This is a genomic window from Pseudomonas sp. 13159349, from assembly GCF_013305685.1.
In the GTDB taxonomy this organism is placed as follows: domain Bacteria; phylum Pseudomonadota; class Gammaproteobacteria; order Pseudomonadales; family Pseudomonadaceae; genus Aquipseudomonas; species Aquipseudomonas asiatica.
Genome location: NZ_CP045553.1, coordinates 202501 through 260171 on the forward strand (window position 1 = coordinate 202501; position 57671 = coordinate 260171).

The following is a 57671-nucleotide window of genomic DNA, read 5'->3' on the forward strand; positions in this document are numbered from 1 at the left end:
CCTTTAAAGAAAGCGTAATAGCTCACTAGTCGAGTCGGCCTGCGCGGAAGATGTAACGGGGCTCAAACCATGCACCGAAGCTACGGGTGTCATCTTTGATGACGCGGTAGAGGAGCGTTCTGTAAGCCTGTGAAGGTGAGTTGAGAAGCTTGCTGGAGGTATCAGAAGTGCGAATGCTGACATGAGTAACGACAATGCGAGTGAAAAACTCGCACGCCGAAAGACCAAGGTTTCCTGCGCAACGTTAATCGACGCAGGGTTAGTCGGTCCCTAAGGCGAGGCTGAAAAGCGTAGTCGATGGAAAACAGGTTAATATTCCTGTACTTCCAGTTATTGCGATGGAGGGACGGAGAAGGTTAGGCCAGCCTGGCGTTGGTTGTCCAGGTTTAAGGTGGTAGGCTGAAATCTTAGGCAAATCCGGGATTTCAAGGCCGAGAGCTGATGACGAGTTGCCTTTAGGCGACGAAGTGGTTGATACCATGCTTCCAAGAAAAGCTCCTAAGCTTCAGATAACTGGGAACCGTACCCCAAACCGACACAGGTGGTTAGGTAGAGAATACCAAGGCGCTTGAGAGAACTCGGGTGAAGGAACTAGGCAAAATGGCACCGTAACTTCGGGAGAAGGTGCGCCGGCGAGGGTGAAGGACTTGCTCCGTAAGCCCATGCCGGTCGAAGATACCAGGCCGCTGCGACTGTTTATTAAAAACACAGCACTCTGCAAACACGAAAGTGGACGTATAGGGTGTGACGCCTGCCCGGTGCCGGAAGGTTAATTGATGGGGTTAGCGCAAGCGAAGCTCTTGATCGAAGCCCCGGTAAACGGCGGCCGTAACTATAACGGTCCTAAGGTAGCGAAATTCCTTGTCGGGTAAGTTCCGACCTGCACGAATGGCGTAACGATGGCGGCGCTGTCTCCACCCGAGACTCAGTGAAATTGAAATCGCTGTGAAGATGCAGTGTATCCGCGGCTAGACGGAAAGACCCCGTGAACCTTTACTATAGCTTTGCACTGGACTTTGAATTTGCTTGTGTAGGATAGGTGGGAGGCTTTGAAGTGGGGACGCCAGTTCTCATGGAGCCATCCTTGAAATACCACCCTGGCAACTTTGAGGTTCTAACTCAGGTCCGTTATCCGGATCGAGGACAGTGTATGGTGGGTAGTTTGACTGGGGCGGTCTCCTCCCAAAGAGTAACGGAGGAGTACGAAGGTGCGCTCAGACCGGTCGGAAATCGGTCGTAGAGTAAAAGGCAAAAGCGCGCTTGACTGCGAGACAAACACGTCGAGCAGGTACGAAAGTAGGTCTTAGTGATCCGGTGGTTCTGTATGGAAGGGCCATCGCTCAACGGATAAAAGGTACTCCGGGGATAACAGGCTGATACCGCCCAAGAGTTCATATCGACGGCGGTGTTTGGCACCTCGATGTCGGCTCATCACATCCTGGGGCTGAAGCCGGTCCCAAGGGTATGGCTGTTCGCCATTTAAAGTGGTACGCGAGCTGGGTTTAGAACGTCGTGAGACAGTTCGGTCCCTATCTGCCGTGGACGTTTGAGATTTGAGAGGGGCTGCTCCTAGTACGAGAGGACCGGAGTGGACGAACCTCTGGTGTTCCGGTTGTCACGCCAGTGGCATTGCCGGGTAGCTATGTTCGGAAGAGATAACCGCTGAAAGCATCTAAGCGGGAAACTTGCCTCAAGATGAGATCTCACTGGGATCTTGAATCCCCTGAAGGGCCGTCGAAGACTACGACGTTGATAGGTTGGGTGTGTAAGCGCTGTGAGGCGTTGAGCTAACCAATACTAATTGCCCGTGAGGCTTGACCATATAACACCCAAGCAATTTGCTAGCGCAGATTGCGGTGGTGAAGACGAAGCAACCGAAAGTTCGCAACATCACAAATATCGCATATCCGAATTCGCTGGGCTGTCCATCTGGACATTCTGGCAACAGAATTTCTTGACGACCATAGAGCATTGGAACCACCTGATCCCATCCCGAACTCAGCAGTGAAACGATGCATCGCCGATGGTAGTGTGGGGTTTCCCCATGTGAGAGTAGGTCATCGTCAAGATTCATTTCGCAAAACCCCTATCTGCACATGCAGGTAGGGGTTTTGTCTTTAAGTAGGAACTACAGAGATTCGCAGGTACGTCCGAGGGACGGGCCAGCACACAGAATTTCTTGACGACCATAGAGCATTGGAACCACCTGATCCCATCCCGAACTCAGCAGTGAAACGATGCATCGCCGATGGTAGTGTGGGGCTTCCCCATGTGAGAGTAGGACATCGTCAAGATTCAAATCCAAAGCCCCTGTCTGCGATGCAGACAGGGGCTTTGTCTTTCAGGGCCCAAAGACCCCAGGGCTTGTGTGCGTCGCAATCAGCTCAGAACTGATAGCTGACCGTGGCACTGACATTGCGCTCTTCACCCATGTAGCAGTAGTTCAAGCTGGCACACGAAGTGATGTAGCTTTCATTGGTAAGGTTGTTGGCGTTCAAGCGCACATCCATCCCCCGCAGCCCGACCTTGCCCAGGTCATAGCCGATCGAGGCGTCGAACAGGGTATAGGAGGGCACCTTCATACTGTTTTCCGCATCCACCCAGCTGTACCCCACATACCGCACCCCACCACCCAAGCGCATGCCATCCAGGGCCCCCTGGTGGAAGTTGTAGTCAGCCCAAAGCGAGAACATCTGTTTCGGTGCCTGGGTTGGCGAATTGCCCTTGTTATCCAGATTGCCGGACACCAGGCTGGGCATCGACTTTGCGTACTCGATATCGGTAAAGGTATAGCCGCCCAGCAGCTTCAAGCTGTCGGTCAGTTGCACATGGGCCTCCAGTTCAAGCCCTTGTGAGCGAACTTGCCCTACAGGGCGATAGAAGTCCTCGTCAGGCTGCTTCGAGGCCAGGTTCTCTTGCTCGATGCGGAACACCGATGCGGTGAACAGATTGTCGCTACCCGGCGGCTGATACTTGATGCCAGCCTCCCATTGAGTGCCTTCGGTCGGTGCCAGAGGGCGTCCTTCCTGGTCGGACACGGTATTGGGGTTGAACGACTCCGAGTAGCTGAAATAGGGCGCAATGCCGTTCTCGAACAGGTAGAGCACCCCTGCGCGGGTAGTGAACCTGGAGCGCTGGTCACTGACCTTTGTGTTGCTGTCGCGATTTTCCTCGGACACCTTCACCCAGTCCTGGCGCAGCCCCAACGAGAAGCGCCATTGGTCCAGCTCCACCAGGTCCTGCAGGTAAACGCCCGTTTGCTGCAAGCGCCGCTGGTAGCGGTTCTCGCCCAGCACCTGAAGGTTGCCGTTGCCGTACTGCGGGTTGCCTGCATCCAGCGGATCGACTGTGCCATAACGCCAGGCCACGTCAGCCTTGCGTCGCTGGTAGTCGGTGCCCAGCAGCAAGGTGTGTTTGGCGGCCCCGGTGAAGAATTCCGCCTGCAGCATGTTGTCGATGATGTACGAATGCAGGCGTTCGTCGCCGCCGGTATAGGCGCGGTTGAGGATATTGCTGTCGGCATCCGCCCAGCCGGCGGAATACACCTGGTCCATCGACACGTCGGAATCCTGATAGCGGAAGTTCTGGCGTGCCGTGAACACATCGTTGAAGCGATGCTCGAACTGATAGCTGAAGGACTGTTGGGTACGCTCGTAGTTGTCGATACCCGGCTCGCCTTCGAAGAAATGGTCCGAAAGGCGCAAGCCGTTGCGCTTGTGCAGCATGCCATCTGCGGGGTTACCGCCGTGATAGCCGCCGTTGGGGTCATGTTGCAGGTAGGCCTGCAGGGTCAGCGAAGTGTCTTCGCTGAAGTCGATGCTGACGGCCGGCGCGATGGCATAGCGTTCTTCCTTGTTGTGGTCGAACTGCGTGTCGGAAGCATCCGCCAGGCCTGTCAGGCGATAAGCGATACGCTTGTCGTCATCCACGGGGCCGCTGAAATCGAAACCCATGCCGCGCTGGCCTTGGGTACCGAGGGTGGCCTGGACTTGATGGTAGGGGGTGAACAGCGGCTTCTTGGTGGTCAGTGCCACCAGGCCTCCTGGCGAGCTACGGCCATACAGTACCGAAGACGGTCCCTTGAGGATATCGATGCGCTCCAGGAAGTACGGGTCCACCTGCATGGTGCTGTAGGTGCCGTTGTCTCCCATCGACTTGAGCCCGTCGACGTAGATGTTGTCTACCGAGCCGTCGTTGAAGCCACGCATGGCCACATAGTCATAACGATGGGTCGCCCCGTAGGGGTTGGTCAGTACCCCAGGTGTGTAGCGCATGGCTTGGGCAACCGTTTGTGAGCCTTGGTCGTCCATCTGCTGTCGGGTAACCACCGAGACCGATTGTGATGTCTCTACCAGCGGCATGCTGGTCTTGGTCGCCACCTGGCTGTGGGTAGCGTTGTAACCCTCCATGCTGCCCAATGCATTGCCAAGTGTGAAGCTACGGACATCGGTGTCTGGCAATGACAATGCAGCGCCTTGGGGTTGTACCTGCAGCACGTAGCTGCGGCCGTTCTGGTTAACGGCTCCCAGGCCGCTGCCATTTAGCAACTGGCGCAGTGCCTGATCGGTAGAGTACTGCCCCTGCAGACCATTCGACTGCAAGCCTTGGGTGAGCTGGGGTGTGCTCGACAGGGTGATGCCAGCCTGGCGGGCGAACTGGTTGAGCACATCATCCAACTGGCCGGCCGGGATCGCGTAGTGGTGGCTTACCTGGGCCGTTTCTGCTGCTATGGACAGTGGTGTGACGGCTGTCAGGCCCAAGGAGGTGCCAAACAGGGCAGCCCGGACTGCTTTGCGTAAATATACTGAGTGCAAGACAGGTCGAAAATCATTCGCGTTAAATGTGCGCATATGCGCGGGAGCGGTAGGCATGAGGGGTCCGTTGAAGTGAGAGGGCAGGAGGTGTCGCTTACTGTCCTAGCCGGACCGACATTCAAAACCCGTCAAAAAAGTTATTGGGGCCGCCACGCGCCCCATCGCCGGCAAGCCAGCTCCCACAGGTATTGCATAGCCCTCAGGCCTTTTGCGATCTCTGTGGGAGCTGGCTTGCCGGCGATGGGCTGCATAGCAGCCCTGAACGCAAAAGCCGCCGTCAGTTCAGGCCAGCCCCTCCACGCGCACCCACCAGCGTGTACGTTGGCGAAGCCGTACGGGTAGCGTCCGTGGTATCAGCTGTAGCAGTTGCTCCGGGTCTTCGAGGCGAAATACACCCGACAGGCGCAAATCGGCAATGTCGTCGCTACAGCCCAGGTAACCATGGCGATAACGGCTGACCTGCGCAAGGAAGTCGAACAGGCGCATGTCCCGGGTGACGATCAGGCCTTCTGTCCAGGCCATCGCATCCATGTCCACCTGTTCGAGCTGGTGTGTGCCTAGCGCATCCAGGCGCCAGTTCTGGCCGCTTTCGATCCATTGCAGCTGGCCATTGTCAGGCCGGTGTATCGCCACCCTGCCATGGCTGACACTGACCTGCGTGCAGTCGCTGTCCTGACGTGCCACAAAGCGTCCTTCGAACCCTTCCAGTAACGCGTCACGAGTTTCTACAAGCAAGGAACGCTGCGGGTTGCAGGCAATCATCAATTCCCCCTGCTTCAGGCGGACCAGGCGCTGCTGGTCATTGAAGGCCAGGTCGACGGTACTGCGGGTGTTGAGTTGCATCTGCGAGCCATCGGGAAGCGCAAAGCTGCGTCGTTCGCCCGTGCCGGTGGCGTAGTCTGATGTCCAGGCGTTGACCGCATCGAGGTCTTTTCCCAGCCATGCCGCCGTCCCTACCATGGCAACGCCGCCAAGCAGTTTCAGCGCCTGCCGACGATGCAGGCGGCGCTGGCTGGTCTCCAGGGTTTGCAAAGCCAGCCCGGCACCGGGTATGGCACTCAGGTCGAGGTCCTGATGCAGGTGAATTACTCGTTGCCAAGCCTGCTCGTGTTCGTGGTGGGCAGTGCGCCATTGCCTGCACTCTTGTTGCAGGGCAGGGGCATGCCCGCTCTCGCGCAGCCTCAGCATCAACTGGATGGCCTGCTTGACTGCTGTTGCGCCGGGCTGTGAAGCGGTCATTACGTCAACACTCGTCGGCGTAGCGCAGCAAGTAGCAATGGTAGAGCGCGTCGGCGATATAGCGCTCCACGGTACGCACCGAGATCCCCATCTGGTCGGCGATCGCCTGGTGCTTCAGCCCCTCGCATTGGGCAAGCAGGAATGCACGACGTACTTTGGGCTTGAGGCCTTCGAGCATGCGCGCGATGCGCTCCAGCAATTCCAGCAGCAGCTCACGGGTTTCGGCCGAAGGGGCCTGCGCTTCCGGCAACTGTGCCAGTGCTTCGAGATAGGCCCTGTGCAGTTCCTCGCGCCGCCAGTGGTCGATCACGAGCCCACGCGCAACCGTTCTCAGGAAAGCCCGGGGTGTGTTCAGTTGCAGATGTTCGCGACGTTGCAACAGGCGTACGAAGGTGTCCTGAGCCAGGTCTGCGGCATCGGCGGCGTTGCCCAGCTTGCTGCGTAGCCAGGCATGCAACCAACCGTGGTGGTCACTGTAGAGCGTTTGCACGGAATCGTTGCTGGGCATGGGAGGGCGCTGCCACCAATGGACATGAATGATAATTAGTCTCATTGTTGACAAGGGCAGATCAATTTGCAACCTATTCGACCGCACCTTGATGCAGTCACTGCTCGCTAGCGGCTCCGTTGTGTATCCAGGTACTTGCGGATTACCCGCGATGCGTTATTCAGGTGCCGTTCCAGCACCGTTACTGCTTCATCCACCAGCTTGTCGCCAGCCGCATCCGCCAGTGCGTTGTGATCGTCCTGGGTGAGCTTGCCCAGGCCCATGGACGAAAGATGAAACCGCAGGAAGCGCTCTTCCTCGTTCAATTCGTCCTCGATCAGGCGCAGCAGCTTCTTGTTCGGCGCCTTGCTGTACAGCGACATGTGGAACAGGCGATTGAGGCGGCCGATTTCGGCGTGACGGGTTTCGTTTTCCAGTTGCTGGATATACCCGCGGGCACTGGCGATGTCGTTGGCATCGAGCAGCGGAATGGACTGGCGCAGCGCCTCGGTCTCAAGCAGCACGCGCAGGGCATAGGTGTCCACCGCATCCTCGCCGATCAGCGGCGCAACAACCGCGCCCTTGTGCATTTCCACTTTCAGCAGTGATTGCGCTTCCAGCTGGCGCAGGGCTTCGCGAACGGGCATGCGGCTTACACCGAACAAGGTAGCGAGCTCTTGTTGGCGGATGGCAGTACCAGGGGGCAAACGGCCATCAAGAATGGCACTACGCAGGCGTTCTTCGATCACGCCACGGGCCTGGTGCGGCAACAGCTGCTCGCTGGCCAGCACATTGCTCAATTTGATTTTCTCGGCCACGCGACGTCTGCCTCAACGATGACTAAAGTTGGATCCAATGAAGCTAGTAACAGCTCTTGGGGGTGTCAAACCTGTACACCTAATGGAGCAGGCGCCCCCAAAAGCGCGGCTATGGTGGATGAAGTCGAAGGGCAAAGGAAGCGGCCCACACAAGGTTATAACCAGAAAGTGTAGGTCGACTGACCGGCGGGTGCATGATTGCAGGATGCCATTGTCTTTTGCCGTTGCAGGCCGCACCATCGCTGCTTTCGACTGGCCTGAACAGGGCTTGGCAGTGGCGATATCCTGGATGCTCAAAACCGTTGTGCAACGTGTCGGCCTTGCTGCGCTGCTGGGCAGCCTGCTGCTGGGCGGGCTGTACGCGGATTGGGACTTTTCCCAGATCAGCCGCAAGTCGCAGGCCCTGTATGGCCCCTTGGGCGCCGGGCAGGGCCGTATCGATGCCTGGCAGAGCCTGATGGCTACGCAGAAGCAGGGTACGGAGCTTGAGCGATTGCAGGTGGTCAACCGCTTCTTCAACCAGCAATTGCGCTATGTAGAGGACATCGACCTGTGGCACGAGGTCGACTATTGGGCCACGCCGGTGCAGGCGCTGATCAAGGGTGCAGGGGACTGCGAGGACTACGCCATCGCCAAGTATTTCAGCCTGCGGCGCATGGGTATTCCCAGTGAAAAGCTGCGCATTACCTACGTAAAGGCGCTGCGGCAGAACCGGGCGCACATGGTCCTGACCTATTATTCAAGCCCACAGGCTCAACCATTGGTACTCGACAGCCTAATGGATGCCATCAAGCCGGCCAGCCAGCGTACCGACCTGCTGCCGGTGTACGCCTTCAATGGTGAGGGTTTGTGGCTGACGGGCGCCGCAGGCAACAAGAAGGTCGGCGATACCAAGCGGCTGTCACGCTGGCAGGATTTGCTGAAGAAAATGCAGGCCGAAGGGTTCCCGGCCGAGCCGGTTTACTGAAGGAGCACAGATGTCACTGTTCAAACAATTGCTGTTGGCCATTTGCCTCTTCCTGGTGGTCGCCTTCAGTGGCAGTTTCATGGTCAGCCTGGAAAGCTCGCGCAGCCAGTACGTCAACCAGTTGCGCTCGCACGCCCAGGATGCGGCGACAGCGCTGGCGCTGTCGCTGACGCCGAATATCGATGACCCGGCGATGGTCGAGCTGATGGTCAGTTCGATCTTTGACAGTGGTTATTACTCAAGTATCAAGGTTGTCGACCTAGGTTCCAATGCTGTGCTGGTAGAGCGCCACGCCGAGCCGGACCCCGGCGGTGTACCGCGCTGGTTCGTGGGCCTGATCGGCCTGGAAGCTGCCGGCGGCGACGCCATCGTCAGCCGTGGCTGGCAGCAGGCTGCGCGTGTTGAGGTGATCAGCCACCCGATGTTCGCCATTGCCAAGCTCTGGCAAAGCGCCCTGGGCAGCCTGGGTTGGCTGCTGCTGTGTGGCGCGGCCAGCGCCGTACTCGGCGCCTTGCTCCTGCGTCGCCAGTTGCGGCCGCTGGACTACATGGTCGAGCAGTCCCACGCCATTGCCCGCCGCGAATTCCTCAGCCTGCCTGAGTTGCCGCGCACACCGGAGCTGCGCCGGGTAGTGCAGGCGATGAACCAGATGGTCGAGAAGCTCAAGGCACTGTTCACCGAGCAGGCCGAGCGCAGCGAGCGGCTGCGTGCCGAGTCCTATCAGGACAGCCTGACCGGGCTCTCCAACCGCCGTTATTTCGAGATGCAGTTGAACACCCGGGTGAGCAACCTGGAAGAAGCGCGCGCCGGCTACCTGCTGTTGCTGCGGGTCCAGGGGCTGGCGGGGTTGAACGCCCGTCTTGGCGGCCAGCGTACCGACCAGTTGCTACAGGCTGTGGGTGAGCAGTTGCGTCGCACCTGTGCCAGCTACCCGGAAACCAACGACCTGATTTCCCGCAGCCGCGGGGGCGAGTTCGCCGTGTTGGCGCCGGGCATGGTGCATGAAGAGGCGGTACAGCTTGCCCAGGCCTTGGAAGCAACGCTGCACAGCCTGCACGAAACAGGCGCTAGTGATATAGACCCGGTGGCTTGTATCGGCCTGGCGCCGTTCAACCCCGGTGATTCACCACAGGCATTGCTGAAGCTTGCCGACGAGGCGCTGGCACGCGCCGAGAACCAGCCAACACCGGGTTGGGTATGCCTTGAACAAGGTGTGGCCGCAGTTGCTGCGGATAGTCAGCATGTCTGGCATGAGCGGCTGGACCAGGCATTCAATAATGGGCAATTTGAACTGTTCTTCCAGCCAGTCGTAGATTGCGCTTCTGTACAACGGGTACTGCACCACAAGGTGATTTCGCGTTTGCAGGATGGCCAGGGCGAGGCGCTGCCGGCAGGCCGCTTCCTGCCCTGGCTGGAGCGCTTCGGCTGGATGCCGCGGCTTGATGTGCTGGTGTTGGAGAAGGTGCTGGCGCACCTTCGAGGGCATGAACAGGTGTTGGCGCTGAACCTGTCCGCCGCCACCCTGGCCGACCCCAAGGCCCTGCAGCGTGTCTTCGAGCTTCTGGGCCAAAACACGGCGCTTGGTCCGCGGCTGGTTTTCGAAATTGGCGAGGAACAGTTGCCTGAGCAGGCGGTTCTGGAACAACTCACCCGGCGCCTGCACGCGCTTGGCTTCGGCTTGGCGCTGCAACGCTTTGGTGGGCGTTTCAGCATGATCGGCAACCTGGCGCACCTGGGCCTGGCATACCTGAAGATCGATGGCAGCTACATCCGCAACATTGACCAAGAGCAGCACAAGCGGCTGTTCATCGAAGCGGTCCAGCGTGCCGCACACAGTATCGACCTGCCGCTGATTGCCGAGCGGGTCGAGACGGAAGGTGAGCGGTTGGTGTTGCGGGAGATGGGTGTAGGCGGGATTCAGGGGCAGTTGGTTGGTGAGCCTGCCCCCTGGCGCTGAGGGTATGCGGTCCCTTGTAGGAGCGGCCTTGTGTCGCGAAAGGGCTGCACAGCGGCCCCAGGATTTCAGCAAAGACGCAAAAATCGCTGGGGCTGCTGTGCAGCCCTTTCGCGACACAAGGCTGCTCCTACAACGAACACGGTAGGAATGGCGGTCAACGCTCGCGCAACGCCTCCGAACGCGCCTTCATGATCGGCTTGAGCAGGTAGCTCATGATGGTCTTCTTGCCGGTCATGATATCGACCGTCGCCACCATCCCCGGAATGATCAGCAGCGGCTTCTCGTCAGTGCCCAGGTGGCTGCGGTCGGTGCGCAGCTTGATCAGGTAATAGGTGGTCTTCTTGTCTTCATCGGTGATGGTGTCGGCACCGATCTGCTCCAGCTTGGCCTTCAGCCCACCGTAGATGGTGTAGTCATAGGCCGTGAACTTGACCGTCGCTTCCTGACCAGGGTGCAGGAAGGCGATGTCCTTGGGCAGGATCTTCGCCTCGATAACCAGTGAGTCGTCCAGCGGCACGATTTCTATGATATCGCTGCCCGGCTGGATCACCCCGCCAATGGTATTCACCAGCAGTTGCTTGACGATACCGCGTACCGGCGAAGTAACCATGGTGCGGTGCACGCGATCATCCAGCGCCTTGCTGGTTGCCGTGGCTTTGTTCAGCTCTGTGCGCGCTTCGTTCAGCTGGGTCAGCGCTTCGCTACGGAATTTGCCACGGGTCTCTTCGATCTTGCTTTGCACCTCGCGAATGGCCGCCTCGGCACGCGGGATAGCCAGCGCTGTGGAGTCCAGCTGACCGCGGTTCTCCACCTCGGCACGACGCAGGCGCAGCACTTCAACCTGCGAGATTGCGCCGGTTGCCACCAGTGGCTCGGACATGCTGATCTCTTTACGCAACAGTTCCAGGCTGTTGGCGTACTGGGCGCGCTTTGAGCTGAACTCGCGCAGCTCCTGCTGGCGCTGGACCAGTTGTTGCTGCAAGCCACCAATCTCGTCCTGCAGTTGCTGGCGCCGGCTCTGGTACAGCGACTCTTCGCTTGCTGCCTGGCTTGGCGCGGCCTTGCGCAGTTCCTCATCGATCTTCAACGGGGTGTCGCCCACTTCGGCACTCAGGCGCTCGACGCGCAAAGCCATGGCCAGGCGGTCGGCCTCGGTTTCACCCACATTGGAGGCGAATCGGGTTTCATCCAGGCGCAGCAATGGCTGGCCCACTTCGACGATCTGCCCTTCCTTGGCGAAGATCTCGGCGACTATACCCCCCTCCAGGTTCTGAATCTTCTGCACCTTGGACGACGGAATGGCCTTGCCTTCACCCCGCGTAACTTCGTCGATGGGCGCGACGCTGGCCCACACGATCAGGAACACGAAGAACAGGATCACGCCCCAGATGGTCAGCCGCACGACTCGCGGCGCATCCTCGATCAGGGCCTTGTTGACCTCTGGCAGCGGCTGCCCGCCCAGTGAATCGGACCCTTTGAAATAGCGCCGCAGGCCTTCCTTGAACTGCCCTACATCCAGCTTATGCAACACTGATCTGCCCCTTCTTCAGCGCATCCATGACCGCGGCTTTCGGGCCGTCGGCGACAATCTGCCCGCGATCGATCACGATCAGTCGGTCCACCAGTGACAGCAGCGAGGCACGGTGAGTGACCAGCAGCATCGTCTTGCCTTCCACTACCGCCTGCAGCCGCTGCTTGAGGCGTTCTTCGCCGGTGTTGTCCATGGCGCTGGTCGGTTCGTCCAGCAGCAGGATCTGCGGGTTGAGCAACAGCGCGCGGCCCAGGGCGACGTTCTGTCGCTGGCCGCCGGACAGGTTCTGCCCGCGCTCACCCACCTGCAGCTCGTAGCCGTCCGGGTGCAACCGGGCGAATTCATGTACGCCTGCCAGTTCAGCAGCCTGCAGGATCAACTCATCCTCGATGTAGCGGGCCCCGCTGACCAGGTTATCGCGCAGGGTACCGGCCAGCAGCTGAATGTCCTGCGGCACGTAGCCGATGTTGTGGCGCAGTTCGCTGACGTCAATCTGGCGAATGTCCACGCCGTCGACCAGCAGCGAGCCGCTGTCGGCCTCGTACAGGCCGACGATGAGCTTGGCCAACGAGCTCTTGCCCGAGCCACTGCGGCCGATAATGCCCACCTTCTCGCCGGGGCGGATGGTGAGGTTGATGTTCTTCAGGGCCTGGTTCTGTTGGTTCGGATAGGTGAAATCGACCCCGCGGAACTCGACGCTGCCCTGCAGCACCTTGCGGCTCAGCGGGCGTTCTTCGAAGTTGCGCTCTTGCGGTAGTTCCATCATGTGGTCGGTGGAGACCATGGTCACCTTGGCTTGCTGATAGCGGGCGAGCAGGCCGTTGAGCTGGCCCAGCGGCCCGAGGGCGCGGCCGCTGAGCATGTAGCAGGCTACCAGGCCGCCCATGCTCAGGTTGCCGTCGATGATCAGGTATACGCCGACGCAGATCATTGCCACGCCTGCCAGTTGCTGGATCAGCAGGGTGATGTTCATCGCCAGGCTCGACAGCACTTTCACCCGCAGTTCCAGGCGGCTGAGGGTACCGAGGGTCTGCTCCCACATGTACTGGCGTTCGCTTTCGGCGTTGTTGACCTTTACCGCATCCAGGCCGGCAAGGGTCTCGATCAGGCTGGACTGGCGCTCCGAAGCCAGGGCCATGGTCCGTTCCATGGTCGCCATCAGTGGCCGTTGCAGTGCGTAGCCGATGCCCAGGGCCAGTGGGAAGGCGATAATCGGGATCCACACCAGGTGCCCGCCAATGATGGCGATGACAATCAGAATAAGGACGGTGAACGGCAGGTCGATCAGGCTGGTCAGGGTCAGCGAAGCGAGGAAGTCCCGCAGGCCCTGGAACTCATGAATGTTCTGGGCAAAGCTGCCGACCCTGGCAGGGCGGTACTTCATCGACATGCCGACGATACGTTCGAACAGCGTTGCCGAAATGATCAGGTCTGTCTTCTTGCCGGCCAGGTCCAGGCACAAGCCGCGCAGGCCCTTGAGGATCAGGTCGAAGATGTAGGCGCCGGCGATGCCGACGGCCAGTACCCAGAGGGTCGAGGTGGCCTGGTTGGGTACCACCCGGTCATATACGTTCATCACGAACAGTGGCGCGGCCAGGGCGATCAGGTTGATCACCAGGCTGGCGGCGATGGCGTCGATATACAGCCATTTGCTGCGCAGCAAGGTATCGCGGAACCACGACTTCGCCCGCGGGATGAGGTTGCCGTGGTTGACGTCGAACTTGTGCTGCGGCTGGGCAAAGAATACCCGACCACTGTAATCGCTCTGCAGGGCTTCGCGGCTGACATGCACCTCGCCGCCATCGCTCTCGCTGAGCAACAGGCGTGCGGTGTCTTCGTTCTCCCAGCCCAGCAGGACGGCGCTGCGGCCTTCCTTGAGCAGCAACATGGCTGGCATGGCGATGCTCGGGATCTGCTCCAGCTTACGCTGCAGCAGGCGCCCCTGCAGGCCGGCCCTGGCTGCAGCGCGGGGCAGCAACTCGGGGCTCAGGCGCTGGGCCGGCAACGGCAGACCGGTGGTCAGCATGACCCGGCTTGCAGGTTTCTGGTGCAGGACACACAGGCTCAACAGACTATCCAGCAGGGGATCGTCATGCTGACTGCGTGGATCGTGGCTGAGTTGGACTCGACTGACTTCGGATTCCACGCGGCGCTCTCTTCATCCTTGTGGTGGGTGGGGTGGGTGTGCCGCCGTTCAGGCTGGCTCACCCGTGCTGCCAGGCAGTGGTCATGAGGCTACGGCACCCTGGCGCTTGGGCAACCGGCTAATGGTCGCCTTGAATCGGTATTGAGTAAACAGTTCTGCGGTCTTCATTCCTGGCAGACGGTGCTGGGTGGTGGATGTTTCATTTTTGATCCAGTCAGCATCCAGATCGAATCAGTTTTCAGCATAGCCTGCCATCCAGCTGGCGACAGAGGTGTTGCGGTATCGCTCTGCACCATGGTCAAGAAACAGGCGCTGATTTGTTGACGAACTTGCGCGACTAATTAGGCAAAATTCATCTATTAGAAAAGCGTTCTCTGACAAACCTGGTCTATACAAACGGTGACGCTTTCTCGTATTAGGGCTGGCAGTATTTACGCTGTGGTTCGCTATCTCTTTGATCTGCGGCAAATTGGCACCCTTATTGTGCAACTGTACTGGCTACCGAGAGTCGCGAACTGTCACAAGGCCCAGGTTCTGCGCGGCCTCCAGTCACCGCCGGGCCCCCTTTAGGCAAGGTTTGTGCTTCTGACAAAGCTATTGTTTGAGCGAGCTGAAGGTGATTTGTAAATTGACGCTCGAATTTTGACAATTGCCGATGAAAGGGTGTCCTGACCCATCCGATACCATCACCTAAGCGCCGAGAAAGATGCTCTGAATGTCGCGTTGCGCGCGCTTTAGGTGATGTATGACACTTGTCCCCAGAAAGCACATGGTTAATATGCGAATATCAATGTGACATTACATTGGCGATTGTTTAGGATGGCAGAATGCAGGTCAATAGTTTGGCATTTGGTAAATTTCAATAAGTTATAGACGGAATATTGACGCCGGTAAGCGTCGAAAGATCATCAACATATTTCCGCCTGAAGTGGTCTGCGAGTGCCGCTCTGGCAGGGAAGTACCTATCGGGTCACACGGAGAGTCCAATGAGCAGCGTTGTAGCCATCGTCAAAAGTCTTGTTGGCCAGGTTATTGCGGTATCCCCAGAGGGCATTCGGCGTGTTCTGATCGAAGGGGACCGCCTGCTGGCTGGTGAAGAAGTGCTCACCGGCCCAGGCGGTGCAGTTACTTTGGAGCTGGCCGACGGCCGTTTGCTTGACCTGGGTCGAGACAGCCAGTGGAGCGCTGATGCGCCTGACAGCAGCACCGACCTGAGTCAGGCTACCGCGCAGGCCGCGCCGTCAGTGGAAGAGCTGCAACAGGCGATCGCCGCCGGTGTCGACCCGACTACCGAGCTTGAAGCAACTGCGGCTGGCCCGTCGTCGGCGGGCGGTGGTGGTGCACTTGGCGGTGGCCACAGCTTTGTCATGCTCGAAGAAACCGCAGGCCGGGTCGACCCTACCGTCGGCTTTCCGACTGATGGGCTGGGCTTTGCTGCCGTGCTCGATGGCGAAGAGGTTGGCCAGCTGGATGCCACCAGCAACAACCAGGTGACTACTCCGACGACCGATACCAATGTTGCTACCGACCTGGTTCTGGGCGCTACCTCTTCCATCAGTGAAGCGGGTGGCGTAATCGTTTATACCGCTACGGTTGGCCAGGCGCCGACCACAAACCTGGTGGTCACCCTGTCCAACGGTGCCGTGATTGTCATTCCGGCCGGGCAGACCACTGGGAGCGTAAACGTCGTGGTCCCCGCGAACGATACCCCGTATATCGACGGCGGCCAGATTTCGGCGACCGTAACGGGCACCACCGGGGGCGGCGGGCTGATAGTGACTGTGCCGCAAACACCAGCGGTTACTCAGGTTACCGATACCGTCGACACCACCACCGCGACCCTGACCGCTTCGCCAAGCGTCACCGAAGGCGGGGTGATCACCTACACCGTAACCCTGAGCAACCCGGCTCAGACCCCGGTGACCGTGACCCTGTCCAACGGCCAGACCATCACCGTTGAAGCCGGCAAGACCCAGGGCAGCGTCGACTTCGAAACCCCGGTCAACGACGTCTACAACAACGGCTCGACTGTCAGCACCACGATTACCGGTGCGACCGGTGGCAACTTCGAACAGCTGACGCCGAACCCGACCCCGGCGCAGACCACGATCAACGACTCGGTCGACACCACCACTGCGACCCTGACGGCCACTCCGTCGGTGACCGAAGGCGGGGTGATCACCTACACCGTAACCCTGAGCAACCCGGCTCAGACCCCGGTGACCGTGACCCTGTCCAACGGCCAGACCATCACCGTGGAAGCTGGCAAGACCCAGGGCAGCGTCGACTTCGAAACCCCGGTCAACGACGTCTACAACAACGGCTCGACTGTCAGCACCACGATTACCGGTGCGACCGGTGGCAACTTCGAACAGCTGACGCCGAACCCGACCCCGGCGCAGACCACGATCAACGACTCGGTCGACACCACCACCGCGACCCTGACGGCCACTCCGTCGGTGACCGAAGGCGGGGTGATCACCTACACCGTAACCCTGAGCAACCCGGCTCAGACCCCGGTGACCGTGACCCTGTCCAACGGCCAGACCATCACCGTTGAAGCCGGCAAGACCCAGGGCAGTGTTGACTTCGAGACCCCGGCGAACGACGTCTACAACAACGGCTCGACCGTTAGCGTGACCATCGAAAGCGCCACCGGCGGCAACTTCGAACAGCTGACGCCGAACCCGACCCCGGCCCAGACCACGATCAACGACTCGGTCGACACCACCACTGCGACCCTGACGGCCACTCCGTCGGTGACCGAAGGCGGGGTGATCACCTACACCGTGACCCTGAGCAACCCGGCCCAGACTCCGGTGACCGTGACCCTGTCCAATGGCCAGACCATCACCGTGGAAGCTGGCAAGACCCAGGGCAGCGTCGACTTCGAGACCCCGGCCAACGACGTCTATAACAACGGTTCGACCGTCAGCACCACGATCACCGATGCGACCGGTGGCAACTTCGAACAGCTGACGCCGAACCCGACCCCGGCCCAGACCACGATCAACGACTCGGTCGACACCACCACTGCGACCCTGACGGCCACTCCGTCGGTGACCGAAGGCGGGGTGATCACCTACACCGTAACCCTGAGCAACCCGGCTCAGACCCCGGTGACCGTGATTCTGTCCAACGGCCAGACCATCACCGTGGAAGCTGGCAAGACCCAGGGCAGCGTCGACTTCGAAACCCCGGCCAATGACGTCTACAACAACGGCTCGACCGTTAGCGTGACCATCGAAAGCGCCACCGGCGGCAACTTCGAACAGCTGACGCCGAACCCGGCCCCGGCCCAGACCACGATCAACGACTCGGTCGACACCACCACTGCGACCCTGACGGCCACTCCGTCGGTGACCGAAGGCGGGGTGATCACCTACACCGTGACCCTGAGCAACCCGGCCCAGACCCCGGTGACCGTGACCCTGTCCAATGGCCAGACCATCACCGTGGAAGCCGGCAAGACCCAGGGCAGCGTCGACTTCGAAACCCCGGCCAACGACGTCTACAACAACGGCTCGACTGTCAGCACCACGATTACCGGTGCGACCGGTGGCAACTTCGAACAGCTGACGCCGAACCCGACCCCGGCGCAGACCACGATCAACGACTCGGTCGATAACACCACCGCGACCCTGACGGCGACCCCGTCGGTGACCGAAGGCGGGGTGATCACCTACACCGTGACCCTGAGCAACCCGGCTCAGACCCCGGTGACCGTGACCCTGTCCAACGGCCAGACCATCACCGTTGAAGCCGGCAAGACCCAGGGCAGTGTTGACTTCGAGACCCCGGCGAACGACGTCTACAACAACGGCTCGACCGTTAGCGTGACCATCGAAAGCGCCACCGGCGGCAACTTCGAACAGCTGACGCCGAACCCGACCCCGGCCCAGACCACGATCAACGACTCGGTCGACACCACCACTGCGACCCTGACGGCCACTCCGTCGGTGACCGAAGGCGGGGTGATCACCTACACCGTGACCCTGAGCAACCCGGCTCAGACTCCGGTGACCGTGACCCTGTCCAATGGCCAGACCATCACCGTGGAAGCCGGCAAGACCCAGGGCAGCGTCGACTTCGAAACCCCGGCCAATGACGTCTATAACAACGGCTCGACCGTTAGCGTGACCATCGAGAGCGCCACCGGCGGCAACTTCGAACAGCTGACGCCGAACCCGGCCCCGGCCCAGACCACGATCAACGACTCGGTCGACACCACCACTGCGACCCTGACGGCCACTCCGTCGGTGACCGAAGGCGGGGTGATCACCTACACCGTAACCCTGAGCAACCCGGCTCAGACTCCGGTGACCGTGACCCTGTCCAATGGCCAGACCATCACCGTGGAAGCCGGCAAGACCCAGGGCAGCGTCGACTTCGAAACCCCGGCGAACGACGTCTATAACAACGGCTCGACCGTTAGCGTGACCATCGAAAGCGCCACCGGCGGCAACTTCGAACAGCTGACGCCGAACCCGACCCCGGCGCAGACCACGATCAACGACTCGGTCGATAACACCACCGCGACCCTGACGGCCACTCCGTCGGTGACCGAAGGCGGCGTGATCACCTACACCGTGACCCTGAGCAACCCGGCTCAGACTCCGGTGACCGTGACCCTGTCCAATGGCCAGACCATCACCGTGGAAGCCGGCAAGACCCAGGGCAGCGTCGACTTCGAAACCCCGGCCAATGACGTCTACAACAACGGCTCGACCGTTAGCGTGACCATCGAAAGCGCCACCGGCGGCAACTTCGAACAGCTGACGCCGAACCCGGCCCCGGCCCAGACCACGATCAACGACTCGGTCGACACCACCACTGCGACCCTGACGGCCACTCCGTCGGTGACCGAAGGCGGGGTGATCACCTACACCGTAACCCTGAGCAACCCGGCTCAGACCCCGGTGACCGTGATTCTGTCCAACGGCCAGACCATCACCGTGGAAGCTGGCAAGACCCAGGGCAGCGTCGACTTCGAAACCCCGGCCAATGACGTCTACAACAACGGCTCGACCGTTAGCGTGACCATCGAGAGCGCCACCGGCGGCAACTTCGAACAGCTGACGCCGAACCCGACCCCGGCGCAGACCACGATCAACGACTCGGTCGATAACACCACCGCGACCCTGACGGCGACCCCGTCGGTGACCGAAGGCGGGGTGATCACCTACACCGTGACCCTGAGCAACCCGGCTCAGACTCCGGTGACCGTGACCCTGTCCAATGGCCAGACCATCACCGTGGAAGCCGGCAAGACCCAGGGCAGCGTCGACTTCGAAACCCCGGCCAATGACGTCTACAACAACGGCTCGACCGTTAGCGTGACCATCGAGAGCGCCACCGGCGGCAACTTCGAGCAACTGACGCCGAACCCGACCCCGGCCCAGACCACGATCAACGACTCGGTCGATAACACCACCGCGACCCTGACGGCGACCCCGTCGGTGACCGAAGGCGGGGTGATCACCTACACCGTGACCCTGAGCAACCCGGCTCAGACCCCGGTGACCGTGACCCTGTCCAACGGCCAGACCATCACCGTGGAAGCCGGCAAGACCCAGGGCAGCGTCGATTTCGAAACCCCGGCGAACGACGTCTATAACAACGGCTCGACTGTCAGCACCACGATTACCGGTGCGACCGGCGGCAACTTCGAACAGCTGACGCCGAACCCGACCCCGGCGCAGACCACGATCAACGACTCGGTCGATAACACCACCGCGACCCTGACGGCCACTCCGTCGGTGACCGAAGGCGGGGTGATCACCTACACCGTAACCCTGAGCAACCCGGCCCAGACCCCGGTGACCGTGACCCTGTCCAATGGCCAGACCATCACCGTGGAAGCCGGCAAGACCCAGGGCAGCGTCGACTTCGAAACCCCGGCCAACGACGTCTACAACAACGGCTCGACTGTCAGCACCACGATTACCGGTGCGACCGGTGGCAACTTCGAACAGCTGACGCCGAACCCGACCCCGGCGCAGACCACGATCAACGACTCGGTCGATAACACCACCGCGACCCTGACGGCGACCCCGTCGGTGACCGAAGGCGGGGTGATCACCTACACCGTGACCCTGAGCAACCCGGCTCAGACCCCGGTGACCGTGACCCTGTCCAACGGTCAGACCATCACCGTGGAAGCCGGCAAGACCCAGGGCAGCGTCGACTTCGAAACCCCGGCCAACGACGTCTACAACAACGGCTCGACCGTTAGCGTGACCATCGAAAGCGCCACCGGCGGCAACTTCGAACAGCTGACGCCGAACCCAACCCCGGCGCAGACCACGATCAACGACTCGGTCGACACCACCACTGCGACCCTGACGGCCACTCCGTCGGTGACCGAAGGCGGGGTGATCACCTACACCGTAACCCTGAGCAACCCGGCTCAGACCCCGGTGACCGTGACCCTGTCCAACGGCCAGACCATCACCGTGGAAGCCGGCAAGACCCAGGGCAGCGTCGACTTCGAAACCCCGGCCAACGACGTCTATAACAACGGTTCGACTGTCAGCACCACGATTACCGGTGCGACCGGCGGCAACTTCGAGCAGCTGACGCCAGACCCGACGCCTGCATCGACTGTCATCAATGACAGTATCGATACCGTCACCGTAAGCATCGTCAGTAATGGCAACGTGACAGAGGACCAGCAGCCGTCCTTTACTGTGAAGGTAAGCCAGGCACTGGACCGTCCGTTGACAGTTACTCTGTCGAACGGCGATACCGTGACCATTGAGGCCGGCAAGACCGAAGTGGAATACAAGACCGCAGCCCAAGGCGATGATGTCATCCAGGATGCCGGCTCCGTCACGCTCAGCGTGACAGATGCCACCGTCTCGGGTGCCACCTTCGAGAAGCTGGCGTTCGGAGGCCCGGCTACCGTTGAGATCTCGGACACCATCAGTGAAGTCGTCGCCAAACTGACCGCTACTGAGTCCGTAACCGAAGGTGGCGAAATTACCTACACCGTCACGCTGACCAGCAAGGATGGACTGCCGCTCAACATCCAATCGCCGCTGTATTTCACTCTCAGCGATGGCAAGACCGTTATTGAGGTACCGGCCAACAGTACAACCGGTTCGATAACCGTTGCCGCGCCGGACAACGTCTACATGGGCGCCAATCCACCGGTAGTCAATGCGATCGATTCGGTCAGCGGTGCTGATGTATGGAAGTTCGAGAAACTGACCTTGGACAAAACCGAGGTCACTACCACCGTGACTGATGAATCCGGCACCCCAGGCTCTGGTGGTGACCTTGTGTGGGTTAGCATCGAGGCCGACCAGGTATCGGTCCTCGAGAACCAGAACCCGACCTTTACCGTGAAGGTCAACACCGTGCTGGCGCACGATCTTGTCGTGACCTTGAGCAACGATGCCCAAGTCACGATCAAGGCGGGAGAAACCAGTGCGCAGTACACCCATGCCGTACAGGGCGACGACGTTTACCAAGACGCCGGCACTATCAGTGTCGGCCTCAAGTCGGCGACCGATACCGCAGGCAGCACCTTCGAGAATCTGCAATTTGGCGGAGCCGCGTCGGTGGGAGTGACTGACACCATCAACGAAGTAGTGGCCAAGCTGACGGCTACCGATTCCGTCACCGAGGGTGGCGAAATTACCTATACCGTCACGCTGACCAGCCAAGACGGCCTGCCGATCAACAACCACTCGCCGCTGTACTTCACCCTCAGCGACGGCAAGACCGTAGTTGTGGTGCCGGCCAACAGCAACACCGGCTCGATCACCGTTACCGCGCCTAATGATGTCTATGTAGGTGCTCAGCCTGTAGTGAATGCGATCGACTCGGTCAGCGGTGCAGATGCCTGGAAGTTTGAAAAGCTGACCCTGGACAAATCGGAAGTCAGCACAACGGTTACTGATGGCCCAGGCTCAGAGGATATTACCTGCCTGACGCTTTCTGCCACACCGACAGTGGCCGAAGGTGGCACGATCACCTACACCGCCACCTTGACCAACAAGGCCGGCACTGACTTGGTCATCAAACTGAGCAACGGCGAAACCATTACCATCGCGGCAGGCCAGAAGGAAGCTTCGATCATCGTCGACGCCCCAGGGGACGATGTGTACATCGATGCCAAAGACCTCAGCGTGACCATCACCGATGCCACGGGTGGCAATTTCGAGAAGCTGGATGTCAGCAGCAAGGCGGCCGTGACCAAAGTCACCGATACCATCGACACTACCACCGTGACCTTGACGGCCACGCAAAGCGTGGTCGAGGGTGGTGTGGTGACCTACACCGCGTCGGTCAACCACAAGGTCACCGGTTCTGACCTGGTGGTGAAATTGGCCAACGGTCAGACCATTACCATTCCGGTGGGTGAGTCGTCGGCGTCGGTGCCCTTCACCGCGCCAGACAATGCCTACAACACTAATCTGGACCTGACCAACAAGATCACCGACATCTCGGGCGGCAATTACGAGAAGACCGTAGCCGTTGGCGAGCCGGTGACGACCGTGACCGACGGACCAGGCACCAAGGACATTACCCACCTTACCCTGAGCGCGACACCGACGGTTGCCGAGGGTGGCAAGATCACTTATACCGCGACCTTGACCAACAAGGCCGGCACCGATCTGGTGATCAAGCTGAGCAACGGTGAAACCATCACCATTGCCGCCGGCTCGAAGGAGGCTTCGGTCATCGTCGACGCCCCAGGCGATGATGTCTACATTGATGCTGAAGTACTGCAGGTCAAAGTGACCGAAACCACGGGTGGTGACTTCGAGAAGCTGAATGTAAACAGCGGCGCAGCCGTGACCAAGGTCACCGATACCATCGACACCACTACCGTGACCCTGACCGCGACCTCGACCGTCGCTGAAGGTGGTGTGGTGACCTACACCGCATCGGTCAATCACAAAGTTACCGGTTCGGACCTGGTGGTAAAACTGGCCAACGGCCAGACCATCACCATTCCGGTGGGCGAGTCGTCGGCGTCGGTGCCGTTCACCGCGCCGAACAACGTCCATAACACCAACCTGGACCTGACCAACAAGATCACCGACATCTCGGGTGGTAACTACGAGAAGACCGTGGCTGTTGGCGAGCCAGTGACCACTGTCACCGACAACCCGGCGACCCCGGACGTCACCACACTCACGCTGACCGCGACAGATACCGTGGCCGAAGGCGGCAAGATCACCTACACCGCAACGCTGTCCAACCCGGCGGGTACTGCGCTGACCGTCAAGCTGAGCAACGGCGAGACCATCACCATCGCGGCGGGTCAGAAAGAAGGTTCGATCACCATCGACGCGCCGAGCGACGATGTGTACATCGATGCGGGTACCGTTCAGGCCAATATCGATAGCACCAACGGCGGCGACTTCGAGAAGCTGGACGTCAGCAGCACTGCGGCTGTGACCAAGGTCACCGATACCATCGACACCACTACCGTGACCCTGACCGCGACCTCGACCGTCGCTGAAGGTGGTGTGGTGACCTACACCGCATCGGTCAATCACAAAGTTACCGGTTCGGACCTGGTGGTAAAACTGGCCAACGGCCAGACCATCACCATTCCGGTGGGCGAGTCGTCGGCGTCGGTGCCGTTCACCGCGCCGAACAACGTCCATAACACCAACCTGGACCTGACCAACAAGATCACCGACATCTCGGGTGGTAACTACGAGAAGACCGTGGCCGTTGGCGAGCCAGTGACCTCTGTCACCGATAATCCGGCGACTCCGGACGTGACCACACTCACGCTGACCGCGACGGATACCGTGGCCGAAGGCGGCAAGATCACCTACACCGCAACGTTGTCCAACCCGGCGGGTACTGCGCTGACCGTCAAGCTGAGCAACGGCGAAGCCATCACCATCGCCGCCGGTTCGAAGGAAGCCTCGATCACCATCGACGCGCCGAGCGACGATGTGTATGTCGATGCCGAAGACCTGAGCGTGACCGTTACCGGTACCACCGGTGGTGACTTCGAGAAGCTGGACGTCAGCAGCACTGCGGCTGTGACCAAGGTCACCGATACCATCGACACCACTACCGTGACCCTGACCGCGACCTCGACCGTCGCTGAAGGTGGTGTGGTGACCTACACCGCATCGGTCAATCACAAAGTTACCGGTTCGGACCTGGTGGTAAAACTGGCCAACGGCCAGACCATCACCATTCCGGTGGGCGAGTCGTCGGCGTCGGTGCCGTTCACCGCGCCGAACAACGTCCATAACACCAACCTGGACCTGACCAACAAGATCACCGACATCTCGGGTGGTAACTACGAGAAGACCGTGGCCGTTGGCGAGCCAGTGACTACTGTCGCCGACAACCCGGCGACCCCGGACGTCACCACGCTCACGCTGACTGCGACAGATACCGTGGCCGAAGGCGGCAAGATCACCTACACCGCAACGTTGTCCAACCCGGCGGGTACTGCGCTGACCGTCAAGCTGAGCAACGGCGAAGCCATCACCATCGCCGCCGGTTCGAAGGAAGCCTCGATCACCATCGACGCGCCGAGCGACGATGTGTATATCGATGCCGAAGACCTGAGCGTGACCGTTACCGGTACCACCGGTGGTGATTTCGAGAAGCTGGACGTCAGCAGCAAGGCGGCTGTGACCAAGGTCACCGATACCATCGACACCACTACCGTGACCCTGACCGCGACCTCGACCGTCGCTGAAGGTGGTGTGGTGACCTACACCGCATCGGTCAATCACAAAGTTACCGGTTCGGACCTGGTGGTAAAACTGGCCAACGGCCAGACCATCACCATTCCGGTGGGCGAGTCGTCGGCGTCGGTGCCGTTCACCGCGCCGAACAACGTCCATAACACCAACCTGGACCTGACCAACAAGATCACCGACATCTCGGGTGGTAACTACGAGAAGACCGTGGCCGTTGGCGAGCCAGTGACCACTGTCACCGACAACCCGGCGACCCCGGACGTCACCACGCTCACGCTGACTGCGACAGATACCGTGGCCGAAGGCGGCAAGATCACTTACACCGCAACGTTGTCCAACCCGGCGGGTACCGCGCTGAACGTCAAGCTGAGCAACGGCGAGACCATCACCATCGCGGCGGGTCAGAAAGAAGGTTCGATCACCATCGATGCGCCGAGCGACGATGTGTACATTGATGCCGGTACCGTTCAGGCCAAGATCGATGGCACCACTGGCGGCGACTTCGAGCTACTGGCTACCAGTGGAGCCTATGCGGTAACCAAGGTCAGCGACACCATCGACCACACTGGCCTTAGCCTCAGCGCCACGCCAACCGTCGCAGAAGGTGGCCAGATCACCTACACCGCCACCCTGACCAACAAGGCTGGCACCGACATGACCATCAAGCTGAGCAACGGCGCTGTGATCAGCATCGATGCGGGCAAGCTCTCCGGCTCCGTGACCGTTCCGGCGCCAGCCGATGACGTCTATATCGATGCAGGCAACGTTTCGGCGAAGATCACCGAAACCAGCGGTGGCAACTTCGAGAAATTGAACGTCAGCGATACGGCGGCGGTCACTGCGGTCACGGATACCATCCAGACCACCACCCTGAGCATCAGCGGCACCGCCGCGGTCGCCGAAGGTGGTAATGCCACGTACGTCCTGAACCTGACCAACAAGGCCGAGACCGACGTCACCGTCAAACTGACCTACACCGGCACCGCGGCCGATGGCACGGACTACACCGGCGTGGCTACCGTAGTGATCAAGGCCAACAGCTCGCAGGCAACGTTCACCGTCCCGACCTTCAAGGACAACGCCACCGAGGGTACCGAGCACTTCACGGTCAAGATCGATTCGGCCACTGGCGGTAACTTCGAGAAGCTCGACATCAGCTCCAGCGCCGGCAGCGTGACCACCCAGATATTCGAGCCAGCTCCGGTTCTGGACCTGGATGGCAACGACTCCAGCGGCAAGACCGGAGCCGACTACCAGACCACCTTCACCGAGAACCAGCCAGGCAGTGGTGTGTCGATCGGCGATGTGGACGTCACTATCACCGACTTCGACAGCTCGCAGCTGACGGGCGCGACGGTCACCCTGACCAACCGCCAGCCGGGTGATGCGCTGAACCTAGGCAACAGTGTCAACGGCATCACGATCAACGCCAACAGCACAGACGGCAAGGTAGTCCTGACCCTGAGCGGCGCTGCGTCGCTGGCCGACTATATCCAGGCGATCAAGAACATCACCTTCATCAACAGCAGCGAGAACCCGAGCACCACGCCTCGCATCATCACCGTGACGGTGACCGACGGCGTTAATACCTCGAACACCGCCACGACCACGGTGAATGTGATCGCTGTCAACGACGCACCGGTCGCCACTGGCGGCGCCGTCACTGGCGTCGAAGACACGCCGCTGGTGCTGACCTGGAACGACTTCAACATTTCCGACGTCGACAGCGCCCTGTCGAGCCTGGGTGTGACCTTCACCCAGCTGCCAGCGGGTTCCCTGCAGCTCTTCAACGGCACCGCCTGGGTCAACGTCGCCCAGAACCAGACCGTCAGCCAGGCTGACATCGCTGCCGGCAACCTGCGGTTCGTGCCAAAATCCAACGAGTCGGGTATCGACGGATATGGCGGAACGGGCGTCGGCAACAAGCAGGCCGACTATGCCCAGATCAAGTACAAGCCTACCGACGGTACCGCTGCTGGTGGCGAGGCCACGCTGAAGGTCGATATTGCACCTGTAGCCGACAAGCCTGGCCTGAACATCGGCAGCAACACTCCCGAATCGCTTGGCCTGACCAAGGAAACCTGGAACAGCCTCACGGGCCTGGGCACCAACGGCAACGGCATCAGCGGTACTGCGCTGAAGAACGTGTTCGCCAACTCTGGCAGTGCCAGCAAGACCGAGCAGGTTACCAGCGCCGATTCGGGCGGCAGCGTTGCCGCCGGTACGGGCTCCAAGACCTCCGGCCTGATCTACCTGGAAGCCGGCCAGACCTACACCTTCAGCGGCACCGCCGATGACAGCTTGCAGGTCTATATCGGCAAAACCAGCGTGGTCGGCGCCACCTGGGGGGCGGGCGGTACGATCTCCGGCAGCTTCTCGCCGCCTGTCAGCGGCTACTACACCTTGGAGATCTACCACGCCAACCAGTCCGGCCCGGGCAGCCTGGATATCAACGTCAAGGTCGGTAACGGCCCGGTGACCGACCTGAGCAGCTCGGCCATCCCGATGTACCCGAACGTTGCGGCGATGGGGAGCGCGGGGCTTTCCGTGTCCGATTTCCATGGCAGTGACGGCCAGGGCTACTACGACGGCTACAAGCTCAACGAAGGGCCGGAGAACGGCACCGTCAAGCTGGTCGGCATTTCCACCAACCTGACCGACACCGACGGCTCCGAGAGCCTGAGCGTCAAGCTGGACGGCATTCCGGCAGGTTCGGTGCTCAGCGATGGCGCCGGTCATACCGTAACCGTCGGCGCCACGTCGGTTGACGTCACCGGCTGGAGCCTCAACGGCCTGAGCATCAAGCCGCCGGCGTACTACCAGGGCAGTTTCGATGTGAAGGTCACCTCGACCGCTACCGAAAGCGTGGGCGGCAGCAAAGCCTCCACCGAAGGCACGATCAAGGTAACTGTCTATCCGGACAGCTACACCGCCAGCAACCTGACTACCGACAGCGACAGTTTCACCGGCACCACCACCAGTGACATCATCGTTGCCGACATCAGTGGCCTGCATGTGACGCCGGGTCAGGACTACAACATTGCGTTCATCGTCGATACCTCAGGCAGCATGGGCAGCGCGGTCGATGCCGCGCGCAACTCGCTGAAGTCGGTGTTCGATACGCTGGCCAACAGCGTCAAGGGCGCGCAGTCCGGTACAGTGAACATCCTGCTGGTGGACTTCTCCACCCAGGTGAACAGTACGGTTTCGGTCAACCTGGGCGACAAGAACGCGTTGAGCACGCTCTACACTGCGCTCAATACGCTCTATTCCAGCGGCTCGACCAACTACGAGGATGCCTTCAAGACCACCGCCAACTGGTTCAAGCAATTGATGGACGTGGGCAACACCGGCAGCCGCCAGACGTTCTTCATCACCGACGGCCAGCCGAACGTGTACCAGGCTGGCGAACGTGAGGGCACCTTCAGGAACATCGGCACAACGGTGGATTCCGTGCTCAAGTCGATCGGCTACAAGTTGGGTGACGTGGTCACCAACAAGATGGTGGGCAGCGACAACCGCTTCAGCATCGATGCCAAAGGCAACATGACCGCCGAATACTGGGGCAAAAAGGGCTGGACCAACGACAATGGTGCGTCTGGACAGCTGCATGCCCAAGGTGATGGCACCTTTGAGTTCTCCTACGCTGAAAGCGGTTACTACTATGTGGACTACAACTCGCAACAAAGCTTCCTGTTGCTGTCCAACCTGTCTGGCGTGGAAGCCATCGGCCTGAACAGCGCGGTCAATGTCAACGACCTGAAGCCTTACGACACCGATAGCAAGCCGCAGACCAACATCGACCCGAGCAAACTGGCGGAAGCGATCCTGGGCCACACCGAAGCCACCGTGCCGGGCAATGACACCGTCAACGGTGGTGATGGCAACGACATCATCTTCGGTGACCTGGTGAGCTTCGGTTCGGTCGCCGGCAACGGTGTCGAAGCCATACAGAGCTATGTTGCAGGCCAGCTGGGTGTGGCCCTGGGTGATGTCGACGGTCGCGTGCTGCACAAGTACATCGTCGAGCACGTCAGCGAATTCGATGTCTCGCGCAGCAACGATGGCAATGACATTCTCAACGGTGGCGCGGGCAATGACCTCCTGTTCGGCCAGGGCGGCGACGACACCCTCGACGGTGGCAAGGGCAATGACATCCTGATCGGTGGCCTGGGCAAGGACACTTTGCTCGGTGGTGAAGGCAATGACATCCTGCTTGGCGGCAAGGGCGATGACACCATGACCGGTGGCAGCGGTGCCGACACCTTCGTATGGAAGGCTGGCGATACCGGCAATGACGTGATCAAGGACTTCAAGGTGGCCGAAGGCGACCGCATCGACCTGAAGGACCTGCTCCAGGGCGAGAAGGGCAGCACCATCGACAACTACCTGAAGCTCACCACGGTGGAAGGCACGACGACGCTGCAGGTCAGCAGCGAAGGCAAGCTCAATGCCGCCGGTGGTATCGCCAATGCCGACGTGACCATCAAGCTGGAAGGGGTGAACTGGTCCAACACCACGATCAACTCGTTGATCAGCGGTGCTGACCCGACCATCATCGTCCACAACAAGGACAGCTGATGCGCCAATGGGCTGCCCTGCAGCCCATCGCCATCACCGGCTTCAGGCTGGCGCTGTCCCTGTAGGAGCGGCCTTGTGTCGCGATGGGCTGCAGAGCAGCCCCCAGGTCTCCGGCATTGTTGCCGAAACCGTGGGGCCGCTTTGCGGCCCTGTCGCGACACAAGGCCGCTCCTACAGGACGCGTGCCTGGGCCTTTCCCGCAACTCCATGACAGCGCATACTCTGGCGCCGGGCCTGCGTGCCCGGTGATCTTTGCCTATGCTGCTGTCTACCACCCAGGAACCAATGTGACGAGGGACACCGCCATGTTCTACGTGCAACGCGATGCCGCTGGCCAGTTGCAGCGGGTCGAAGCAGCCGCTTTTGACCAGTTCACCGAAATGCTCCCCGCCGACCATGCCGATATCCAGGAATGGTTTGCCGATGACGTCGTGGAAAACAGCCTCAACCAGCTCAAGCAAAGCGATCTCGACATGATCCGCGTGCTCGAGGACTTGATCGATGTGCTGACTGCCAAGGGTGTGTTCAAGATCACCGACCTGCCCCCCGGTGCGCAGGCCAAGCTGCTCAACCGTTCTACAGCGCGCAAGGCGCTCAGCAGCCTGAACAACCTCATCGATGAGGAAGAGCAGGGCGGGTTGATCTGATTGCGCACCGCCTCTGACAGCCGTGCTATGGTTATTCTTTATCGGTATTTAAAATAAAACCCTTATGACTTTATAGTCGCTTCCACTGCGTACCCGTCGACCAATCGATGCGCCGCACGACTTGAACCCACACGGGAAATCCCCGTGCGTTTCTGATCGTTGCGCGCCATTGAAGTCGCGCACTGCGTGGGAGTGAAAAATGTCAGCCGCCTCGAACGCCTTGTCGATCATCGACAGCGCACTGCCGCAACGCTTCGAAATCCGCCCTTTTTCCGGTGCTGTAGGTGCCGAGATCATCGGCCTGGACTTGGCCAGGCCGGTCAACGCCGTGGATTTTGCCCGTATCCATCGCGCCCACCTCGACCACCATGTGCTGGTGTTTCGCGACCAACGCATCAGTCCCGACCAGCAGATCGCCTTCAGCCGCCGTTTTGGTCCATTGCAGATCCATGTGCTCAAGCAGTTCCTGCTCGCCGGCCACCCCGAGATCCTGATCGTTTCCAACATCATCGAGAATGGCCAGAACATCGGCCTGGGTGATGCCGGCAAGTTCTGGCACTCGGACCTGTCGTACAAGGAACTGCCCAGCCTCGGTTCCATGCTGCATGCCCAGGAACTGCCCGGCGAGGGCGGCGATACTCTGTTCGCCGACATGCACAAGGCCTGGGACGCTGTACCCGCGGCCCTGCGCAAGGTGGTCGAGGGCCGCAGTGCCGCTCACTCCTACACCGCCCGTTACGCCGAGACCAAGTTCGAAGGCAACTGGCGCCCGACCCTGACCGCCGAGCAGCTGGCGCAGGTACAGGAAGTCATCCATCCGGTGGTGCGTACCCACCCGGAAAACGGCCGCAAGGCGCTGTTCGTCAGCGAAGGCTTCACCACCCGTATCGTCGGCCTGCCAAGTGACGAAAGCCGCGACGTGCTGCAACAGCTGTATGCCCTGAGCGTGCTGGAGCAGAACATCTATCGCCACCAGTGGCAGCCTCACGACCTGGTGTTCTGGGACAACCGCTCGCTGATCCACCTGGCCACTGGCTGCCCCGCACACCTGCGGCGCAAGCTGTATCGCACCACCATCCAGGGCGATGCCCCGTTCTGACGACTGAGGAAACCCATCATGCGTAAATCCATCAGCCGCCTGGCGGCAAGCATCGGCCTGGGCGCAAGCCTTGTCGTCGGCAGCCTGGCGGCCCCCGCCACGGCGCAAGCAGAAGGCAAGATTCGCATCGCCGAACAGTTCGGTATCGTCTACCTGCTGCTGAACGTAGTGCGTGACCAGCATCTGATCGAAAAACATGGCAAGGAGCAGGGCATCGACATCGAAGTCGATTGGGCCCAGCTGTCGGGTGGTTCGGCTATCAACGACGCACTGCTGTCCGGTTCGGTGGACATCGCCGGTGCCGGCGTCGGCCCGCTGTTGACCGTGTGGGACCGTACCAAGGGCCGACAGAACGTCAAGGCCGTGGCCTCGCTGGGCAACTTCCCGTACTACCTGGTCAGCAGCAACCCCAATGTGAAGACCATTGCCGACATCTCCGACAAGGACCGCATCGCCGTACCGGCGGTAGGCGTTTCGGTGCAGTCGCGCTTCCTGCAGTACGCCGCCGCCCAGCAATGGGGCGACAAGGAATACAACCGCCTCGACAAGTACACCCTGGCCGTGCCGCACCCGGATGCCACTGCCGCGCTGCTGGCCGGCGGCACCGAACTCAACGGACACTTCTCCAACCCGCCGTTCCAGGACCAGGTGCTCGCCAACAAGAACGTGCACGTTGTACTCAACAGCTACGACCTGCTCGGCCCCAACTCGCCGACCTTGCTGTTCGCCACTGAAAAATTCCGCAAGGACAACCCCAAGACTTACAAGGCCTTCGTTGATGCGCTGGCCGAAGCCGCGGACTTCGCCCAGAAGGACAAGGCGGCTGCCGCCGACACCTACATCCGCGTGACCAAGGCCAAGATCGACCGCGACACGTTGATCAGGCTGATCGACAACCCGCAGTACGAATTCACCGTCACGCCAAAGAACACCTACAAGTTGGCCGACTTCCTCTATCGGGTAGGCGCCATCAAGCACAAGCCGGAATCGTGGAAGGACTACTTCTTCCAGGATGAACGCCCGCTGCAGGGGAGCTGACCGATCATGACCGCCCCATTGCCAGGCCACACGGCCAGCAACCTGAGCCGTGTCGCAACGCCGCCTTTGCTCAAGGTGAATAACCTCAGCCTCGAATACCGCACCTCGCAACGCGTGGTGCGGGCCACCCATCAGGTCAGCTTCGAAGTCGACCGTGCCGACCGCTTCGTGCTGCTCGGCCCCTCCGGCTGCGGCAAGTCCACCTTGCTCAAGGCCGTGGCCGGGTTTATCTCGCCCCAGGAGGGGCAGATTCTGCTGCAAGGTCAGCCAGTCAGCGGTCCGGGCCCCGACCGCATCGTGGTGTTCCAGGAGTTCGACCAGCTGCCGCCATGGAAGACGGTGAAACAGAACGTCATGTTCCCTCTGCTGGTGTCGGGCCAGCTGAAACGCGCCGAGGCCGAGGAGCGGGCACTGCACTACCTGGAAAAAGTCGGCCTGGCCGCCTTCGCCGATGCCTACCCACACACCCTGTCGGGCGGTATGAAGGCGCGCGTGGCGATTGCCCGGGCCTTGGCCACTCAGCCGAAGATCCTGCTGATGGACGAACCGTTCGCGGCACTTGATGCGCTGACCCGGCGCAAGATGCAGGAAGAACTGCTGCTGCTATGGGAGGAGGTGCGTTTTACCCTGCTGTTCGTTACCCACTCCATCGAAGAAGCGCTGGTGGTCGGCAACCGCATTCTGCTGCTGTCGCCCCACCCGGGGCGGGTGCGTGCCGAAGTGCACAGCCACCAGTACGACTTGGGCAGCCTGGGGGGTAGCGACTTCCAGGCCAGTGCCCGGCGCATCCATCGTTTGCTGTTCGATGGGGTGGATGCCCCCGAACAGCCCGACGATCTTGGTTTCAACGATATCCGTATTGCCTACTGACGCGAGCTTCAGCCATGACCACTACACCTGTACGCCAGGAATACGAGGTGCAGCTGGAGCCTTTGCTCAGTGTGCCTGTGGAGCGCAACCTGCCGTTGGCTCAGCGCCTGTGGCAGCACGGTTGGTTGCGCAAGGCGGTCATCCTGCTGGTGATCGCCGTGCTGTGGGAGGCCATTGCCCGCTACCAGGGCAACGATCTGCTGCTACCGACCTTCCTGCAGACGGCCACGGCGCTGTGGGACGGCATGGTCAGCGGTGAGTTGCCCGCCAAGGTTGGCGTGTCGCTGGTAATTCTGCTCAAGGGTTACCTGCTGGGGATCATCCTGGCCTTCGGCCTCACTAGCTTGGCGGTGTCGACCCAGCTTGGGCGCGATCTGCTGGGCACCCTGACCTCGATGTTCAACCCATTGCCAGCGATTGCCCTGTTGCCGCTCGCTTTGCTGTGGTTCGGGCTGGGCGACAACAGCCTGATCTTCGTGCTGGTGCACTCGGTGCTATGGGCGCTGGCGCTGAATACCTATGCGGGCTTTCTCGGCGTGTCGGAGACCCTGCGCATGGCCGGGCGCAATTACGGCCTGAAAGGGCTGCGGCTGGTGCTGCATATCCTGGTGCCGGCGGCGCTGCCGTCGATCCTGTCGGGGCTGAAGATCGGCTGGGCGTTCGCCTGGCGCACACTGATCGCTGCCGAGCTGGTGTTCGGGGCCAGCAGTGGCAAAGGCGGGCTGGGTTGGTACATCTTCCAGAACCGCAACGAGCTGTACACCGACAAGGTGTTTGCCGGGTTGGCGGTGGTGATCCTGATCGGCTTGCTGGTGGAAGGGCTGGTGTTCAATACCCTGGAGCGGTTGACCGTTCGCCGCTGGGGGATGCAGCGCTGACGCGCATGTGCTTGGTTGGCCCGATCGTCGGCTTGCCGGTGATCGGCCTGATGTTGTCGGCCCAAATGGCGTAGCTCTGAAACACGTTCAAATATTTTCAAGCCGACTTGTCGTATAACTTGTAAGAAAATTCCTAATTTAGCATCGATCTCCGCAGAACGATTGCGTTGGAGTTTTTCCGTGCCTAGCCTGTTCCGCTCAATTGTTTACGAGGAACAGTAACCATGGCTTTCGACGCTTATATTCAAATCGCGGAAATCGCTGGCGAAGCAAAGGACGAGCAATACAGCAACTGGATCGAGATCCTTGGCTACACGTTCGGCAGCAGCCAAAGCGCCTCCGCCACCGCCAGTTCCGCAGGCGGCGCCACTTCCGGGCGTACCACCCTGAGCAACCTCACCTTCACCAAGTACCTGGACAACGCCAGTTGCAAACTGCTCGAAGCCAGTTGCGCCGGGCAGCACCTGAAAGAGGTGAGGCTGGTCGTCTGCCGCGCCGGTGGGGACAAGCTCAAATACTACGAAGTGGTGCTCGAAGAAGTGATCATCGCCGACTATGCACAAAGCGCGCATGCCGGCGTGCCGACTGAAATCATCCAGCTCGACTACGGCCGTATCAAGACCACCTACACCCGGCAGCAACGCGCCGATGGCCGTGCCGGCGGCAATGTGACCGGTGGCTGGGACCGGATTGCCAACAAGAAGTTTGCGTGAGGAACGACCATGTCCGAGGCACGCAGCTTTATAAATCCCAAGGCACAGAATTACGCGACGCTGAAGAACGGTACACCGATGAACGCCAACCAGCAGGCCAAGTTCGATGTGCTCAATGGGCATATCGTCAACACCGTGGTCTTGGCCGGCGAACTGGTGATCGTCGGTGACCCCGATACTTCTTCCTGCACCAGCCATGAAGCCTTTCTCATGGGCAAGGCGGCTGGCATCCACCGCGACATCATGCTCAACGGGGGCGGTGTTGACGGTTTCATGCTGGATAACTTCGAGATGCTGCAAAGTCTACTGGCCCATGCATCGATGGGGGCAGGGGCAGCGAGCGATGGCTGGGCCAGGTATCTGGATGCAATCAAGAAGACGCTGGAACAGATCGAGCTACTGCACCGCGAGCATATGAGTGGTGGTGTGTTCAGGGCGCGGGAAGAGTTCTATGCCAAGCGTGTGGAGCTGTTCAGGACGTTGGACGAACAGCTGGGGAGGACGGCCGCCTATGGCTCGGGTCTACGAAATCAGGGATCGATCAAGCGAATGCTGCAGCTTTCCACCAAGCGTTATCTGAATGCTGGGGAGATATCCGGGTATGCAGAGAAGGTAACGGGAGTGGCGAAGGCTGCGAGTCTGATCAAGAAAGGGGCCTACATCGGGGTTGCGTTGGATGTAGCCGCTACTGGGCTGGAAATTAAAAAAGCTTGTACTCTGGGGCGGGAAAAGGAGTGTGCCAGAGCTAAGTACGTAGAGGGTGGTTCTCTGTTATTAGGTTTGACTGGAAGTAGTATTGTGGGCGCTTATGGCGGTGCAATCGCCACCGGGGCATGCGCGTTTGTGCTAGGAATTACAACAGGTCCTGGCTCTTTGGTTTGCGGAGTGGTCGGCGGGGCGGTTGGGGGAGCAGTCGGCGGCGAGATCTTTGGGGGATGGGGTGAAATTGCAGGTGATTTCCTATATCGCAAGGTTTCAGAATGACTATGTTTGAGCCTGGCCTGATTGTCTTGATGATCTTTGGCTTGGGAGTAATAACTCTGCTTGTCCTGGTTTATGTTGCTTATGCATGTTTAGATAGGGCTGAATCCCTTTTGGAGAAGTCTAGATATATACAGGGCGTTAAGGAAGGCTTTTTTCATGCTGGTATGCCGGGTAAGGTTTTACGTGTGTGCAGTATTGCCTTTCTTTTGACAATGCCAGGCCCCTACGTACAGCGTGGACTAGCAAACTCCGACGAGATAAAGAGATTTCCGAGGTCGCTGAGATTTTTGTTAATTGGGCTATGGCTAGCATTGACGATTGAAGTCTTAGCTATGCTGGCGTTTCAGGCTTGGCTTTATTATGTTTGAATTGCCTTGGGTGGCAGTCGTAAGCTCTTTGGGCCTGAGTGACTTTGTGAGGGGAAAAGGGCTGGTTGATGCTCCAGAGGTACGAGCAGTAACTGAGTACATCGAAAGGCTACTGATTTCGCTGTGGCTCACGAACCTTGTCGTTGTCAGCATTTTGCATGTGGGTAGGGGCTTTACGAAACTGATTGCCAGGTGACCACTCCTACGGTGATTTGCAATAATTTACGGTGAGTAATAAAGCGTGAGCAGTCTTGAGATGAATGTGGTCGCGATTTGTTTTTTCTGCTTGGGTATGGTTGCGCTTTTAGTGAAAATATATGTCGCCATAAGATATCTTGATGAGATTGAAGGTCTGCTATCAAAAAGCAGTTTTGTATCGGGGAATAGGAAGCTTTATTTGCACGCAGGCATCATCGGTAAGATTATGCGTATCTGTACCATATCAACACTTCTGAGCACGCCATACCTATTTGCTCGCAAGGGATTGGTTGACGAGGCGCAACTGCAGAACTTTCCGACGCGTATGAAAAGACTGCTTATAGTAACGTGGTGCACAATGTGTATTTCTTCAGTCGCATTCCTCGCGCTCGGGTCTTTTTAAGAAAGTGTTTGGAGGAAGCGCGCAGGCTGCAGTGTGATGCGCGGTGCTCAATTTCGCCTTGTCTGACGAAGCTTGCCGGGAAGATGGGAGCAACAAGGTTGTTGGTTTGACCCGCTTGGGAGGCGAGTGTGTGGAAAGAGGATTGAATGAAATCGACAGTTGAAGTAATAGGAATGTCCATGTTGTTATTCTGGATAATGATCAGTGTGGGTATTATGATTTACCTAGCCTGCCGATATCTTGATTTGGTTGAATCGAACCTGTCGGGATGCAGTTATGTACGAAGTAATCGGTTAAGTTTCTCATCGGCGGGTTTGCTAGGTAAAGTGTTGCGCATCTGCCTGGCCGCAAATATGCTTATGATGCCCGGTGTCTTTGTTAGCAAAGGTGTTGCGGATGCTTCCGAAATATTGCGCTTTCCAAAGGATCTGAAAATTAAAATTCTAGTTTCGTGGGGAGGGCTAATGACTTCTACGGTTGTTTTTGTTGTTGCCCATAATGTTCTGAAGCTTTTAAGCTTGCCCAGTTGATTATATCGGCTTAATTTATTATTAATCGGAGGGGTAAAGTGCCACTTTGCTATAAGTGGCTTGTGCTCTACTTTCATCTCGCAATTGCAGGCCAGGTTCTTAGCCATGGGAAATCGAGACTTGCTGGTGGGTGAGCCTTAAGCTCAATGGCCATCCTGATACTGTGCCGCCGCTTCAACGAGTGTCCTGGCAATCTCCATGCGTAGCTGGCTGGGCTGTTCGATCACCACGCCTGCTCCCTGGCTCAGCACCCACCAGCGCAACCCCCAGCCATCCTCCACGGTGGCCCGCAGCCGATGGCCCTGCTCCAGCGCTGTCAGCTGCATATCGACACTCAACGGCGCTTCACGCAACTGTCGGGCCAGCAGGTCGCTGACCCAGGCCTGTAGCTCGACCCCTTCACCTTGCGCCGGCTGCAGCGAACCACCGCGCAAAAAACCCTGCAGATCGAAATTCCCACGCAACTCGCCAGCAACGTTCGCCGACCAGTGCCAGCCAAACGGAATGCTCTTGTCATTGCGCTCCAGCGGAAATATCAGCGACAGCTCATTGAGATCACGCTCGACAGTGCGTTTGCTGACGGTGAAGCCCACGTCACGCAGGCGCCAGACCAATTCGGCGCTGGTAATGCCAGGGGAACGGCTGGGCAACTGGCGCAGCAGCGCCCACTGTCGGCTGAGGGTGGCGCGAGTGGTGGCGAACGGCAAAAGATAACGTCCTTGTCTAGGCTTGCCGCAATAGGATGGCGGCAGGCGTGGGTCATGGCAATTGGCCACAGCCTGCTCAGATCAAGGAAGTCGCATTTGGTTGCCTGGTGCCGAATCGTTCGCGACAGGTTTTGACGTTACGTCACGCAGAATCACGCCTCATCACAGCCGAAGGTTGGGGTTGTGTGTCGTTCAATGAGGATGAACATGTCTGCTGCCAGCAATATCCATTCGCTGCTTGCCCGCCTTTTGCCCGAGCGGGTCATTGCCCCACCGGCCGCTGTCGGGAGGCGACAGCGACTGTTTGCCGGGATCGGGTTGCCCAGCCAGCGCTCGCTGCTGGTCAGCCGCCTGGACGAAGCCAGCGACTTGCAGACGGTTTACGTCGACCTGCGCCGCCAGGCCTTGCAAGGCAATGTGGCGGCGCTCAACGACCTTGGCTGGATCTGGCTCAACGGCAAATACTGGCGTGCTGACACCGTGTTGGCCGGCCACCTGTTGCGCATGGCGGCCCTGCAAGGCAATGCCGCGGCGTGGTTCAACCTTGGGCAGCAACATTACTTCGGCAAAGGTATCGAACCCTCTTACCTACAGGCGGCGGAGTGCTACCGGCAGGCTTTCGAGCGGGGCATGCTGCATGCCGCTGCTGCGCTGGGTGACCTGTACGAGGAAGAAGTGTGCGATGGCAGCCTGCAGTGGCAGGTAGACCTGGTACAGGCCTACCAGTGGTTCTTGCGCGGGGCCGAGCATGGCGAGGCACGCTGCCGTTTCGAGGTGGGCTACCGGTTGATGCACGGGCTGTACGTGGAGGCTGATCTCAAGGCCGCACTGTACTGGCTGGAGCTGGCGGCAGCTGCGGGGGTGGTGCAGGCGGCCGAAGAGCTGGCGGTACACTTCAGCAGCCGTGACGAGGGCCGCTACCAGGAGTGGCGTGACCGGGCGGTGCAGATGGGCAGTACATTGGCCTTGACCATGAAGCTGGAAGACCAGATACAGCCCTGAATGCTCTGTTGCCTGTCCGGGCCTCTTCGCGGGTAAACTCGCTCCCACAGGTACCGCGCATGGCTTGAATCCTATGCAGCACCTGTGGGAGCGGGTTTACCCGCGAAGAGGCCGGCACAGGCAGGCCAGAAGCCCCAGCATGAACAACAATTCATCCATCCCCCCGGTTGACGACAGGGGGAGGCACAGGCGTATATTGATAGTTAGCAAACTATGAATATCCTTGGTTCCTGTCATGTCCCTTGATCTCCTGCGCCTGCAAGTCAGCAGTGGCATGGTGGTTGCCGCCCGCCATTGGCGGCGCATCTGCCATACCGCCCTGACCGGTTACGGCATTTCCGAGGCCTGCGCCGCGCCGTTGCTGATGATCGTGCGCCTGGGTGACGGCGTGCATCAGGTGGCCGTGGCCCAGGCCGCCGGCCTGGAAAGCCCGTCGCTGGTGCGCCTGCTCGACCAGCTGTGCAAGGCCGGCCTGGTATGCCGCAGCGAGGACCCGCTGGACCGCCGCGCCAAGGCCCTGAGCCTGACCGCCGCAGGCCGCACGTTGGCCGAGTCCATCGAAGCCGAACTGGTGCGCCTGCGCCGCGAGGTGCTGCATGGCATCGACCAGGCCGATTTGGAAGCCGCCTTGCGCGTGCTGCGTGCCTTCGAAGCCGCCGGCCTGGGCAACACAGGCGGGACAGCATGAGCGGTTTCTTCAGCTCGGTGCCCCCGGCCCGCGACTGGTTCTATGGCGTGCGTACCTTTGCCGCCTCCATGATCGCCCTGTACATCGCCCTGCTCATGCAGTTGCCGCGCCCCTATTGGGCCATGGCCACGGTGTACATCGTCTCCAGCCCGTTCCTTGGCCCCACCAGCTCCAAGGCCCTGTACCGTGCCGTGGGCACGCTGCTCGGTGCTGGCGGGGCGATTTTCCTGGTACCACCGCTGGTGCAGTCACCGTTGCTGCTGAGCATCGCCATCGCCCTGTGGACCGGCACCTTGCTGTTCCTTTCGCTGAACCTGCGCACCGCCAACAACTATGTGCTGATGCTGGCCGGCTACACCTTGCCGATGATTGCCCTGGCGGTGGTCGACAACCCGCTTGCTGTGTTCGATGTGGCGTCTTCCCGCGCCCAGGAAATCTGCTTGGGGATCGTCTGCGCGGCGGTGGTCGGAGCGATCTTCTGGCCACGCCGGCTGGCGCCAGTTGTAGTCGGTGCCACTGGTAGCTGGTTCACCGAAGCGATCCGCTACAGCGACACCTACCTGGCCCGCCAGGCCAGCGCAGACCAGGTTGGCGGCATGCGCGGGGCGATGGTCGCCACCTTCAACTCGCTGGAGCTGATGATCGGCCAGCTCGGCCATGAAGGTGCCGGTCCGCACACCCTGAAGAATGCCCGCGAGTTGCGCGGGCGCATGATCCACCTGCTGCCCGTGATCGATGCCCTCGACGACGCCTTGGTCGCCCTCGAAGGCCGCGCCCCGGCACAGTTCGCCCAGTTGCAACCGTTGCTCGATGCCGCCCGCGAATGGCTCAAGGGCACTGTCGACAGCGCCTCGGTGGCCCGCTGGACGGCCCTGCACGAACAGATCGAGCGCCTGCAGCCGGGCGCCGCTGCCCTCGACCAGCGCGCCGAATTGCTACTGTCCAACGCTCTGTACCGCCTGACCGAATGGGCCGACCTGTGGCAGGACTGCTGCAGCCTGCAACATGCCCTGCGCAGCGACGATTCCAAACCCTGGCGCGCGGTGTACCGCCACTGGCGCCTGGGCCGCCTGACGGCGTTCTTCGACCGTGGCCTGATGCTGTATTCGGTGGCCTCAACCGTACTGGCGATCGTTGTCGCCTGCGGCCTGTGGATTGGCCTGGGCTGGAACGACGGCGCCAGCGCAGTGATCCTCGCCGCCGTGTCGTGCAGCTTCTTCGCCGCCATGGACGACCCGGCGCCGCAGATCTACAGGTTCTTCTTCTGGACGCTGATGTCGGTCATCTTCTCCAGCCTTTACCTGTTCCTGGTACTGCCCAACCTGCACGATTTCCCGATGCTGGTGCTGGCCTTTGCCGTGCCGTTCATCTGCGTTGGCACCCTGACCGTGCAGCCGCGTTTCTACCTGGGTACCTTGCTGACCATCGTCAACACCTCGACCTTCATCAGCATCCAGGGCGCCTACGATGCTGACTTCTTCACTTTCCTAAATTCCAACCTCGCCGGCCCCGTGGGGCTGCTGTTCGCCTTCATCTGGACCTTGGTGGTGCGCCCGTTCGGTGTGGAGCTGGCTGCAAAGCGCATGACCCGCTTCGCCTGGCGCGACATCGTTGAAATGACCGAGCCGGCCACCCTGGCCGAGCACCGCCAGGTCGGTGTGCAGATGCTCGACCGCCTGATGCAGCACCTGCCGCGCTTGTCGCAAACCGGGCAGGACAGCGGCGTGGCACTGCGCGACCTGCGGGTGGGGTTGAACCTGCTCGACCTGCTGGCCTACATGCCGCGTGCCGGGCAGCAGGCTCGTGAGCGGCTGAACACGGTAGTCGAGGAAGTCGGCGCGCACTACGCCGCCTGCCTGCGCGCCGGCGAGCGCCTGCACGCCCCGGCCGCGCTGCTGCGCAACATGGAGCGCGCGCGCCTGGCGCTGAACCTGGATGAGCTGTACGAGCGCGGCGATGCCCGCACCCACCTGCTGCACGCACTGAGCGGCCTGCGCCTGGCACTGCTGCCGGGCGTGGAGGTGATGCTCGAGCCAGCCGAACAACCGCAACTGCCCCCCGGCCTCGACGGAGCACCCTTGTGATTGGTGAACTGGATATCAGCGGGGTATTCCTGCCCACGCTGCTGGTGATGATGTTTGGCACCTACCTGCTGTTCCTCGGGGTGCACGCGGTGCTGGTGCGCCTGCATTTCTACCGCCTGGTCTGGCACCGGGCGTTGTTCAACGTTGCCCTGTATGCCGTGCTGCTTGGTGCGGTGGACCACTTTTGCCGAAACCTGATGCTGCCATGAAAAAACCTTTGCTGACCTTGGGCCGCGTGGTCCTGACCTTGCTGGTAGTGACCTTCGCCGCCGTGCTCGTGTGGCAGATGGTGGTGTACTACATGTTCGCCCCCTGGACCCGCGACGGCCACATCCGCGCCGACGTGATCCAGATTGCCCCGGACGTGTCCGGGTTGATCCAGAAGGTCGAGGTGCGTGACAACCAGACCGTCAAGCGCGGCGATGTGCTGTTTACCATCGACCAGGACCGCTTCACCCTGGCCCTGCGTCAGGCCAAGGCGACCTTGGGTGAGCGCCAGGAAACCCTGGCCCAGGCCTCCCGCGAAGCGCAGCGCAACCGCAAGCTGGGCAACCTGGTGGCCGCCGAACAGCTGGAAGAAAGCCAGTCCCGCGAGGCCCGTGCCCGTTCCGCCGTCAGCGAAGCGCAGGTGGCCGTCGATACCGCCCAGCTCAACCTCGACCGCTCGGTGGTGCGCAGCCCGGTGGACGGTTACCTGAACGACCGAGCACCGCGTAATCACGAATTCGTCACCGCCGGCCGCCCGGTGCTGTCGGTGGTCGACAGCGCCTCATACCACGTCGATGGCTACTTCGAGGAAACCAAGCTTGGCGGTATCCACATCGGCGATGCCGTGGACATTCGCGTCATGGGCGACAACACCCGCCTGCGTGGCCATGTGCAAAGCTTCGCCGCCGGCATCGAAGACCGTGACCGCAGCAGTGGCGCCAACCTGTTGCCCAACGTCAACCCCGCATTCAGCTGGGTGCGCCTGGCCCAGCGTATTCCGGTGCGCATCGCCTTTGATGAAGTGCCGCAAGACTTCCGCATGATTGCCGGGCGAACCGCCACGGTGTCGATCATCGAGGGCCAGCGCCCATGAAACAGCTGATCCTGGCGGGGCTGTGCCTGTCGTTGGGGGCCTGCATGATGGTCGGCCCCGACTATGAGGTGCCGAAGGACGCGGCGGTGCAACGCAGCGACCTCAACGGCCCGCTGCGCCAGGATGCCGACAGCGTGGTATCGGCACCGGTGCCTGAGGACTGGTGGCAGCTGTATCAGGATCAACGGCTGAACGAGCTGGTGCGCCAGGCCCTGAGTGCCAACACCGACCTGCGCGTGGCTGCCGCCAACATTGCCAAGGCGCGCGCCCAGGTCGAAGTGGCTGAGTCGCAAGGTGGCTTCAACGGCGGCGTCAAACTTGGCGCCCAGCGCCTGCAGGAATCGGGCGAGGCCTTCCTGCTGCCAGAGAAAGTGCCGGTGGCCAACATCGGCGAAGCCATCATCAGTGCCTCGTACCAGTTCGACCTGTGGGGTACTTTCAAGCGTGGCACCGAGGCGGCCAAGGCCAATGCCGACGCAGTGCAGGCCGCCGCCGATACCGCCCGCATCACCCTGGTGGCGGATGTGGTCAAGGCCTACACCCAGGTGTGCTCGGCCAACGAGGAATACCACATTGCCCGCGAGTCGCTCGACCTGCAGGAGCAGAGCGTGAAGCTCAACCAGCGCCTGCGTGATGCCGGGCGTGGCGACGAAACCCAGGTCACCCGCTCGCAGACCCAGTTCAAATCCTTGCGCGCCGAACTGCCACGCTTCAAGGCGGAGCGCGAGACCGGTATGTACACACTGGCTGCCTTGTTGGCAAAACCGGTTGATCAGCTGCCTGCCGGCACTGCCGATTGTGCCGAGCTGCCGCACCTGAACCAGCTGGTGCCGGTGGGCGATGGCGCGGCGTTGCTCAAGCGCCGTCCAGACGTGCGCCAGGCCGAACGGCAGCTGGCCGCTGCCACCGCCTACATTGGCGTGGCGACTGGTGCCCTGTACCCGGACATCAGCATCGGCGCCCAGGTTGGTACCATCGGTATTCTCGAGAACCTCGGTGATCCGTCGACCAACCGCTGGGGCTTTGGCCCGCAGATCAGCTGGACCATCCCCACCAACGGCACCCGTGCCCGCATTCGCATGGCCGAAGCCTCGACCCAGGCAGCCCTGGCGAATTTTGATGGGGTAGTGCTGAACGCCATTCGCGAGACCCAGACCCGCCTGGCGCAGTACAGCGCCTTGCTGGATCGGCGTGACGCGCTGGCCGAGGCTGAGAAATCGGCCAAGGAAGCGGCGGACCAGACGCACCGGTATTACCAGGCGGGGCGTGAATCGTTCCTGGCCGACCTGCAGGCGACGCGCACCTACACCGACATGCGCGCGCAGCTGGCAGCGGCCAATAGCCAAGTGGCTCAGGGGCAGATTGGTGTGTTCCTGGCGTTGGGTGGGGGTTGGAAGGGCACCGCCAAGCCTTGAGGCCAAATCGCCGGCAAGCCAGCTCCCACAGGTACTCCACCGCTTTTGAGGCCTGTGGTGCACCTGTTGTAGCCGGCTTGTACATGCCTCGAAGTTGGTGCGTACCCTGTGGGAGCTGGCTTGCCGGCGATCGAGGGCAAAGCCCTCGCCTAGGTTCTAGAGCTGTAAGACATTTCCGAACCAGAAACCAAATGCTTCAGTTCGGACGCCCTGTCGAATTATCCTACAGCAGCTCTCGGAAGGTGCTGTCTTGGCTGGGAAGCACACCAGGTTTAATGTCCTTGGCTCGCCTTTTCAGGTGAGTTGCCTCACTTCTGTTGCCCATTCCTTTCTGTTCTAGTCGGTGTCGATAATGGACATTTACAGGCTTGATGTTATATCGGTATCGATATAATTTGTGTGCAGGCTCCTGGAATCTGTGCATTGCCATGTACGCCAGAAAGGTGCAGCGGCATGACCAAACACACGGGTGAGGCATGAGGCGCAAGCGCAGCTGGCGATTGGAGCAATGGCGAAGGGGTATGCGGCATGTGGGACGGTCAGAAGCCTATCGAATGGGTAGGCGGCAGCAAGGATGATGTGCGCAGGTTCCCACCAGCGGCGAGGCAGCGGGCTGGGTATCAGCTGGACTTGATCCAGTCCGGTGAAGAACCTACCGACTGGAAGTCGATGGAGAATGTGGGGCAGGGTGTGCGGGAGATCCGCATCAAGTGTAAAGACGGTGCTTTTCGCGTGTTCTATGTTGTGAACCGCCCGGAGGCTGTCTATGTCCTGCATGCATTCCGCAAGACAACTGAAAAGACGGATAAGCGCGATATTGATGTGGCGAAAGCCCGTTTCAAGTCGCTGGACTGAGAGGTGATCAACAATGGCGAATGAACGCTCGGCATCTGTATGGGACGCGTTGGCTGATACGCCAGAAGAGGCCGACAACCTTCGGCTGCGCTCGCAGTTGATGCGGATTTTGGTCAAGACGGTGCGTGCCTGGGATCTACCTCAGAAGGATGCGGCGCGTCGGCTACATGTCACTCAACCGCGCTTGAGTGAGCTTTTGAATGGGAAGATTGACAAGTTTTCCCTGGATGCCCTGGTAAATCTGCTGGCCAATGCCGATCTGGAAGTGGATTTCACGGTGAAGGAAAAGCTCGCCTGAATCGGTGGCTGGACCATGAGGGCCAGGCCTTGCCGTTTTCAACCCGCACCGAACTGAGGCGTCGTAAGACATTTCCGAACCTGAAACCAAATGCTTCAGTTCGGATGCCCTGTCGAATTATCCTACAGCACCTGTCGGAAGGTGCTGTCTTGGCTGGAAAGTGTTCCCGGAATACTGTCGTGGGGTCGCCTCGCAAGGCGATCGGGCGTGAGACACCCGGATTTCATTCGGTAGCACCGCTTTATGGCGGTCGTGTGCGGACAGGCTTCGGTCTGGCCGGGGTTACCGTATGTCCCGTGTCTCACACCGTGCACGACTGCCACCCAACTTCGTGAGACAAGGAGGAGAGCAGTTCAATCCCCCATACGGAGTTCTGCCATGAACAAGCTCGTCCCCGATCCACCAGTTACCGATCTGCTTCTGCTCGACCCTCCCGCACTCTCACTAATCGATCCACTCAGCCCCAAAGACTGCGAAGAGCTGATCAGCGCCATCACCCTGACCATCGACCACACCACCACAGTCCTGCTCGACAACCCTCCCGGCGACATGCGCAATGCCATGGGCATGAATATTCGATTGCTCTGCCGCCTGATCAATGCCGTGTGCGACCGCACCCATGCAACCCGCCACGATCAAGGAGCGACCCGATGAGCGATGATCCAAGAGACTCTGCAACCGCAGGTGTGGAAACCTTCGACTTGTTCCGCCTGCAGCCAAATGTGCCGTTCAGCCATGCTTTCTCGCAGCTATCTGTGCTGCTGGGCTGTATTCGCCACCTGACCACCGAAGCGGAAATGGAAAACGACCGCATTGCCGGTAGCGCTGCGCGGATACTAAGCGAGATGGCCAAGGCCTTGATCGATGATATGGAGCGGGGGATGAACAAGGTTCTTCAATAACCCTAAAGACCCCGGGGCCGCTGTGCGGCCCATCGCCGGCAAGCCAGCTCCCACACCTGTACGTTCACTGCTATCGAGTCCTGTGACTTACCTGTGTGGCTTGCCGGCGATGAGGCCCAGGCAGGTCAGCGCCTGCCACAGGCCTGATGTGTACCCTGTGGGAGCTGGCTTGCCGGCGATAGGGCCCTGACAGGCAAAGCCCCATCAAAGCCAAATTGCATCCCAATGCGGATAATCCCCCACCCTCGCGACCAATCCTGCCCGCTTCGGATTCATGACGATGTACCGCGCCACCGCCTGCACATCCTCCTCCCGGCGCAAGGCCCGGTCATGAAATCCCTTCTGCCAGAGCTGGCCGCTTCGCCCTTGATACCTGTTGATCATCATGGTGCTGCGAGATTTCACCCTGCGCATCAAGCGCTTCAGGCTGCCCGGTCCAAGCTCGACCAGCCAATGAAAATGATCTGGCATCACCACCCAGGCCAGCGATCTGACGGCACCTTCCTCTTCAGCCTGGCGCAACTCGGCAACCAGAAAGCGGGCCGAGTGAAAGTCATTGAATATTGGGGCCCGGTCGAGGGTTGTGCTGGTAAGCAGATACAATCGACTGGTTTCCGAAAAACGGCCAAGCCGTAACTGGTCTGAGTGGGGACGATCCATGTTCCCTGTCTCCTGATGGGTTGCTCCTCAGGCTAGTGGCTATGGATCTGCGAATAACCAATCAATTGGTACCCGGTGTTTCCAGTGACATCGGCGCAACCTTTATCGCCGGCAAGCCAGCTCCCACCTCGACCTCATCTCCCTCAAGCCATGTGCAATACCTGTGGGAGTCTGGCTTGCCAGCGATGAGACCCGAACCGGCAACACAAGACAGAATCTCCCACAGGTTCAGCGCATTCCCCCTCTTCATCTGATTTGTAGCAAGATTTTTCATGAAATCCGCCCAGCACCCTTGAGTGAAGCAAAGTGGGAGTGAACAATGTTCTCTTTCGCATTCCCTTCGAGACTGGCCATGAAAACCCGTTCCCGTCTGCTTGCCTGGCTGCCGGTTATTTTGCTCGGCCCGGTGCTGGCGCTGTGCAGTACCCTGGCGCTGGCCGAAGCCCCCGCCGAGGCCTCCAAGGCCCTGCACCTGCTGGACTACATTGGCGCCGACTACCCGCCCACCGTGCAAGACGGCAAGGTGATCGACGATGGTGAATACCGCGAGCAGCAGGAGTTCAGCGCGGTATTGGCCGACTTGGTCAAAGGCCTGCCTGCGCATGCTGAACAAGCAGCCCTGGAGCAGGGCGTCCAGGCGCTGCGCCAGGCCATCGACCAGCGCCAGGACGGCCCGGCTGTTGCCAGGCAGGCCCGCCAGCTGGGTGCACGCCTGGCGGTGGCCTACGAGGTCAGCCAGGCTCCGGTGATTACCCCGGACCCGGCCCGTGGCGCTTCGCTGTATGCGCAAAACTGCTCGATCTGCCACGGCGAAACTGGCGCCGGCGACGGCCCGGCCGGCGTGGGCCTGGAGCCTGCACCCGCCAACCTGCGCGATGTTTCGCGCCTCGACCAGTTGAGCCTGTTCGACCTCTACAACACCCTGGCCCTGGGCATCGATGGCACCGAGATGCCTTCGTTTGCCGACCAGCTGGACGACCGCCAGCGTTGGGATGTGGCTGCCTACATCGCCAGCTTCACCGCCAAACCAGAAGCCGGCAAAGGCGACAAGACCTGGAACATCGCCGACCTGGCCCGCCAGACCCCGGCCGAAGTCGCCGCCAGCGAAGGTGCCACGGCCGTGGAGGCGTTCCGCGCCCAGCGCGCGCAGCCGCCGCAGGTCAAACGTGGCCCGGCGCAATTGCTCGAATACACCGCCAGCACTCTGGACAAGAGCCTGGCGGCCTACCGCGCAGGTGATCACGACCAGGCCTATGACCTGTCAGTAGCGGCCTACCTGGAAGGCTTCGAGCTGGTGGAAAGCTCGCTGGACAACATCGACACCCAGGCGCGCAAGGACACCGAAAAATCGCTGATGGCCTACCGTCAGTCGCTGCAGGACGGCTTGCCCGTGGCCCAGGCCGAGCAACGCCTGAGCGAAGCCAAGGCCAAGCTCGAGCAGGCTTCCAAACTGCTGGGCAACGATGGCCTGAGCTGGTCGCTGAGCTTTGTATCCGGCTTGCTGATCCTGCTGCGCGAAGGCCTGGAGGCGATTCTGGTGCTGGCGGCGATCCTGGCCTTCCTGCGCAATACCGGCCAGCAGTCGGCGGTGCGCAGCGTCAACATCGGCTGGGGCCTGGCGCTGGTGGCCGGTTTCGCAACCTGGGCGCTGGCAGCCTACGTGATCGACGTTGGTGGCGCCCAGCGCGAGCTGCTGGAAGGCTGCACGGCGCTTTTCGCCGCGGTGATGGTGCTGTGGCTTGGCGTGTGGATGCACGACCGCCGCCATGCTGCCGCCTGGCAGGATTACATCAAGAGCAGCCTGGTCAGTGGTGGCGGACGTTTCGGTTTTGCCGTGCTGGCGTTCTTCTCGGTTTACCGCGAACTGTTCGAAGTGATCCTGTTCTACGAAACCCTGTGGCTGCAGGCCGGCCCAGCCGGGCACCAGGCGGTGCTGGCGGGTGGCGCCACGGCGCTGGTGCTGCTGGTGGGGTTGGCCTGGGTAATCCTGCGTGGCTCGGCCAAGCTGCCGCTGTCGCTGTTCTTCAGTATCAACGCCGCGCTGCTATGTGCCTTGTCGGTGGTGTTCGCCGGGCATGGCGTTAAGGCGCTGCAAGAGGCCGGGGTACTTGGCACGCGGCCGGTGGCGTTCTTCGAGTTCGACTGGCTGGGGGTTCACGCTGACGCCTACTCGCTTTCGGCGCAGGCGCTGGCCTTGCTGGCCATCGTGTTCCTGTACGGGCGCTCGCGCCTGGCGGAAAGGCGCAGGGCAGCGGCCAACTGATTAGGGCCGCGCTGCGGTCCATCGCCGGCAAGCCAGCTCCCACTCCGACCGCATCGGCTTCAAGCCATTTGCTGTACCTGTGGGAGCCGGCTTGCCGGCGATGGGCTGCAAGGCAGCCCCTGGCATTATCAGTTCAGGCCGGCTGTGGCGCCTTGAGAATGTTCTGCAGCAACTGGACACTTTCGACAGCGTCATGACCCAGGCTGGTCAGATAGCCGCCATCAGGTTGATCGGTCAGCCCCTTTTCATGCAGGCGTTGCGCGGCGGCTACCAGGGCAGGGGAAGCGTTCTTGTGAATCTTGATGCCTTCCTGGCTGCTGTCGTGCTTGAACAGCGAAAGTACTTCCAGTTCAGCAATCAGATCGGGGGTAAAAGGCATGGCGACTCCTGACTTCCAGACAAGGATGACGGCACCGTTCTACGGTGCCTGATCTTCGAGTGTAGCCGGGTTATTCGTCCTCGCCTTGATCCATCTCAGGTGGTAACTCTGGCAGCGCCCGCAGCGCGCTTTCATACCACTCGCTGTTGAACGCGCGGTCTTCCACCAGCATGTTGTCGATCTCGAAGGCCAGCACATGGGCCATCAGGTTGAGAATGTCTTCACGCTCATAGCCAACCAGGGTCAGCTTGTTGAAGGTGGCCTTGGCCGCAGGCGGCTCGCCGCTTTCTATCTGGTTCTCGATAGCCTGGGTCAGCGTTGCTTCGGCGAAGGCTTCGTCGTCGTCATTGTCGATTTCGGTGGGCTCGCTCATGGCGGTACTCCTGTGATGGGATGCACAGTGTGCCACGCCCGTGGCGGCAATGCCCGGGCATTGACAGGGTGCATGACGCTGGTCAGGGGCGGTCGTACGGTCTATAAAAGCCGGGCCAACCCCTTACGGCCTGGAGGCTGTTACCTCATGCTCAAGCTTCATGGATTCTCGGTCAGCAACTACTACAACATGGTCAAGCTGGCCCTGCTGGAAAAAGGCCTGCCCTTCGAAGAAGTCATCTTCTATGGCGGCCAGGCGCCACAGGCGCTGGAAGTGAGCCCGCGAGGCAAGGTGCCGGTGCTGCAGACCGAACACGGCTTCCTCAGCGAAACCAGTGTGATTCTCGACTATATCGAGCAGACCCAGGGCGGCAAGGCGCTGCTGCCTGCCGACCCGTTCGGGCAGGCCAAGGTGCGTGAGCTGCTCAAGGAAATCGAGCTCTACATCGAGCTGCCGGCGCGTACCTGCTATGCCGAGTCTTTCTTTGGCATGCAGGTCGAGCCACTGATAAAGGAAAAAGCTCGCGCGGATCTGCTGGCCGGTTTTGCCACGCTCAAGCGTAACGGCCGCTTCGCCCCCTATGTGGCGGGTGAGCAACTGACCCTGGCAGACCTGATGTTCTGCTTCTCGGTCGACCTGGCCTACGCGGTGGGCAAGAAGGTGCTGAACATCGACTTCCTGGCGGACTTCCCGCAGGCCAAGGCGTTGCTGCAGCTGATGGGCGACAACCCGCACATGGCGCGGATCGTGGCGGACAAGGAGGCGGCGATGCCGGCCTTCATGGAGATGATTCGCAGCGGTAAACGCTAAAAGCTGGGGCTGCTTCGCAGCCCATCGCCGGCAAGCCAGCTCCCACAGTTACAGCGCTTACCTTGAGGGTCACGCCATACCTGTGGGAGCTGGCTTGCCGGCGATCGAGGGCAAAGCCCTCGCCTTGAGGCCTTAACGCGAAGCCAGCAGCGCCTTGCCGCGGGCGACGGCCGCACGCACCTGCGCCGGTGCGGTACCACCAATGTGGTTACGGGCATTCACCGAGCCTTCCAGGGTCAGCACGGCAAACACGTCCTGCTCGATCTGGTCGCTGAACTGGCGCAGTTCGTCCAGGCTCATTTCGGCCAGGTCCTTGCCGGTTTCCACGCCATACTTCACCGCGTGACCCACGATCTCATGGCAGTCACGGAACGGCAGGCCACGGCGTACCAGGTAGTCGGCCAGGTCGGTAGCGGTGGAGAAGCCGCGCAGGGCCGCTTCACGCATGATGGCGTGCTTGGGCTTGATGGCCGGAATCATGTCGGCAAAGGCACGCAGCGAGTCGCGCAGGGTGTCGGCGGCGTCGAACAGCGGTTCCTTGTCTTCCTGGTTGTCCTTGTTGTAGGCCAGCGGCTGGCCTTTCATCAGGGTCAGCAGGCCGGTCAGGGCGCCGAACACACGGCCGCTCTTGCCACGTACCAGTTCCGGCACGTCCGGGTTCTTTTTCTGCGGCATGATCGAGCTGCCGGTGCAGAAGCGGTCTGGCAGGTCGATGAACTGGAACTGCGCGCTGGTCCATAGCACCAGCTCTTCGGAGAAGCGCGACAGGTGCATCATCGCCACACTGGCGGCGGCGCAGAATTCGATGGCGAAGTCGCGGTCCGACACGCCGTCCAGCGAGTTGCCGGCCACGGCTTCGAAGCCCAGCAGCTTGCAGGTGAGCTCGCGGTCGATCGGGTAGGTGGTGCCTGCCAGCGCGGCGCTGCCCAGGGGCATGCGGTTGGCACGCTTGCGGCAGTCGACCAGGCGCTCGTAGTCGCGGCTGAGCATTTCGAACCAGGCCAGCAGGTGATGGCCGAAGGTGACCGGCTGTGCCGTCTGCAGGTGGGTGAAGCCGGGCATGATGGTTTCGGCTTCACGCTCGGCCTGCTCCAGCAGGCCCTGCTGCAGGCGAGTAATCTCGGCCAGGATCAGGTCGATTTCGTCGCGCAGCCACAGGCGAATGTCGGTGGCCACCTGGTCGTTGCGGCTACGGCCGGTGTGCAGCTTCTTGCCGGTGATGCCGATACGGTCGGTCAGGCGTGCCTCGATGTTCATGTGCACGTCTTCGAGATCGACGCGCCAGTCGAAGGTGCCGGCTTCGATCTCACCCTGGATGGTCTTCAGGCCATCGATGATGGTGTCGCGCTCGGCATCGCTGAGCACGCCGACCTGCGCCAGCATGGTGGCATGGGCGATCGAACCCATGATGTCGTGGCGGTACAGGCGCTTGTCGAAATCGACCGAGGCGGTGAAACGGGCGACGAAGGCGTCGACGGGTTCACTGAAGCGGCCGCCCCAGGACTGATTGGTCTTGTCGGTGCTCATGGATTCACTCATTGCAGGCGTGAACGAAAAAGTGGCGCCGATGATAGCAGGGTTTGGGCCGGCCGCCGCAGGGCGCTGGTCGACAGAATTGCGCGGAAAACGATAGAGAAGGATTTGCAGGAATGAACGGCAGTGTTCCACGGACCGTCTACAGTTGGACAGGAGGACTGGCAGTGAATCTGCCGGCCGAGTGAATCTTTGGCCTTCGCACCGGTCTAGAGCGTGACCTTAGTGTCGCTCGAACCATACCTGTCTACGCTATACCTGTGCGAGACTCATTCAGGAATCCAGCGCAATTATGAATGTCCTGATCGTTGATGACGAACCCCAAGGCCGTGAGCGCCTTAGCCGGCTGCTCGGCGAACTGGAGGGTTACACCGTGCTGGAGCCTAGCGCCACCAACGGCGAGGAGGCCTTGGCGCTGATCGAAAGCCTTAAGCCCGATGTGGTCCTGCTGGACATCGGCATGCCAGGCCTGGATGGCCTGCAGGTTGCTGCTCGCTTGTGCGAGCGCGAGGCGCCTCCGGCGGTGGTGTTTTGCACCGGGGACGATGAATACGGTGCCGAGGCTTTCAAGGACAGTACCCTCAGCCATGTGACCAAACCTTTCCAGGCCCAGGCCTTGCGCGATGCCCTGCGCAAGGCCGAAAAGCCCAACCGCGCCCAGTTGGCGGCGCTCACCAGGCCGGCCAACGAAGGCGGCGGCCCGCGTAGCCACATCAGTGCCCGCACGCGCAAAGGCATCGAGCTGATCCCTTTGCCCCAGGTCATCTATTTCATTGCCGACCACAAGTACGTGACCTTGCGCCACGAGGCCGGGGAAGTGTTGCTCGACGAGCCGCTCAAGGCCCTGGAAGACGAGTTTGGCGAACGCTTCGTGCGTATCCACCGCAATGCCCTGGTCGCCCGTGAGCGTATCGAACGCCTGCAGCGCACGCCGCTGGGGCATTTCCAGCTATACCTGAAAGGCCTGGACGGTGACGCCCTGACCGTCAGCCGGCGCCATGTGGCCGGTGTGCGCAAGATGATGCAAACCCTCTGAGCCTGTACCGGCCCAATCGCCGGCAAGCCAGCTCCCACAGGTATAGTGTCAGCCTTGAGCCTTGCACGGCTGAGGGAGCTGGCTTGCCGGCGATTGGGCGGTACAGGTAAGCACAGGATCCTGATCCACATCTGCTAGCGATACCGGCGATGCTGTTATCATCGACAGCATTTCTCTGGATCGGGGCGTTCCATGTCCACTCGCGAAATCCGCATTGCCACCCGTAAAAGTGCCTTGGCCCTGTGGCAGGCCGAATACGTCAAAGCCCGCCTCGAGCAGGCCCACCCCGGTCTGCTGGTGACCCTGGTGCCCATGGTCAGCCGTGGCGACAAGCTGCTCGACGCGCCGCTGGCAAAGATCGGTGGCAAGGGGCTGTTCGTCAAGGAACTGGAAACCGCCCTGCTGGACAACGAAGCCGACATCGCCGTGCATTCGATGAAGGACGTGCCCATGGACTTCCCCGAAGGCCTGGGCCTGTACTGCATCTGCGAGCGCGAAGACCCGCGCGATGCCTTCGTTTCCAATACCTTTGACAGCCTCGATGCGCTGCCTGCCGGCAGCATTGTCGGTACCTCCAGCCTGCGTCGCCAGGCCCAGTTGCTGGCGCGTCGCCCGGACCTGGAAATCCGCTTCCTGCGTGGCAACGTCAACACCCGCCTGGCCAAGCTAGATGCCGGTGAGTACGACGCTATCATCCTTGCCGCTGCCGGCTTGATTCGCCTGGGTTTCGAGGACCGCATCACTTCCGCCATCAGCGTCGATGACAGCCTGCCGGCAGGCGGCCAGGGTGCGGTGGGTATCGAATGTCGCAGTGCCGACCACGAAATCCATGCACTGCTGGCACCGCTGCACCATGCCGATACTGCCGACCGGGTGGTGGCCGAGCGTGCCCTGAACAAGCGCCTGAATGGTGGCTGCCAGGTACCGATTGCCTGCTATGCGGTGCTTGAAGGTGACCAGCTGTGGCTGCGTGGCCTGGTAGGCCAGCCCAGCGGCGGTACCCTGTTGGTGGCCGATGCCCGCGCACCACGTACTGCCGCCGAAAGCCTGGGCGTGCAGGTGGCCGAGGACCTGCTGGGGCAGGGCGCCGAGGCCATACTCAAGGAAGTCTACGGCGAGGCCGGCCACCCGTGAGTTCGTGGCGCCTGTTGCTGACCCGGCCTGCCGAGGACTGTGCGGCACTGGCGCAAAGCCTGGCAGCGGCGGGGGTAGCCAGCAGCTGCCTGCCGCTGCTGGCAATCGAGCCCGTCGCTGTGGACAACCAGCAACGCCTGTTGCTGGAAGGCCTGCACGCCTTCCAGGCGATCATCGTGGTCAGCAAGCCGGCAGCCCGTTTGTTGCTTGAGCAATTGGCCGAGGCCGGCCTGCGGCCACCCATGCAAGGTTGGTTCACCGTGGGCGAGGCGACCGCCGCCGTGCTTCAGGGTGCAGGCCTGGCGGTGAGCGTCCCGCCACGCGGCGATGACAGCGAAGCGTTGCTGGCGCTGCCAGCCCTGCGCCAGGCAGTTGCCGTGCCGGCACCGCGGATCTTGATCGTTCGTGGTGTGGGAGGTCGCGAACTGCTGGCAGAGCGTCTTGCAGAGCAAGGTGCTAGTGTCGATTATCTGGAACTGTATCGTCGCTGCCTGCCGGCTTACCCGGCGGGCACCCTGATGCGCCGCATCGAAGCGGAACGCCTCAATGGCCTGGTGGTCAGCAGTGGGCAGGGTTTTGAACACTTGCAGCAGATGGCCGGCGCCGATTGGCCGCAGCTGGCGCGTCTGCCGCTGTTCGTGCCCAGCCCTCGGGTTGCCGATCAGGCCAGGGCCGCCGGGGCCCAACAGGTTGTGGATTGCCGTGGCGCCAGTGCCACGGCCTTGCTGGCAGCCGTGCAGCGCAGCGCTGCACCTGCCTCTTAAGGCGCTAAGCTGAACGCGATGCGCCCCCATGCAAAGGATGGATACGTGAGCGAGACTGTCTTGTCCAATAACGATCAGCCGTCGGCACAGGCGCCGGCGGAACCCGTCACCACCCCACCTGCCAAGCGCTCCGGCAGTGGCCTGGCAACGCTGGCCCTGCTGTTGGGCGCGGCCGGGGTGGCGGTAGGTGGCTGGGGTGTCTGGCAGGTGCGTCAACTGCAAGGCAGCGAATTCAACCAGGGCCAGCACATCGAGGCGCTGAACCAGCGCGCCGAGGCCCTGCAGCAGCGTGAGCAGCAGATCAGCGCGCAACTGGCCAGCCTGCCGGCAGCCAGCGAGCTGGAAGACCGCCGCCGCCTGGTGGCACAGTTGCAGGGTGACCAGCAACGTCTCAGCCAGCGCCTGGAAACCATACTGGGCGAAAGCCGCAAGGAATGGCGCCTGGCCGAGGCCGAGCACCTGCTGCGCCTGGCCACCCTGCGCCTGTCGGCGCTGCAGGACATCACCAGTGCCAAGGCCTTGGTCGAGGGGGCGGACGAGATCCTGCGCGAGCAGAGCGATCCGGGTGCCTTCGCCGCCCGTGAGCAATTGGCGCGCAGCCTGGCCACGCTCAACAGCACTCAGCAACCGGACCGTACCGGCCTGTTCCTGAAACTCGCCGCTCAGCGCGAGCTGGTGCAGCAACTCAGCGCCCAGTCGCCAGAGTTCGACACCAATGCCGATGCCCTGGGCGCGCTCACCGCCGATGGTGATGGCGCCAGTCGCCTGTCCCAATGGTGGGCCGAAATCTCCAAGTACTTCCAGATCGACTTCAACGCCGATGACAACGTGCGTCCGCTGCTGGCCGGGCAGCAACTGAACCAGCTGCGTCTGGCCCTGAGCCTGACCATCGAGCAGGCCCAGTGGGCAGCGCTCAATGGCGATAGCAAGGTCTACACCCAGGCGCTGGACGACGCCCGCAGCGTGCTGCTGGCCAACTTCAACGCCGACAACCCGCAAAGCAAGGCCATGCTTGACAGCCTCAATGCCTTGGCCGAACAGCCGGTGTCGGTGGTTACCCCTGACCTCAGCGAAAGTCTGGCCGCAGTGCAGGCCTATATCCAGCGCCGCCACCTGCCGGCCGATGCTGAAGGGGGCAAGCCATGAAGCGTGTCTACCTGCTGGCCGTGCTGGCGATCGTGGTCGCCGCGGCGCTAGGTATCGCGGTCGCCAAGCACAGCGGCTACGTGCTGATCTCCTATGGCAGCTTCCGCTACCAGTCGGGGCTGTGGGCGGCCTTGGCCGGCTTGCTGGTTGTGGTGCTGTTGCTGTGGCTGGTGCGCTACCTGGTCGGCCTGGTGCTGACTTCCAGTGGCGTGGTCAACCCGTGGTCGCGGCGTAATCGCAGCCGGCGTGTTCGTCTGGCCATCGAGCAGGGCCAGCTGGACCTCGCCGAGGGCCGTTGGGCCAGTGCCCAGCGCCATCTGCACCGTGCCGCCGAGGCCGAGCGCCAGCCGTTGCTGTATTACCTTGGTGCCGCGCGTGCCGCCAACGAGCAAGGCCGAACCGAAGACAGCGACAACCTGCTGGAACGTGCTCTGGAGCGCCAGCCGCAAGCGGAGCTGGCTATTGCCCTGACCCATGCGCAATTGCAGATGGACCGTGGCGAAAGCGACGGCGCGCTGGAAACCCTGCTGGCGATGCAGGAGCGCCACCCGCACAACGGCCAGGTGCTGCGCCTACTGCAGCGCCTGCACCTGGAACGCGGCGACTGGTCTGCCCTGATCCGCCTGCTGCCTGACCTGCGCAAGGGCAAGGTGCTGCCGGCCGCCGAGCTGGCTGCCCTGGAGCAACGTGCCTGGGGCCAGAACCTGAGCCTGGCCACCACCCGTGGCGAGGATGCGCAAAGCGCCCGTCAGGCTCTGGAGCGCGCCTGGCAGCAACTGACTGCTGCCCAGCGCCAGGAGCCACAACTGGTGCTGGCCTATGCCGAGCAATTGCGTCAGGTGGGCGCCCAGAGCGAAGCGGAACAAGTGCTTCGCACCGCTCTCAAGCGTGAATACGAAAGCCATCTGGCACGCCTGTACGGCCTGGTGCGCGGCGATGACCCGGCGCGCCAGCTGCAAACAGCCGAAGGTTGGCTCAAGGCCCACCCGCAAGATGCCAGCCTGCTGCTAACCCTGGGCCGTCTGAGCCTGCAGAACCGCTTGTGGGGCAAGGCACGGGACTATCTGGAAAGCAGCCTGCGCATGGAACGCAACCCCGAGGCCTGTGCCGAGCTGGCGCGCCTGCTCGCCGGCCTTGGCGAGACCGAGCGCAGCAACCAGCTGTTCCAAGAGGGCCTCGGCCTGCTGGACGAGCGCCTGCTGGCCCTGCCTTTGCCCGAAGGCGTACGCGCCTGACCTACCCCAGGGCCCGCGCAAAGGTGCGGGCTTCGGGGGCGGGTAACTTTTCTCTCTGTGTAAGTTAGATCTGCAGTCCATTTCTTCAGACGTTTCCTACCGCATGGTTGGAAATTTCCTTAGCGATTCAGCGACTTGTCCTTACTGTCGCGCCTTGAAACAAAGCGCTTCTTTCCTCTACCGTTTCAAGCCTCTTCATTATCCCGGGACCTTCACCGCCCATGCTGCCGGCCCGTTTGCGCACCTTTTTCCTACCTGCCTGCCTTGCTGCACTGGCGGTACTGGCTGCGTCCTTCCACCTGGAAAGCGTCCTCGGGCTGGTGCCCTGCCCGTTGTGTTTCAGC

Annotated in this window: 41 protein-coding genes and 3 rRNA genes (2 of these 44 only partly in view); 33 read left to right on the forward strand and 11 right to left on the reverse strand. The window is 61.0% G+C overall.

The features are described from left to right. The 3 genes from GEV38_RS00940 to rrf (GEV38_RS00950) all read left to right on the forward strand — a co-directional run. Positions 1-1822 (forward strand): 23S ribosomal RNA (locus GEV38_RS00940); it begins 1069 nt to the left of the window's first position. Positions 1823-1953: 131 nt separating this feature from the next. After that, positions 1954-2069 (forward strand): 5S ribosomal RNA (gene rrf, locus GEV38_RS00945). Between the two features lie 109 nt (positions 2070-2178). After that, positions 2179-2294: ribosomal RNA gene (rrf, locus tag GEV38_RS00950) — 5S ribosomal RNA — on the forward strand. A 90-nt stretch (positions 2295-2384) separates the two neighbouring features. Here rrf (GEV38_RS00950) and GEV38_RS00955 read toward each other — a convergent pair. The 4 genes from GEV38_RS00955 to GEV38_RS00970 form a co-directional block, all read right to left on the reverse strand. Next, entirely contained in the window at positions 2385-4850 is a 2466-nt protein-coding gene (locus tag GEV38_RS00955; RefSeq protein WP_054572866.1) for a TonB-dependent siderophore receptor, read from the reverse strand. A 246-nt stretch (positions 4851-5096) separates the two neighbouring features. Beyond that, positions 5097-6053: a FecR family protein gene (locus GEV38_RS00960; protein ID WP_054572867.1), complete on the reverse strand. Its 957-nt coding sequence runs from the start codon at positions 6051-6053 to the stop codon at positions 5097-5099. A 4-nt stretch (positions 6054-6057) separates the two neighbouring features. Next, positions 6058-6561 (reverse strand): sigma-70 family RNA polymerase sigma factor, encoded by a 504-nt coding sequence (locus GEV38_RS00965; RefSeq protein WP_015268511.1) that lies wholly within the window; start codon positions 6559-6561, stop codon positions 6058-6060. Between the two features lie 107 nt (positions 6562-6668). Continuing rightward, the gene (locus tag GEV38_RS00970) at positions 6669-7358 is read right to left on the reverse strand and encodes a GntR family transcriptional regulator (RefSeq protein ID WP_015268512.1); all 690 of its coding nucleotides are present in this window, start codon (positions 7356-7358) and stop codon (positions 6669-6671) included. A gap of 205 nt (positions 7359-7563) precedes the next feature. Here GEV38_RS00970 and lapG point away from each other — a divergent pair, with 205 nt between their 5' ends. Both lapG and lapD read left to right on the forward strand, forming a co-directional pair. Beyond that, positions 7564-8325, forward strand: coding sequence for a cysteine protease LapG (gene lapG / locus GEV38_RS00975; RefSeq protein WP_015268513.1), 762 nt, complete (start codon positions 7564-7566; stop codon positions 8323-8325). A 10-nt stretch (positions 8326-8335) separates the two neighbouring features. Beyond that, positions 8336-10282: a cyclic di-GMP receptor LapD gene (gene lapD, locus GEV38_RS00980; RefSeq protein ID WP_015268514.1), complete on the forward strand. Its 1947-nt coding sequence runs from the start codon at positions 8336-8338 to the stop codon at positions 10280-10282. Positions 10283-10436: 154 nt separating this feature from the next. Here the strand turns inward: lapD and GEV38_RS00985 are convergent, their stop codons facing one another. Both GEV38_RS00985 and GEV38_RS00990 read right to left on the reverse strand, forming a co-directional pair. Then, a complete protein-coding gene (locus GEV38_RS00985) occupies positions 10437-11813 on the reverse strand; it encodes an HlyD family type I secretion periplasmic adaptor subunit (RefSeq protein ID WP_015268515.1) in 1377 nt (458 codons plus the stop codon). Continuing rightward, complete coding sequence (locus tag GEV38_RS00990; protein WP_015268516.1) at positions 11803-13959, reverse strand: type I secretion system permease/ATPase; 2157 nt, start codon at positions 13957-13959, stop codon at positions 11803-11805. Before GEV38_RS00990 ends, GEV38_RS00985 begins: the two co-directional genes overlap by 11 nt. Before the next feature lie 986 nt (positions 13960-14945). Here GEV38_RS00990 and GEV38_RS00995 point away from each other — a divergent pair. The 10 genes from GEV38_RS00995 to GEV38_RS01040 all read left to right on the forward strand — a co-directional run bounded on the left by GEV38_RS00995 (position 14946) and on the right by GEV38_RS01040 (position 36962). Next, positions 14946-29234, forward strand: a complete 14289-nt coding sequence (locus GEV38_RS00995; protein ID WP_173895537.1) for a retention module-containing protein — start codon at positions 14946-14948, stop codon at positions 29232-29234. 305 nt (positions 29235-29539) lie between these two features. After that, positions 29540-29881 carry a hypothetical protein gene (locus tag GEV38_RS01000; RefSeq protein WP_015268518.1) on the forward strand — a complete coding sequence of 114 codons (342 nt, stop codon included), beginning with the start codon at positions 29540-29542 and terminating at the stop codon, positions 29879-29881. A gap of 199 nt (positions 29882-30080) precedes the next feature. Further along, complete coding sequence (locus GEV38_RS01005; protein ID WP_015268519.1) at positions 30081-30980, forward strand: TauD/TfdA family dioxygenase; 900 nt, start codon at positions 30081-30083, stop codon at positions 30978-30980. A gap of 18 nt (positions 30981-30998) precedes the next feature. Further along, entirely contained in the window at positions 30999-32018 is a 1020-nt protein-coding gene (locus GEV38_RS01010) for an ABC transporter substrate-binding protein (protein ID WP_015268520.1), read from the forward strand. A 6-nt stretch (positions 32019-32024) separates the two neighbouring features. Continuing rightward, complete coding sequence (locus GEV38_RS01015) at positions 32025-32888, forward strand: ABC transporter ATP-binding protein (protein ID WP_015268521.1); 864 nt, start codon at positions 32025-32027, stop codon at positions 32886-32888. Positions 32889-32902: 14 nt separating this feature from the next. Continuing rightward, entirely contained in the window at positions 32903-33766 is an 864-nt protein-coding gene (locus tag GEV38_RS01020; RefSeq protein WP_015268522.1) for an ABC transporter permease, read from the forward strand. Between the two features lie 224 nt (positions 33767-33990). Continuing rightward, positions 33991-34479: a type VI secretion system tube protein Hcp gene (locus tag GEV38_RS01025; protein WP_015268523.1), complete on the forward strand. Its 489-nt coding sequence runs from the start codon at positions 33991-33993 to the stop codon at positions 34477-34479. 9 nt (positions 34480-34488) lie between these two features. Further along, positions 34489-35463 carry a hypothetical protein gene (locus GEV38_RS01030; protein ID WP_015268524.1) on the forward strand — a complete coding sequence of 325 codons (975 nt, stop codon included), beginning with the start codon at positions 34489-34491 and terminating at the stop codon, positions 35461-35463. Continuing rightward, positions 35460-35831: a hypothetical protein gene (locus tag GEV38_RS01035; RefSeq protein WP_054573363.1), complete on the forward strand. Its 372-nt coding sequence runs from the start codon at positions 35460-35462 to the stop codon at positions 35829-35831. The genes GEV38_RS01030 and GEV38_RS01035 overlap by 4 nt, the downstream gene beginning before the upstream one ends. A gap of 747 nt (positions 35832-36578) precedes the next feature. Continuing rightward, on the forward strand, positions 36579-36962 hold the full coding sequence (locus GEV38_RS01040) for a hypothetical protein (RefSeq protein ID WP_137137827.1): 384 nt from the start codon (positions 36579-36581) through the stop codon (positions 36960-36962). 143 nt (positions 36963-37105) lie between these two features. Here GEV38_RS01040 and GEV38_RS01045 read toward each other — a convergent pair whose 3' ends face one another. Continuing rightward, a complete protein-coding gene (locus tag GEV38_RS01045; RefSeq protein WP_015268527.1) occupies positions 37106-37669 on the reverse strand; it encodes a WYL domain-containing protein in 564 nt (187 codons plus the stop codon). Positions 37670-37876: 207 nt separating this feature from the next. On the opposite strand from GEV38_RS01045, the gene GEV38_RS01050 reads away from it, so the two are divergent. The 10 genes from GEV38_RS01050 to GEV38_RS01095 all read left to right on the forward strand — a co-directional run bounded on the left by GEV38_RS01050 (position 37877) and on the right by GEV38_RS01095 (position 45994). Then, the gene (locus tag GEV38_RS01050) at positions 37877-38671 is read left to right on the forward strand and encodes a tetratricopeptide repeat protein (protein WP_054573364.1); all 795 of its coding nucleotides are present in this window, start codon (positions 37877-37879) and stop codon (positions 38669-38671) included. 235 nt (positions 38672-38906) lie between these two features. After that, on the forward strand, positions 38907-39359 hold the full coding sequence (locus tag GEV38_RS01055; protein WP_054573365.1) for a MarR family winged helix-turn-helix transcriptional regulator: 453 nt from the start codon (positions 38907-38909) through the stop codon (positions 39357-39359). Beyond that, positions 39356-41443 (forward strand): FUSC family protein, encoded by a 2088-nt coding sequence (locus tag GEV38_RS01060; protein ID WP_054573366.1) that lies wholly within the window; start codon positions 39356-39358, stop codon positions 41441-41443. The genes GEV38_RS01055 and GEV38_RS01060 overlap by 4 nt, the downstream gene beginning before the upstream one ends. Beyond that, the gene (locus GEV38_RS01065; RefSeq protein ID WP_003255905.1) at positions 41440-41652 is read left to right on the forward strand and encodes a DUF1656 domain-containing protein; all 213 of its coding nucleotides are present in this window, start codon (positions 41440-41442) and stop codon (positions 41650-41652) included. The genes GEV38_RS01060 and GEV38_RS01065 overlap by 4 nt, the downstream gene beginning before the upstream one ends. Next, positions 41649-42524, forward strand: a complete 876-nt coding sequence (locus tag GEV38_RS01070; RefSeq protein WP_010951565.1) for an HlyD family secretion protein — start codon at positions 41649-41651, stop codon at positions 42522-42524. The genes GEV38_RS01065 and GEV38_RS01070 overlap by 4 nt, the downstream gene beginning before the upstream one ends. Next, positions 42521-43939: an efflux transporter outer membrane subunit gene (locus GEV38_RS01075; RefSeq protein WP_054573367.1), complete on the forward strand. Its 1419-nt coding sequence runs from the start codon at positions 42521-42523 to the stop codon at positions 43937-43939. Before GEV38_RS01070 ends, GEV38_RS01075 begins: the two co-directional genes overlap by 4 nt. A 528-nt stretch (positions 43940-44467) precedes the next feature. Continuing rightward, positions 44468-44794 (forward strand): type II toxin-antitoxin system RelE/ParE family toxin, encoded by a 327-nt coding sequence (locus GEV38_RS01080; RefSeq protein WP_054573368.1) that lies wholly within the window; start codon positions 44468-44470, stop codon positions 44792-44794. Between the two features lie 13 nt (positions 44795-44807). Beyond that, positions 44808-45092 (forward strand): helix-turn-helix domain-containing protein, encoded by a 285-nt coding sequence (locus tag GEV38_RS01085; RefSeq protein ID WP_003260206.1) that lies wholly within the window; start codon positions 44808-44810, stop codon positions 45090-45092. Positions 45093-45470: 378 nt separating this feature from the next. Continuing rightward, positions 45471-45746, forward strand: a complete 276-nt coding sequence (locus GEV38_RS01090) for a hypothetical protein (protein WP_003260202.1) — start codon at positions 45471-45473, stop codon at positions 45744-45746. After that, positions 45743-45994 carry a DUF3077 domain-containing protein gene (locus GEV38_RS01095; protein ID WP_023662451.1) on the forward strand — a complete coding sequence of 84 codons (252 nt, stop codon included), beginning with the start codon at positions 45743-45745 and terminating at the stop codon, positions 45992-45994. Before GEV38_RS01090 ends, GEV38_RS01095 begins: the two co-directional genes overlap by 4 nt. Before the next feature lie 204 nt (positions 45995-46198). Here the strand turns inward: GEV38_RS01095 and GEV38_RS01100 are convergent, their stop codons facing one another. Continuing rightward, positions 46199-46654 carry a transposase gene (locus GEV38_RS01100; protein WP_015268533.1) on the reverse strand — a complete coding sequence of 152 codons (456 nt, stop codon included), beginning with the start codon at positions 46652-46654 and terminating at the stop codon, positions 46199-46201. A 319-nt stretch (positions 46655-46973) separates the two neighbouring features. Here GEV38_RS01100 and GEV38_RS01105 point away from each other — a divergent pair, with 319 nt between their 5' ends. Continuing rightward, positions 46974-48917 (forward strand): FTR1 family protein, encoded by a 1944-nt coding sequence (locus GEV38_RS01105; protein WP_054573369.1) that lies wholly within the window; start codon positions 46974-46976, stop codon positions 48915-48917. A 133-nt stretch (positions 48918-49050) separates the two neighbouring features. On the opposite strand, the gene GEV38_RS01110 is transcribed toward GEV38_RS01105, so the two are convergent. Together GEV38_RS01110 and GEV38_RS01115 are read right to left on the reverse strand one after the other, a co-directional pair. After that, positions 49051-49296, reverse strand: a complete 246-nt coding sequence (locus GEV38_RS01110) for a TIGR02647 family protein (RefSeq protein ID WP_015268535.1) — start codon at positions 49294-49296, stop codon at positions 49051-49053. Between the two features lie 70 nt (positions 49297-49366). Continuing rightward, complete coding sequence (locus tag GEV38_RS01115) at positions 49367-49669, reverse strand: hypothetical protein (protein ID WP_015268536.1); 303 nt, start codon at positions 49667-49669, stop codon at positions 49367-49369. A gap of 147 nt (positions 49670-49816) precedes the next feature. Here GEV38_RS01115 and GEV38_RS01120 point away from each other — a divergent pair, with 147 nt between their 5' ends. After that, positions 49817-50479, forward strand: a complete 663-nt coding sequence (locus tag GEV38_RS01120; protein ID WP_015268537.1) for a glutathione S-transferase — start codon at positions 49817-49819, stop codon at positions 50477-50479. Between the two features lie 132 nt (positions 50480-50611). Here the strand turns inward: GEV38_RS01120 and argH are convergent, their stop codons facing one another. Further along, a complete protein-coding gene (gene argH / locus GEV38_RS01125) occupies positions 50612-52006 on the reverse strand; it encodes an argininosuccinate lyase (RefSeq protein ID WP_015268538.1) in 1395 nt (464 codons plus the stop codon). A 298-nt stretch (positions 52007-52304) separates the two neighbouring features. On the opposite strand from argH, the gene GEV38_RS01130 reads away from it, so the two are divergent. The 6 genes from GEV38_RS01130 to GEV38_RS01155 form a co-directional block, all read left to right on the forward strand. Next, on the forward strand, positions 52305-53048 hold the full coding sequence (locus tag GEV38_RS01130; protein ID WP_015268539.1) for a LytTR family DNA-binding domain-containing protein: 744 nt from the start codon (positions 52305-52307) through the stop codon (positions 53046-53048). Between the two features lie 192 nt (positions 53049-53240). Beyond that, a complete protein-coding gene (gene hemC, locus GEV38_RS01135; protein WP_015268540.1) occupies positions 53241-54182 on the forward strand; it encodes a hydroxymethylbilane synthase in 942 nt (313 codons plus the stop codon). Continuing rightward, the gene (locus GEV38_RS01140) at positions 54179-54946 is read left to right on the forward strand and encodes a uroporphyrinogen-III synthase (RefSeq protein ID WP_054573370.1); all 768 of its coding nucleotides are present in this window, start codon (positions 54179-54181) and stop codon (positions 54944-54946) included. The genes hemC and GEV38_RS01140 overlap by 4 nt, the downstream gene beginning before the upstream one ends. Positions 54947-54991: 45 nt before the next feature. Then, positions 54992-56092 (forward strand): uroporphyrinogen-III C-methyltransferase, encoded by a 1101-nt coding sequence (locus GEV38_RS01145; protein ID WP_015268542.1) that lies wholly within the window; start codon positions 54992-54994, stop codon positions 56090-56092. Beyond that, positions 56089-57327 carry a heme biosynthesis protein HemY gene (locus tag GEV38_RS01150; RefSeq protein ID WP_015268543.1) on the forward strand — a complete coding sequence of 413 codons (1239 nt, stop codon included), beginning with the start codon at positions 56089-56091 and terminating at the stop codon, positions 57325-57327. Before GEV38_RS01145 ends, GEV38_RS01150 begins: the two co-directional genes overlap by 4 nt. A 221-nt stretch (positions 57328-57548) precedes the next feature. Further along, a protein-coding gene (locus GEV38_RS01155) for a disulfide bond formation protein B (RefSeq protein WP_015268544.1) crosses the window boundary here: on the forward strand, positions 57549-57671 show its 5' portion. The gene runs 384 nt beyond the window's last position; only the first 123 of its 507 coding nucleotides appear in the window; its start codon is at positions 57549-57551; its stop codon lies off the right edge, out of view.

Excerpts from the sequence above, each read along its gene's own strand:
- GEV38_RS00955 (WP_054572866.1), bottom strand. The coding sequence starts at position 4,850 with ATGCGCACATTTAACGCGAATGATTTTCGACCTGTCTTGCACTCAGTA.
- GEV38_RS00960 (WP_054572867.1), bottom strand. The coding sequence starts at position 6,053 with ATGACCGCTTCACAGCCCGGCGCAACAGCAGTCAAGCAGGCCATCCAG.
- GEV38_RS00965 (WP_015268511.1), bottom strand. The coding sequence starts at position 6,561 with ATGCCCAGCAACGATTCCGTGCAAACGCTCTACAGTGACCACCACGGT.
- lapG (WP_015268513.1), top strand. The coding sequence starts at position 7,564 with ATGCCATTGTCTTTTGCCGTTGCAGGCCGCACCATCGCTGCTTTCGAC.
- lapD (WP_015268514.1), top strand. The coding sequence starts at position 8,336 with ATGTCACTGTTCAAACAATTGCTGTTGGCCATTTGCCTCTTCCTGGTG.
- GEV38_RS00995 (WP_173895537.1), top strand. The coding sequence starts at position 14,946 with ATGAGCAGCGTTGTAGCCATCGTCAAAAGTCTTGTTGGCCAGGTTATT.
- GEV38_RS01000 (WP_015268518.1), top strand. The coding sequence starts at position 29,540 with ATGTTCTACGTGCAACGCGATGCCGCTGGCCAGTTGCAGCGGGTCGAA.
- GEV38_RS01005 (WP_015268519.1), top strand. The coding sequence starts at position 30,081 with ATGTCAGCCGCCTCGAACGCCTTGTCGATCATCGACAGCGCACTGCCG.
- GEV38_RS01010 (WP_015268520.1), top strand. The coding sequence starts at position 30,999 with ATGCGTAAATCCATCAGCCGCCTGGCGGCAAGCATCGGCCTGGGCGCA.
- GEV38_RS01015 (WP_015268521.1), top strand. The coding sequence starts at position 32,025 with ATGACCGCCCCATTGCCAGGCCACACGGCCAGCAACCTGAGCCGTGTC.
- GEV38_RS01020 (WP_015268522.1), top strand. The coding sequence starts at position 32,903 with ATGACCACTACACCTGTACGCCAGGAATACGAGGTGCAGCTGGAGCCT.
- GEV38_RS01025 (WP_015268523.1), top strand. The coding sequence starts at position 33,991 with ATGGCTTTCGACGCTTATATTCAAATCGCGGAAATCGCTGGCGAAGCA.
- GEV38_RS01030 (WP_015268524.1), top strand. The coding sequence starts at position 34,489 with ATGTCCGAGGCACGCAGCTTTATAAATCCCAAGGCACAGAATTACGCG.
- GEV38_RS01035 (WP_054573363.1), top strand. The coding sequence starts at position 35,460 with ATGACTATGTTTGAGCCTGGCCTGATTGTCTTGATGATCTTTGGCTTG.
- GEV38_RS01040 (WP_137137827.1), top strand. The coding sequence starts at position 36,579 with ATGAAATCGACAGTTGAAGTAATAGGAATGTCCATGTTGTTATTCTGG.
- GEV38_RS01050 (WP_054573364.1), top strand. The coding sequence starts at position 37,877 with ATGTCTGCTGCCAGCAATATCCATTCGCTGCTTGCCCGCCTTTTGCCC.
- GEV38_RS01055 (WP_054573365.1), top strand. The coding sequence starts at position 38,907 with ATGTCCCTTGATCTCCTGCGCCTGCAAGTCAGCAGTGGCATGGTGGTT.
- GEV38_RS01060 (WP_054573366.1), top strand. The coding sequence starts at position 39,356 with ATGAGCGGTTTCTTCAGCTCGGTGCCCCCGGCCCGCGACTGGTTCTAT.
- GEV38_RS01070 (WP_010951565.1), top strand. The coding sequence starts at position 41,649 with ATGAAAAAACCTTTGCTGACCTTGGGCCGCGTGGTCCTGACCTTGCTG.
- GEV38_RS01075 (WP_054573367.1), top strand. The coding sequence starts at position 42,521 with ATGAAACAGCTGATCCTGGCGGGGCTGTGCCTGTCGTTGGGGGCCTGC.
- GEV38_RS01080 (WP_054573368.1), top strand. The coding sequence starts at position 44,468 with ATGTGGGACGGTCAGAAGCCTATCGAATGGGTAGGCGGCAGCAAGGAT.
- GEV38_RS01085 (WP_003260206.1), top strand. The coding sequence starts at position 44,808 with ATGGCGAATGAACGCTCGGCATCTGTATGGGACGCGTTGGCTGATACG.
- GEV38_RS01090 (WP_003260202.1), top strand. The coding sequence starts at position 45,471 with ATGAACAAGCTCGTCCCCGATCCACCAGTTACCGATCTGCTTCTGCTC.
- GEV38_RS01095 (WP_023662451.1), top strand. The coding sequence starts at position 45,743 with ATGAGCGATGATCCAAGAGACTCTGCAACCGCAGGTGTGGAAACCTTC.
- GEV38_RS01100 (WP_015268533.1), bottom strand. The coding sequence starts at position 46,654 with ATGGATCGTCCCCACTCAGACCAGTTACGGCTTGGCCGTTTTTCGGAA.
- GEV38_RS01105 (WP_054573369.1), top strand. The coding sequence starts at position 46,974 with ATGTTCTCTTTCGCATTCCCTTCGAGACTGGCCATGAAAACCCGTTCC.
- GEV38_RS01110 (WP_015268535.1), bottom strand. The coding sequence starts at position 49,296 with ATGCCTTTTACCCCCGATCTGATTGCTGAACTGGAAGTACTTTCGCTG.
- GEV38_RS01115 (WP_015268536.1), bottom strand. The coding sequence starts at position 49,669 with ATGAGCGAGCCCACCGAAATCGACAATGACGACGACGAAGCCTTCGCC.
- GEV38_RS01120 (WP_015268537.1), top strand. The coding sequence starts at position 49,817 with ATGCTCAAGCTTCATGGATTCTCGGTCAGCAACTACTACAACATGGTC.
- argH (WP_015268538.1), bottom strand. The coding sequence starts at position 52,006 with ATGAGCACCGACAAGACCAATCAGTCCTGGGGCGGCCGCTTCAGTGAA.
- GEV38_RS01130 (WP_015268539.1), top strand. The coding sequence starts at position 52,305 with ATGAATGTCCTGATCGTTGATGACGAACCCCAAGGCCGTGAGCGCCTT.
- hemC (WP_015268540.1), top strand. The coding sequence starts at position 53,241 with ATGTCCACTCGCGAAATCCGCATTGCCACCCGTAAAAGTGCCTTGGCC.
- GEV38_RS01150 (WP_015268543.1), top strand. The coding sequence starts at position 56,089 with ATGAAGCGTGTCTACCTGCTGGCCGTGCTGGCGATCGTGGTCGCCGCG.